Consider the following 55,655-nt stretch of genomic DNA (forward strand, 5'->3'; position numbering starts at 1 on the left):
TCGGGGCTGCGGCTTGGGTCATGGGTGACAGATGTGGTGCGGGGGACGCGCGGTCAAGGCCGCGAGGCGGCCGAACGCCCTCGTGAGTTGCGGGCCGGGGGCGTTTCGCTGTATCCGGGGAAAAAGCAAACCGATTGGAACTGCGCCATGAACCGTCGTCAGATGATCTCTCTGGCCGCCCTGCTGGTGGCCGCACCCGCCTTGGCCCCGACGCTGGCCGGCGCCCAGGAGGCGGCGGTCGATCCCTATGCCCCCATCGAGGTCGAGATCCGGGACGATTTCGAGACCGGCAGCATCGTCGTCGTCAGCCGCGATTTCTTCCTGTATCACGTTGTCGCACCGGGCAAGGCGGTCCGCTACGGCGTCGCCGTCGGCACGGCCGAACTGGTCTGGAAGGGCAAGGCCACGATCGGCCGCAAGGTCGAATGGCCCAGCTGGCGTCCGACCGACGACATGATCGAACGCAACCCCGGCGCCTATGCCAAATACGCCGACGGCATGCCCGGCGGTCCGCAGAACCCCCTGGGGGCGCGGGCGCTGTACCTGTATGACGACCGGGGCAACGACACCGCGATCCGCATCCACGGCACGACCGATCCCGGATCGATCGGGCGGGCGGTCTCCAACGGCTGCCTGCGCATGCGCAACGAGGCCGTGATGAGCCTGTTCGACCAGGTGCCCATCGGCACGCCCGTCTACGTCTTCTGATCTTGGATCTGACGCTTGCCAGCGCGGCGGACCCGGTTCTGGCCGGGTTCGACGACATCATCGATGTCCGCGCCCCGGCGGAATACGCCGAGGATCACCTGCCCGGAGCGATCAACCTGCCGGTCCTGTCGGATGCGGAACGCGCCCGCGTGGGCACGATCTACAAGCAGGTGTCACCCTTTGACGCCCGCAAGCTGGGCGCGGCGCTGGTCGCGGCCAATGCAGCGCGGCACCTGCAGGGGCCGCTGGCCGATCGGGGCGGCGCGTGGCAGCCGCTGGCCTATTGCTGGCGCGGTGGGCAGCGCTCTGGCAGCTTCGGCACGATCCTGAGCCAGATCGGCTGGCGCGTGGCGCGGGTCCAGGGCGGCTACAAGGCATGGCGGTCGCTGGTCGTGGACCGGGTGCAGAACGGTCCGATCGCGGCCCCCGTGATCGTGCTGGACGGCAACACGGGCAGCGCCAAGACCGCGATCCTGCAGCGGCTGGCGCAGCGCGGCCATCAGGTGATCGACCTGGAGGGGCTGGCCAACCATCGCGGCAGCCTGTTCGGCGGCCACCCCGAGGGCCAGCCCAGCCAGAAGATGTTCGAAGGTCGCTTGGCCGTCGCGCTGGAGCGTCTGGATCCCGCCCGCCCCCTGCTGGTCGAGGCCGAGAGCAGCCGCATCGGCCAGATCACCGTCCCCAAGGCAATGTGGCAGGCGATCTGCGCCGCGCCCCGCCTGCAGATGCAGGTGCCGGTCGCCGCGCGCGCGGCGTTTACCGCCGCGACCTATCGCGACATGGTCGACGATCCCGCGCGCGTTGCCGCGATATTGGACCTGATGGCCCCCCTGCACCCCGCCGAGCGTGTCGAGGGCTGGCGGCAGGCGCTGGCCCAGGGCCGGTGGCAGCATCTGTCCGAGGGGTTGCTGCGCGATCATTACGACCCCCGCTATGACAAGCACCGGTCGCGCCATGACGACGGGCGCGGACAGATCGTCGCACTGCACGACCTGTCAGACCTGGACGCCGCCACCGGCTTGGTCGAGGCGGGGCTGGCCCGGATGACCGCGGGCGGTTCGTCGCGGACGGCGGATGCGGGCCCCGCGCGCAGGGCGGTCGCCGATTTGTGATCGGGCAGGGGGGCGGGCTGGCCTAGTCTGACCGCGACCCCATGTCAGGAGAGCGCGATGACCCGGATGAGTGCCAAGGATTTCCCGCAGGAACTGCTGGAGCTGTACGACTTCTATGCCCACGGCCGCATCACCAAGCGGCAGTTCCTGGACCGGGCTGGCAAGTTCGCGGTCGGCGGCGTCACCGCGCTGGCGCTGCTGAACATGCTGCGGCCGAACTATGCGCTGGCCCAGCAGGTCAGCTTTACCGACCCCGACATCCTGCCGGAATACGTGACCTATCCCTCGCCCGAGGGGCATGGCGACGTGCGTGCCTATCAGGTGAGCCCGGCGGGCGAGGGGCCTTGGCCCGCAGTGCTGGTGATCCATGAGAACCGCGGCCTGAACCCTTATATCGAGGACGTCGCGCGCAGGCTGGCCAAGGCGGGCTATCTGGCGCTGGCGCCGGACGGGCTGACCTCCAAGGGCGGCTATCCCGGCAATGACGAGGAGGGGCGCGCCCTGCAGGCCGAGGTCGATCCGACCCTGCTGATGAACGATTTCTTTGCGGGGGCCGAACATCTGATGGCGCATGAGCAGTCGACGGGCAAGGTCGGCGCGGTGGGCTTCTGCTATGGCGGGGGCGTGTGCAACGCGCTGGCGGTGGCCTATCCGGAACTGGGCGCGTCGGTGCCGTTCTATGGCCGGCAGGCCCCCGTGGCGGACGTTCCCAAGATCGAGGTGCCGCTGCTGTTCCAGTTCGCCGAGATCGACGAGAACGTCAACGCCACCTGGCCCGCCTATGAGGCAGCGCTGAAGGAGGCCGGCAAGACCTATGAGGCGCATGTCTATCCGGGCACCAACCACGGCTTTCACAACGATTCCACGCCGCGATACGACCCCGAGGCCGCGGAACTGGCGTGGCAGCGGACGCTGGACTGGTTTGCCCGCTACCTGGCCTGATCCTTCAGGAACCGGCGCAGCACCGTTTCCAGCTTGGCCGCCCCCAGGGGGGCCATCGCCTTGGTGTGGTCGTGGCTGATCGATTCGTCGGACAGCCCGGCCCCCATGTTGGTGATGACCGAGATGGCCGCAGCCCTAAGGCCCAGGAACCGCGCCAGGATGATTTCCGGCACCGTCGACATGCCCACCGCATCCGCGCCAAGCGTGCGGGCGGCGCGGATCTCGGCCGGGGTCTCGAAGCTGGGGCCGGAAAACCAGCAATAGACGCCTTGCGGCAGCTCGACCCCCTCGGCCGCCGCAGCCTCCATCAGGGCTTCGCGGATCGCCACGTCATGGGCGTCGGTCATCGGCACGAAGCGCGCGTCGGTCGCTTCTCCGATCAGCGGGTTGGTGCCGGCGAATGCGATGTGGTCGTTCAGCAGCATCAGCCCGCCGGTCGGGATGTCGGGGCGCAGCGACCCGGCGGCGTTGGTCAGGATCAGCTTTTGGCACCCCAGTGCCGTCAGCACCTCCAGCGGCAGACGCATCGCGTCGGCCCGTCCGGATTCGTAGTAATGCGACCGCCCCCCGAACACCGCGACCCGCACCCCCTCCAGCTGGCCGATGACCAACTGGGGAACATGGCCCGACACGCCCGCATGGGGAAAGCCCGGCAGGTCGTCGTAGGGGATCGCCACGCCATCGACCTTGGACGACAGGTGGCCCAGCCCGGACCCCAGGATCAGGCCGTATTCGGGCGCCTCCTGACCCGCGCGGTCGCGGATCAGGGCGGCAAGCTCAGCGCTCCTTGACATAGGGCTCTCCTCCGGCGCGGGGCGGGATGGCACGGCCGACGAAGCCGGCCAGGATCACCACCGTCAGGATATAGGGCAGCGCGTTCATGAACATGGACGGCACCGTGATGATCCCCAGGTCCAGGTTCGGATAGAGGTTGGCGATCGCCTCCAGCAGGCCGAACAGGAAGGTCGCGAACAGCGCCTGCCACGGCCGCCACTTGGCAAAGATCAGCGCGGCCAGCGCGATGAAGCCGCGCCCGGCGGTCATCTCCTTGACGAAGCCCGCCGACAGGCCGGTCGCCAGATAGGCGCCCGCGATGCCGCACAGCACCCCTGCGATGGCCACCGCGGTATAACGCAGACGTGTGACAGACACGCCCGCGGTATCGACCGAGGCGGGATTTTCCCCCACCGCGCGCAGGCGCAGGCCGAACCGGGTGCGGTACAGCACCCACCAGGTGATCGGCACCAGCGCGAAGGCCATATAGACCAGGATCGTCTGCCCCGAGATCAGCCCGGAATAGATCGGGCCCAGCACCGGGACGTCGCGCAGCGCCTCGGCGCCGGGCAGGGTGATCGGGTTGAACCGCCCCGCACCGGTCAGGGCCGGCGTGCGCCCGCCCAGCCCGAAGGCGTTCTGTCCGACCAGCACCGTCAGCCCCGAGGCCAGGAAGTTGATCGCCACGCCCGAGATCAGCTGGTTGCCCATGAAGGTGATCGAGGCGAGGCCATGGATCAGCGACAGCGCAAGGGACCCGGCGATGCCCGCGGCCAGGCCCAGCCATGCGCTGCCGGTGATATAGGCGACCGATGCGGCGGTGAAGGCTGCCATCAGCATCTTGCCCTCCAGCCCGATGTCGAAGACCCCGGCGCGTTCGGAATAAARCCCCGCCAGGCAGGCCAGCAGCAGCGGCGTCATCAGGCGCAGCGCGCTGCCGATGCCCTGCTGGGCGGCGGCGCCGTCGGCAAAGGCCCAGACCAGGCAGATGGCCAGGACGATGATCGCGATCAGCGAGTCGCGGATGTTCATTTCACCGCCCCCCGGCTGGTCCGTTTCATGGTCAGGAACAACCGTTCCAATGGCATACGGACCATGTTGTCCAGCGCGCCCGTGAACAGGATCACCAGGGCCTGGATCACGATGATCAGCTCACGCGGGATGGTGGTCCACAGCGCCAGCTCTCCGCCGCCCTGATAGAGGAAGCCGAACAGCAGGGCCGCCAGCAGGATGCCCAGGGGGTGGTTGCGGCCCATCAGCGCGACCGCGATGCCGATGAAGCCCGCACCCTCGACCGCGTTCAGGACCAGGCGTTCGGATTCGCCCATCACGTTGTTGATGGCCATCATGCCCGCCAGCGCGCCCGAGATCAGCATGGCGATGACGGTGATGCGCACCGGGTTGATGCCCGCATAGACCGCACCCGGTTCGGACTTGCCGAAGGCGCGGATCTGATAGCCCAGACGCGTCTGCCAGATCAGCACCCAGATCAGGAAGCAGGCCGCCAGCGCCACCAGGAAGGTCACGTTGACCGGGGTGTTGCGGCCCCATTCAAACCCCATGCCCGCCGCGATGTCGGTCAGCGCGGGCAGGTTCGTGGCCTCGGGGAAGCGGGCGGAGGCCGGGTCCATGCTGCCCGTCGGGCGCAGCTGGTTCACCAGCACATAGTTCAGCGTGGCCGCGGCGATGAAGTTGAACATGATCGTGGTGATCACGATGTGGCTGCCGCGTTTCGCCTGCAGGATCGCGGGGATGAAGGCCCAGGCCGCCCCGAAGGCCGCGGCGCCCAGCATCGCCACCGGCAGGGCGATCGCCCAATGCGGCAGCGGCAGGAACAGCAGCACCAGCGCGACCCCCAGGCCGCCCATCGCCGCCTGCCCCTCGCCGCCGATGTTGAACAGGGCGGCGTGATAGGCGACCATCACCGCCAGCCCCGTGAAGATGAAGTTCGTCGCGTAGTACAGCGTGAAGCCCCAGCCATAGCTGGAGCCGAGCGCCCCTTCGACCATCGTGGTCAGCGCCATCCAGGGGCTTTCCCCGATGGCCAGGATCACCAGCGCAGAGATGCCCATCGCCAGCACCAGAGAGATCAGCGGCGTCAGGATGACGTCGGCCCATTTCGGCATCTTGTCCATCAGGCGCGTCCCTCCGGCAGGTCATGGGTGGTCTCGGGCGGGATGCCGGCCGCCGCGGGCGTGTTTCGGGTGTCGGTGATGCCCGCCATCAGCAGGCCCAACTCGCCCGTGGTGGTCTGGCCGGGCAGGCGTTCGCCCATGATGCGGCCGTCGAACATCACGGCCACGCGGTCCGACAGCGCCAGGATCTCGTCCAGCTCTACGCTGACCAGCAGGATCGCCTTGCCCGCGTCGCGCAGGGCCACGATCTGCTTGTGGATGAACTCGATCGCGCCGATGTCCACGCCGCGCGTGGGCTGCCCGATCAGCAGCAGGTCGGGGTTGCGCTCGATCTCGCGCGCGACGACGATCTTCTGCTGGTTCCCGCCCGAGAAGTTGCGCGCCGCCAGATGGCAGTCGCGCGGGCGCACGTCGAACCGCTCCATCTTGGCCTGGGCGTCGCGGCGGATGGCGTCGTTGTCCATCAGCCAGCCCCTGTTGAACTCGGGCGCGTCGTGCCATCCGAAGGCCACGTTCTCCCACGCGGCGAAATCCATGATCAGGCCTTCCACCTGACGGTCCTCGGGGATGTGGCCCACGCCGTCGCGGCGGCGCTGGCCCGCGTCGCAGCCCGTTCCGGCCAGGGGCAGGGCGGCGCCGTTCATGCGCACCTCGCCCGTGACCTTGGCGCCCTTCTCCGGGTATCCGCCCAGGATCTCCAGCAGCTGGGTCTGGCCGTTGCCGCTGACGCCCGCGATGCCCAGGATCTCTCCGGCGCGGATGTCCAGGTCGATGCCGCGCAGGCGTTCCACCCCCTCGGCATCGACCATGGTCAGGCCGCGCACCTCAAGGACCGGGGCCTGCGGCCGCGCCGGCTGCTTGTCCACGTTCAGCAGCACCTTGCGGCCGACCATCAGCTCGGCCAGCTGTTCGGGGCTGGTCTGGGCGGTCCGGACCGAGGCGACCATCTCGCCGCGGCGCATCACCGATACGTTGTCGGTGATCTCCATGATCTCGCGCAGCTTGTGCGTGATCAGGATGATCGTCTTGCCCTCGTCGCGCAGCCCCTTGAGGATGCGGAACAGGTGGTCGGCCTCGGCGGGCGTCAGCACGCCGGTCGGTTCGTCCAGAATCAGGATGTCGGCCTGGCGATACAGCGCCTTGAGGATCTCGACCCGCTGCTGGTGTCCGACGGAAAGGTTTTCCACCACCTCGTCGGGGTCCACGTTCAGCTGGTATTCGGCGGCCAGGCGCTTCAGGACGCCGCGCGCCTTGGACAGCGACGGGCGCAGCAGGGCGCCATCCTCGACGCCCAGGATGATGTTCTCCAGCACGGTGAAGTTCTGCACCAGCTTGAAGTGCTGGAACACCATGCCGATGCCCGCACGGATCGCGGTCTGGCTGTCGCTGATGCTGATCGGCTTTCCGCCCACCAGGATCTGGCCCGCATCGGGTTTGTAGAACCCGTACAGGATCGACATCAGCGTCGATTTCCCGGCGCCGTTCTCTCCGATGATGCCGTGGATCGTGCCCTTGGGCACGGCCAGGCTGATGTCGCGGTTCGCCTGCACGGCCCCGAACGCCTTCGAGATGCCGCGCAGCTCGATGGCAGCGGGGGCGGCCGTGTCCGACCGCCCCCCCAGCATGTCGCCCGCAGTGGTCATTACGACGCCGGGCAGGCGTTGTCGGTCATGAAGTCATGCACCGTGACCTCGCCCGAGGCGATGGCAGCCTTGGCCTCGTCCACGGCGGCCTGCATCTCTGCGGTGACCAGTTCGGCGTTGTTGTCGTCGATGGCGACGTCCACGCCGCCCGCGGCCAGGTCCATGACCTTGACGCCCGGCTCCAGGTCGGTGCCTGCGGTGAAGGCGTCGAAGACCGCATTGTCCACGCGCTTGACCATCGAGGTCAGGATCTGGCCCGGATGCAGCGCGTTCTGGTTGCTGTCCACGCCGATGGCCAGGATGCCCTCGTCGGCGGCGGCCTGCAGCACGCCGATGCCGGTGCCGCCGGCGGCCGCATAGATCACGTCGGCGCCCTGCGATTTCTGCGCGCGCGCCAGCTCACCACCCTTGACGGGGTCGTTCCAGGCGGCGGGCGTCGTGCCGGTATAGTTGCTGACCAGCGAGCCTTCGGGCTGGACCGACTTGAACCCCTGCGCAAAGCCGCATTCGAACTTGCGGATCAGCGGGATGTCCATGCCGCCGATGAAGCCGACGGTGCCGGATTCGGACGCCATCCCGGCCATGACGCCGGCCAGATAGCTGCCCTGCTCCTCGGTGAAGACGACCGATTGCACGTTCGGCGCCTCGACCACCATGTCGATGATGGCGAATTTCGTGTCCGGGTAATCGCCCGCGACCTTGGTCAGCACGTCGCCAAAGGCGAAGCCGGTCATGACGATGGGGTTCGATCCGCTTTCGGCCAGGCGGCGCAGGGCCTGCTCGCGCTGTGCCTCGGACTGCATCTCCAGCTCGCGATAGGTGCCGCCGGTCTCCTCGACCCAACGCTGCGCGCCACCGAACGCCGCCTCGTTGAACGACTTGTCGAACTTGCCGCCCAGGTCATAGATCAGCGCCGGATCGGCCAGCGCCGCACCGGTCGACAGCACGGCCAGGGCCGAGCCCGCCAGCAGCGATTTCATCAGGGACATAAAGGAACCTCATCCTGTTTTTCGCGGGCGATTCAACGGGCCCGCTGATCGCCCGATTAGGGCGCATCGCACGGGGTCCGGTCAACCGCCTTCTTGGGTCGCACGCAGCGTCAGACGCATCACGATCGCGTCCGTCGCAGGCCCGTAATATCGCCGCCGGACGCCCGCTTCCAGCCATCCCGTGGCCTGATACAGCCGCCGTGCCGCAAGGTTGTCATGCGCGACCTCCAGAAAGGCCTCCTCGGCCTCCATCGCCGCCGCTTTGCCCGCGAATGCGGCAACCAGCGCGCGGCCCGTGCCCGCCCGCCGCGCCTGCGGGTCCACGGCCACGGTCAGCAACTCGGCCTCGCCGGCGATGGCGCGCCCCATCAGGAAACCGTGCGGCGCCTCCAGCAGGAACGTCCCACGACCCGCCAGAAGGCTGGCGAACTCGTCGGCCGACCAGGGGCGCGGGCTGTCGAAGCATCGCGCATGCAGCGCGGCCAGATCGTCGGGCGTCACGCCAGGATCACCGGGGGTGCATCGCGGGCGGGCGCTGCATCCGCCGGGCGCAGATAGACTGGCGCGGGGCGGGGCTGCGGCAGATGCGCGCGGGCCGCGGCCAGGCGCGCCACGCCCTCGGCAATTCCTGTCGCAGGCGCAGCCTGCGCCGGGCCGGGCGGTAGCGCGCCGGCCGCAGCCTGCTGCGGCCGGCCCTCCGCGCCCTCGGCAAAGTCCTGCCAGATGACCATGTCGCCCCGCCCCGCGATCACCACCCGGCAGGGCCGCGGCAGGCCCCAGGCCAGCGCCTCGGGCGCCTCGACCCCGATGGCGGGGATGCCCAGGGACAGGGCCAGTCCGCGAGCCGCCGCCACCGCCACCCGGATGCCGGTGAAGTTGCCCGGCCCCGTGCCCACGCCGATCGCGTCCAGGTCGCCCCAGCCCAGGCCCGCGCCGGCCAGCATCTCCTCCAGCATCGGCATCAGGCGCTCCGCCTGGCCCTTGGTCATGTCCTCATGGACCGCCGCCAGAACCGCGTCGCCGCGCAGCAAAGCGGCCGCGCAATGCGCGGCCGATGTGTCGAACCCCAGAACCACTGGATCGGGGGTGATCCGGTCAGGCAACGGGCCTGACCTCGACAACCTCGGGGATGTAATGACGCAGCAGGTTCTCGATCCCCATCTTCAGCGTCAGGGTCGAGGACGGGCAGCCCGCGCAGGCCCCCTGCATGTGCAGATAGACGATGCCGCGATCGAAGCCGTGGAAGGTGATGTCGCCGCCGTCCTGCGCGACCGCGGGGCGGACGCGCGTGTCCAGCAGCTCCTTGATCTGCACCACGATCTCGGCGTCCGGACCTGCTTCATGGGCGACATGGCCGCCCGTGTCCGCCGCCGCGCCCTCGATCGCCGGGGCACCCGACTGGAAATGCTCCATGATCGCGCCCAGGACGGACGGCTTCAGGTGATCCCACGGCACCTGGTCGGCCTTGGTGACGGTCACGAAATCACGGCCCAGAAACACGCCGGTCACGCCGTCCACCGCAAAGATCCGCCGCGCCAGGGGCGATGCGGCCCCGGTCTCGGGGGTCGGGAAATCGGCCGTGCCGCTGCCCAGCACCGTCTCTCCGGGCAGGAATTTCAGCGTTGCGGGGTTCGGCGTCGTCTCGGTCTGGATGAACATGGGGGCGCTCCTTTGATCCCGATATGGCGATCCGGGGCGCTTGGGTCAAGCCGCCGGGGCTCTCAGGTGATGGCCTCCAGCCGCTCCTTGGACAGATCGCCGGGCACCAGCGAAATGGCGCAGGGCAGGGCGGTCGGGTCGCGCATCAGGCGCGTCAGGACCGGGTTGGTGCTGCTCTTGTCCGAGGACAGGCCCAGCACGACCACGCCGATCTCTCCGTCCTCGGTGATCTGGGCCAGCAGCTCCTCGGCGGTGTCGCCCTCGCGGATGACCAGCTCCGGCTCGACTCCGGGGCGCGACCGCATCCATTTGGCAAAGACCTCGAAATGCGCCTCGATCCGCTCGCGGGCCTCGGCGCGCATCACGTCTGCCACGCCGAATCCGTGCTGGATCTCCTCGGCGGGAATGACCGACAGGATCACGACCGCTGCCCCCTGGGACTTGGCCGCGCGCATCGCGGCAAAGCGCATCGCGTTCAGGCATTCCCTGCTGTCGTCCAGAAGGACCAGAAATTTCCGCATCGTGTCACCGGGCCTCCGCCTCTTTCGCCCCGACAGTGGCCGAAGTGCCATGCCCGCGCAAGTCAGTGCGCAGGAAAGCGCCGCACCCGTTTCCAATGCTTGCATGTCGTGCTAGTCGCGATGAGGTTGACTGGCGTGAAATGTGCAATGCGGACGGTGTCGTGACGATCCACCATGATTGGGAAAAGGCCGATGCCGCGCATCTGGGACCGCTCAGCGCGCCCCGGATGGCATGGTTCATCGGCGAGGCGCGGGCTCCCGGCGTCAATCCCATGCCGGTCTCCAAGCGCGCGTTCGACCTGATCCTGGTACTGATCCTGCTGGTGCCGCTGTCGGTCGTGATGCTGACCGTCGCGGGATTGCTGCTGCTGCTGCAGGGCCGGCCAATCCTTTATGCCGCGCACCGCATGCGTGCCCCGAACCAGCCCTTCACGCAGTGGAAATTCCGCACCATGCTGTGCGAGGAGGACGATTTTGGGGCCACCGGCGCGCACAAGGCGTGGCGCATCACGCCGATGGGCCGCTTCCTGCGCCGGTCGCGCATCGACGAGCTGCCGCAGCTGTTCAACATCCTGCGCGGCGACATGAGCTTTGTCGGTCCCCGACCGCCGCTGCGCGAATATGTCGAACGCTTTCCCGCCGTCTATGCCCAGGTGCTGCATTCGCGCCCCGGCGTCACCGGGCTGGCCACGCTGATCTATCACCGCCACGAGGACCGCATCCTGGCCCGCTGCAAGTCGGCCGAGGCGACGGAGATGGCCTATTACCGCCGCTGCCTGCCGGCCAAGCTGAAGATCGACCTGATCTATCAACGCCATCGCAGCCTGCGGCTGGACCTGTGGATCCTGTGGAACACGCTCAAGATCGTGATCTCGCGCCGCGACGAACGCCCGCGCCGTCGCCGTCGCGGTCAGTCCTACCTGCCGATCGGCCCGTCGAAGGGGTCGCAGGGGTAGCCCACCCCGGTCAGGTACAGGCCATGGGGCGGACAGACCGGCCCGCAGGCCGCCCGCTCGCGCGCCGCCAGCGCCTGTGCCACCCGTTCCGGCGCCCATGATCCCGCGCCGACCCGTTCCAGTGTCCCAACGATGGACCGGACCTGGTTGTGCAGGAAGGATCGCGCGCGCAGGTGAAAGCGGTATTCGTATCCCTGCGGGATGTCCGCGACCTCGATCCTGATCTCGTCCAGCGACTTCACCGGGCTTTTCGCCTGACAGATCGACGACCGGAACGTGGTAAAGTCGTGATACCCGACCAGATGCGCCGCGCCCGCGCGCATCGCATCCACGTCCAGCGGGTTCAGCACCTGCCACACCTGTCCCCGCCCATGCGTCAGCGGCGCCCGCCGCGCCACCAGCCGGAACAGATAGCGCCGCTCCATGGCCGAGAACCGGGCGTGGAAATCATCCGGCACCCGCGCCGCCCGCAGGATGGCGACGGGCGCGGGCTTCAGGTGCCAGTTCAGCGCCTCGGACAGGCGGAAGGGGTCCCATTCGCGATCCAGGTCGGCATGCGCCACCTGTCCGGTGGCATGCACGCCCGCATCGGTGCGCCCGGCGGCGGCGATGCGGCGGGTGGCGAAAGCGGGGTCCAGCCGCGCGAGCGCGGCTTCGATCGCGCCCTGGACGCTGGGCTGGTCGGCCTGCGCCTGCCATCCGGCAAAGGGCGCGCCGTCATATTCGACCTGCAGGGCAAAGCGGGGCATCAGTCGCGCGGGACCTTCTGTCCCGGGAACGGGGTGCGCAGCAGATCGTCCAGCGTCTGCGCCTCGGCGCTTTGCAGGGCGGGGCGTTCGGCGGGGTCGACGCGCGTCGCGGCGCCGGTCAGCCCCTCGCGGGCCAACCGGTCGCGCAGGACCGACATCTCGACATCCAGCGCATCGCGGTCGCCGTCCATCAGCCGGTCGGCGCGGGCGATGAAGTCCTTTTCCAGATCGTCCAGGAACACCTCATAGTCGCGCCGCGCCTTCTGGTCCTGCGTCCGCGCATAGAGGTCGGCAAAGCGGATCGTCGCGTCGCGCGCGCCCATCAGGTACACGCCCAGATAGCGCCGCGCGGATGCCAGCCCGGCGGGATTGTCGCGCACCCGGTCGAACAGGTGCCGCACGGATGTGTCGAACATCGCGACGCGCGCCACCAGCCTGCGGTCGCCGCTGCGCGCGATCGCGTCGCGCATCTGGTCCAGATGGCCCTCGGCCTCGTCGATCATGCGCTGTGCGCGATCCTGCTGAAAGCTGTCCACGCCCGCCGCGGTCTTGTCGCGCCACGGGTCAAGGCCGAAGGACAGCTGGTGCAGGGCCAGACCGGCCATGCCAATCAGCCCGGCCTCGGCCCAGACCCCCGGTTCGGCGGCCCCCAGGCCCAGACCGATCCCTGCCAGCACGCCGCCGAACAGCTTGCGCGGAATGGCCGGGCGCTTGGCCACGCGACGCGCGGCATAGGTCGCCTGCGCGACCAGCCCCTCGCGCGTCAGGACCATGCCGCTGGCCACCAGGCCGAAGGCTGCAAGGTCGGTGACCATCCCCGTGGCCCCCTGGAAGAATGCCCCCAGCAGGAAGGGCGTCGCCGCCAGGGTGATCCACTTGGGCCGACCCTCGTGCGGGTGGCGAGGGGTGGGGGGCAGGGATGCGCCCGGGCGCGTCCCCGGCTGCGCGTCGGGCGAAAAGCGCCCGCCGAAACGTTGCGACATGATGCCCCCTCAGCCCGCGCCGGCCAAGGCCGCGTACAGCGTCAGCAGCAGCAGCAGGTAAAAGCTCAGCCGGCTTTTGGCAGTGGGCGACATGGTGATCCTTTCGGGCATCGTTCGCCCTTATATCGGCATCGCGGGCGCGATTTCAAACAGCCGGTCCAGCGCGGCCGTCAGCGGCGCGTCGTCAGCCAGGGCCAGCCGCACGGGCAGCGCCATCACCTTGGGGCGGAAAGGACGGGGCAGGCGGGCCGCGTCCTTTTCGGTGGTGACCAGCTGCGCGCCGACCAGCCGGGCCTCGGTCTCCAGCCGGGTCAACAGCGCCGGGGTGAAGGGCTGATGGTCGTCCAGCGCCTCGGCCCGGACGATCTGGGCGCCCAGGCCCGTCAGGGTGGCAAAGAACTTTTCGGGGTGGCCGATGCCGGCAAAGGCCAGCACCCGGTGGCCGCGCCAGTCGAACCCCATCTGCAACGGTGCCAGCTGACCGCGCAGATGCACCGGCGCGCCGGGGGGCGGGGCAAAGGTTGCCTGCGCCGCATCCGGTCCGATGGACAGCAGCAGGTCGGCCCGCGCCAGCCCCACGGCCACCGGCTCGCGCAGCGGACCTGCGGGGATGCACAGCCCGTTGCCGAACCCCTTGGCCGCGTCCACCACGACGATGCCCAGGTCATGCGCCAAGGCCGGGTCCTGGAAGCCGTCGTCCAGGATGATCGCCTGCGCGCCGTCGGCCGCCGCGGCCCGCGCCCCCGCCACGCGGTCGCCCGCGACCCAGACCGGGCCGAACGCCGCCATCAGCAGGGGCTCGTCCCCGGTCAGGGCCGCGTCGTGGCGCCGTTCGTCCACGCGCAGCGGCCCCGTGGCCGACCCGCCATAGCCCCTGGAGACGACATGCGCCGCCACCCCGCGCGCGGCCAGCGCCATCTGCAGGTGGATCACCGTGGGCGTCTTGCCGGTCCCGCCCGCGTTCAGGTTGCCCACGCAGATGACCGGCACGCCGACCCGCGCGCGCGCGCCCTGCGCCAGGCGGCGGGCCGTGGCGTGGGCATAGGCCGCCCCCAGGGGCGCCAGCAGGCGCGCCGCGGCGGTGGGCGGACTGCGGAACCAGAAGCCGGGGGCGCGGGTCATCGTCATGGGGCGGGGCTTTCGACAGGGTCGAGGGCGGCAATCACCCGGTCGGCGATGCGGATGGCGACATCGGCGCCGCCGGTGCTAACCATCCAGGCATTGCTGGCCAGCGTGGCGATGGTTTCCGGCTGCGTCAGTTCGGTGACGGCCTGGGCCAGGTCGTCCGCGGTGCGGACCTGACGCACCGCATGGGCGCCGGTCAGCTGCTGCCATTCGGTCGCATGGGGCCCGGCCTGTGGCCCGTGCACGATGGCCGATCCCAGGGCCGCGGGTTCGAAGGGGTGGCGCATCGCGTCGGCGTCGCCCGACAGGGTGCCGCCCATGAAGCTGACGGGCGCCAGCCGGTACCACAGGCCCATCTCGGTCGGGCCGTCGGTCAGCAGGACCTGGATCTCGTCGCCGAAATCCTCGTCCTCGCTGCGGCGGGCGACGGTCAGGCCGCAGGCCTCGATGTCGCGGGCCAGGCCGTCGATGCGCCTTGGATCATCGGGCGCGATGATCAGCAGGGCCCGGTGCGACCGGCGCAGGGCGGCCTGATGGGCGGACAGGATGGCCTGTTCCTCGGCCGGTGGCAGGCTGGCCGCGAACCAGGCGTGGCGGCCGTTCATCTGCTGGGCCATCGATGCCCGTTCGGTCTCCGAACAGCGCAACGGCTCGCGGATCTCGGATACGGGGCCGGTCATCGCCAGATCGCCCGCGCCCAGGCCCATGCGCCGGGCCAGATCGAGGCTGGTCGCGTCGCAGACCATCACCGCCCGCATCTGCGACAGCAGTTGGCGACGCATCCGGGCATGCAGGCCCCAGCCCAGATCGCTGCCGGTCAGCCGGAATTCGGCCAGGATGACCGGGATCTGGCGCGCGACGGCGGCCGCGATCAGCGCCGGCGGCAGGTCGGTGCCCAAGAGCAGGACGGCACGCGGCCTTGCCCGGTCCAGAACCTGCGACACCAGCGCCGGGTCGTCGCCGGGATCGTCCGGTCCCTGGGCCGACAGGCGCACCAGGCGCAGGCCGGGCCGCGCGCGCGACAGGCGGCCCAGGATCTGGGGTTCGGCGCGCAGGGCGTCGGCGCTGGTGTGGATCGCCAGCGCGGGGCCGGTGCCGGCGGGGATGGCGGGCAGGGCGGGGCCGTCGCCGCGGCGGCCGCGCAGATGCAGCCACAGCCCCAGCTGGCCCAGCCCGGACCCCGCCGTGGCCATCAGTCGCCCAGTTCCTCGGTCGCGCTGACGGCGCGTTCCTCGTCGCGCAGGCGGTGCAGATGGGCGATGAAATAGCGGGTATGGGCGCTGTCGACGGTGCGCTGCGCCTCGGATTTCCAGGCGGCGAAGGCGCTGTCGTAATCGGGGAAGATGCCGACCATGTGGATCTGCGAGGGGTCGCGGAACTTGGTGCTGGACGGGTCGACCAGCTCTCCTCCGAAGACAAGATGCAGACGTTGGGACATGGGACCTCCAAGGGGATGTGCAGGGATGGGAACGGCCGCGACCCTAGCGCGCGACCGCCCGGGATTGAAGCGCAAACGCGTAAAACTGGACGCGTTTGGCCTTTGCCAGCCGCCCCCGCGCGCCCCTATGCTGGGGTGAGGGCAGAAGCCCGGAACCATCGCGGGGACGGGGTGTGCCCGCAGCGCGGCCGCGATCCGGCGCCTTGGCGGGCCGGTCGCGCGCCGCAACCGACGCCGTCAGCCCCGGTCGCCCGCCAGTTCCAGGATCACCGCCCATTCCGCATCGCTGACCGGCTGCACGGACAGGCGCGAATTGTTCACCAGCACCATGTCGCGCAGCCGGGGTTCGGCCTTGGCCTCGTCCAGGCTGATCGCGCGGGGCAGCTTGCGCACCGCGCGGATGTCAACGCATTCCCATTTCGGGTCGGACGCGGTGGTGTCGGGATGGGCGAGGGCGATCACCTCGACGATGCCCACGGCCTCCTTGCCGATGTTGGAATGATAGAACAGGCCCAGTTCGCCCACCTGCATCGCGCGCATGTTGTTGCGCGCCTGATAGTTGCGCACCCCGTCCCATTGCTCCCCCGCGTCGCCCCGGGCGACCAGGTCGTCCCAGCCGAAGACGTCGGGTTCGGACTTGAACAGCCAATGCGCCATCAGCCGATGACCTTGTTCCAGGCGATCACGTCGACCGAGGCGAACAGCCCCGCAGCCTTGTAGGGATCGGCCGCGGCCCAGGCCTGGGCGGCGTCCAGATCGTCGGTGTCCAGGACGACCAGCGATCCGCACATCTGCCCGTCCTCCATCAGGGGGCCGGCCATCGCCACGATGCCGCTGTCGCGGATATGGGCCAGATGGGCGTCGCGGGTGTCCAGGCGGACTTGCAGCGCACCGGGCTTGTCCCGGCAGATCACGGCGAACAGTGGCGTCATTCCTCCTTCAGGGGTCGGCTCAGCAGGTGGTCCATGGCCTTTTCCACCGAAACGCGCCCCTCGGCAAGGCGGGCGACCATCGCGGCGATGGGCAGGTCCAGCCCGTCGCGCGCCGCCATCAGCGCCAAGGCGCGGGCGGTGGCGGCACCTTCGACGGTGGTCGCGCTGTCCCAGGCCGATCCCGACCCGATCGCACAGCCGAACCGGAAGTTCCGCGACCCCGCAGAGGTGCAGGTCAGCGTCAGGTCGCCCAGGCCGGACAGCCCGGTCAGCGTCTCGGGCCGCGCGCCCAGATGGATGGCCAGCCGCGTCATCTCGGCAAAGCCGCGGGTGATGATGGCGGCGCGCGCGCTGTCACCCAGGCCCGCACCGATTACCGTGCCCGCGGCGATGGCGATCACGTTCTTCAGCGCGCCGCCCAGTTCGGCCCCGGTCACGTCCGTCGTGCGGTAAAGCCGCAGGACCGGCGTCGACAGGCGGTCCTGCAGCACCTGCGCCGCGGCCCCGTCCGCACAGGCCAGCGTCAGCGCCGTGGGCAACCCACGCGCGATGTCGGCGGCAAAGGACGGCCCGGTCAGCACCGCGACCACCGCATCGGGCGCCGCCTGCGCGATCAGCGCGGACGGCCCGGTCAGATGCTGCAGGTCGATCCCCTTGGCGGTGCTGACCAGCGCCTTGCCCGCCAGGCGCGGGCCCTGTTCGTCCAGGAACGACCCCAGGGCCTGCGCGGGCAGCGCCAGCAGGATCGTGTCGCAGGCCAGCGCGGCGTCCAGGTCCTGCGTCACGGTCACCGCATCGGGCATGGCCACGCCGGGCAGACGCGGGTTTTCCCCCTGCCAGTCGATGCGGCGGCCCCACAGGGTCACCGGCCCGTTGGCGGTCAGCGCCACGGCCAGCGCCGTGCCAAAGGCGCCCGCGCCCAGAATGCCGATCATGCCTTGGCCCCCCGCTTGCCGCTGCCCAGCATGGGCGCGGCGCCCTGATCCAGCGGCCAGCGCGGGCGCGCCGACAGCGTCATGTCGTCACGCTGACCCATGCGGAACCGCTCGATCCCGGCCCATGCGATCATCGCGCCGTTGTCGGTGCACAGGCGCAGGGGCGGGGCCAGGAAACGCGCGCCGGCGCGTGTCGCGACCTGTTCCAACGCCGCGCGAATCTCGCCGTTCGCGGCGACACCCCCGGCGACGGCCAGCACCGGCACCGGCGACAGCGCCAGCGCGCGGCGCGACTTTTCCGCCAGCACATCGGCGACGGCCGACTGGAAGGCCGCGCACAGGTCGCGCCGGTCGGCGGCGCGCAGGCCGCCCTGATCCGCGATCAGCGTGTCGCGGGTGCGCAGCACAGCGGTCTTCAGTCCCGAAAAGCTCATGTCACAGCCGGGGCGGTCCAGCAGCGGGCGGGGCAGGGGGATGCGATGGGCGTCGCCGCCTGCCGCCTCGGCCTCGACATGCGGGCCGCCGGGCTGCGGCAGGGCCAGCAGTTTCGCGACCTTGTCAAAGGCCTCTCCGGGCGCGTCGTCGATGGTGCCGCCAAGGCGGGTGAAGGCGTCCGGCCCGTCCACGCGCAGGAACTGGCAATGCCCGCCCGACACCAGCAGCATCAGATAGGAATAGTCGATCCCGTCGGTCAGACGCGGGGTCAGGGCGTGGCCTGCCAGGTGGTTCACTCCCMCCAGCGGCAGGCCGGTGCCCGCGGCGATGCCCTTGGCGCACATCACGCCCGCCATCACGCCGCCGATCAGGCCGGGCCCGGCGGTGACCGCGACGCCCGTCAGCGCGTCCAGGCCCAGCCCGGCATCAGCCAGCGCCTGTTCGACGACCAGGTCCAGGCGTTCGGCATGGGCGCGGGCCGCGATCTCGGGCACGACGCCGCCGAAATCGGCATGCAGGTCGGACTGGCTGCTGACCACGCTGGACAGGATGCGCCGGTCGCCGGTGACCACCGCGGCGGCGGTGTCGTCGCAGCTGCTTTCGATGCCCAGAAAGATCGTCTCGGTCATGGCTCTTGCCCGGATGAGGGGGGACGCGTACCCACAGGGGCGTAACACCCGCCCGACAGGATGCCAATGCCGCCCGCGCCCCGCCCGATCCTGCTGATGACCCGCCCCGGCGACGATTCCGAGCGTACCGCCGCGCGGATCGGCGCGGATGTCATCGTGGCACCGATCCTGCAGATCGTGCCGGTGGACCATGACGGCGCGGCCCTGGCACGGGCGCAGGGTCTGGTCTTCACCTCGGCCCATGCGGTGGCGTCCGCGGGGCCCGGGCGCGGCCGGCCCGCGATCTGCGTCGGTGAACGCACGGGCCAGGTGGCGCGCGACGCGGGATTCGCGGTGATCCAGGGGGCGGGCACCGCCGACAGCCTGGCGCCCCTGATCGCGGCCAGCCCGGTTCCGTTGGTCCATCCGCATGGGCGGCACCTGGCACAGCGGCTGGCCGTGCCGGGGGTCGTGGTCTATGACCAGCGGCCCCAGCCCCTGACGGCCCGCGCCCGCGCGGCGCTGWTGGGCGCGCGCCCGGTGGTGGTGCCGGTCTATTCGCCGCGATCGGCGCGGCTTCTGGCGGGAATGGCGGCGGGGGCGCGGGCGCCTCTGTGGCTGGTCGCGATCAGCGATGCCGCGGCTGAGATGGGCGGGTTGAGCGTTCAGCCCGCGCTGATTAGGCTGCGGCCGGCGCATGTGCCGCGCGACCGCCATCCATACGGGCACAAGACGGGGACAGGGACGTGAAGACACCGAAAGACACCATCAGCGGGGACAAGTCCCCGGCCAACGAATCCACTACCGGACCCGAGATCCGCAAGATCCCTGCCCATGTCGGCGTGATCGACCACGCGCCCGTGGGCGCAGGCACCCCCGCGCAGGCGGGCCTGCCCGGAGAGGTTCGCCCCGCGTCGTCGGCCTTGGTGGGCGACGGCACCGACACCATGCCCGCGGCAGAGAAGAAGCCCGCGCCCGGCACGCGCGCGAAGGCTGCGCCGAAGGACACCCCCTTCGCCCCGAAATCCGATCAGCCCAAATCCGATCAGCCCAAGACCGACAGCGTGCCCCCGCACACGACGCCCGCGAAAGCGGCGGCGCCGGTGCGCAAGACCGGCTTCTGGCCCGTTGTCCTGGGTGGCGTCGTCGCGGCCGGGCTGGGGTCCGCCGCCACGATCTATGCGCTGCCGCATCTGCCCGCGGGTTGGCTGCCTGCCGCGCCGATGGCGCAGCAGGGTGACGATCAGGCGATGATCGACGCAGCCTCGCAGGCCGGACGCGAGGCCGCCGAACAGGCGATCGCCGCGGCCCCGGCCGCCGGTGGCGTGCCCGACGATCTGATGCCCCGCATCGAGGCGCTGGAGGAGCAGGTCGCGGCCCTTGGTCAGCCCGCCCCCGAATCGGATGTCCCGCAGGCCGATGGCGACGCGACGCCGGCTGCTGGCACCGAGGAGCTTGCCGCCCTGCGCGACCGTCTGGACGAACAGCAGGCCCGCCTGGACGAACTGGCGGCGCGCCCGGCCTTCGACCCCGAGGCCGCGGCCGAATTGCAGCAGCAGATCGAGGCAGCCGCCGCCGAGGCGCAATCCAGCTTGGACCAGACCCGCGCCCAGGCCGAGGAGCTGCAGAGTGCCGCCACCGAAAGCACCCGCCGGGCCGAGGCCGTGGCCGCCATCGCCGCGCTTCAGACCGCACTGGACGCGGGCGTGACGCCCGACCAGGCTCGCGAAGCGCTGGAAGGCACGGGGCTGGACACGCCCGAAGCGCTGCAGGCGCAGGTGCCCAGCCTGACCGAACTGCAGGCCGATTTCCCCGAGGCCGCGCGCGCCGCGCTGCGCGCCAGCCTGCGCGACACCAGCGCCAGCGGCGAGGGCAACCTGCTGACCAACTTCCTGCGCGCCCAGACGGGCGCCCGGTCGGTCGAGCCACGCGAGGGCGACGATGCCGACGCGATCCTGTCGCGGGCCGATGCCGACGTGCAGGCGGGCCGGATCGACGCCGCGCTGACGCAGATGCAGGCCCTGCCGGAGCCCGCCACGGCAGCTCCCGCGATGGCCGATTGGCTGTCCCGCGCAACCGCCTATTCCCAGGCACGGGCGGCATTGTCCGACCTGTCCTCGGGCACGAACTGAGGGCCGCCCGATGCTGTTGTCACTGCTGAAAATCCTGTTCTTCTTTGCCGTCGTCCTGGCCTTGGCCCTGGGGGCGGTCCAACTGTCCGAAACCGGACAGGTGCTGCGCATCGAATATGGCGGCATCGAATATGCTTTGTCGCCGCTGAATGCGCTGGTGGCGCTGTTCGTGCTGATGATCGCCGCCTGGCTGATCTTCAAGCTGCTGGGGCTGGCACTGGCCGTCCTGCGGTTCCTGGTGGGCGACGAGACCGCCATCAACCGCCATTTCGCCCGCTCGCGCGAGCGCAAGGGCTATGCCGCCTTTGGCGAGGGCATGCTGGCCGTCGCCTCGGGCGAGGGGAAGCTGGCGCAGGACAAGGCCGCGAAGGCCGCGAAGTACCTGAACCAGCCGCATCTGACGAACCTTCTGGCCGCGCAGGCGGCCGAGACGTCGGGCGACACCGGCAAGGCCATCGGCATCTATCGTACGCTGCTGGACGACGACCGCACCCGCTTTGTGGGCATCCGCGGGCTGATGCGCCAGAAGCTGGCGGAGGGTGACACCCACAAGGCGCTGCTGCTGGCGCAGAAGGCCTATGCGTTGAAGCCGCGCCACAAGGAGGTTCAGGACACCCTGCTGGACCTGCAGACCCGGGAACAGGACTGGAAAGGTGCCCGCCAGACCCTGAAGGACAAGCGCACGCAGGGCGACCTGCCCAAGGACGTGGCACTGCGCCGCGATGCCGTCCTGGCCCTGCAGGAGGCCAGCGATGTGCTGGCGCACGGCAATTCCATCAGCGCGCGCGAGGCGGCGATCTCGGCCGCCAAGGCGTCGCCGGACCTGGTCCCCGCCGCTGTTCTGGCCGCGCGCAGCTATGTCGCGCAGAAGGATTACCGCAACGCCTCGCGGATCCTGGAGAAGACCTGGTCAGTGCGCCCGCATCCCGACGTCGCGGCCGCCTATGCCGAGATCGTCCCGGACGAGACCCCGGCCGCCCGCCTGCGCCGCTTTGACGCGCTGATCAAGAAGAACGCCGATCACGAGGAAACCCGCCTGCTGAAGGCCGAACTGCTGCTGGCCGCAGAGGACTTTCCCGGCGCGCGCCGCGCCTTGGGCGATCTGGCGGAAAAGCATCCGACCGTGCGGACCCTGTCGATCATGGCTGCCGTCGAACGCGGCGAGGGTGCCGACGACAGCGTCGTGCGTGGCTGGCTGACCCGTGCCCTGTCGGCATCGCGTGGACCCCAGTGGTGCTGCGACAAGTGCCACAATGTCATGCAGGCCTGGGCCCCGGTCTGCGACAGCTGTGGCGGCTTTGACACGCTGACCTGGCGCGAGCCCGAGACGCGGCACAGCACGACATCGGCCACCGGGGCCGAGATGCTGCCGTTGCTGGTCGGTGCGCCTAAGCCCGCGGATGACGTGCCGGATCTGACCGAACCTGTGCAGCCGCACCCGCCCGGTCCGGCAGAGCCCGAAGGCAAGCCCGCCCCGCGTCGGGTCGAGCAGGCGGTCGTCGCCCCCGGTATGGTCCCGCGCGAAAGCGACTATAGGGTCATCGACGAGCCGTCCTCGACCGTGACCACGCCGGAGCCCGTGCTGGTCACCGAACCGGAGCCCATGCCCCAGCCCGCGCCGCAGCCCGAACCGGAGCAGACTGTCACCCCGGCCGCGGAACCGGTCATGGTCCGCCCCGATGTCGAACCGACGGATACGGCGGACTGGACGGACACCCGCGCACGGCGCTGACCCGGTGATGCGAATTTTTCGCAGCTGACCCCTTTTCGTCATGGCGCGAAGATGCTATCCGCGCGCCATGACCAGAATGCCGCAGTAGCTCAGCTGGTAGAGCACATCATTCGTAATGATGGGGTCGGGGGTTCGAGTCCCTTCTGCGGCACCATGGTCCGACAGTCAAAGGCCGCCCCATCGGGCGGCCTTTGTCGTGCTAGAGCGGCAGGGCAGGGGTGCGCCCGCTGTCCTCCAGGTCCCAGGCCGCCTGCCATGCGCCCATGCGGCGGTCCAGCACCAGGAAGTTGCGCTGCGCGATGTAGCGGTGGCGCTGTCCGGGCAGCGGCCGGATGCGGATCGGATGTTCCGGCAGCGGGTCCTCTCCCAGCCAGGCCAATGCGCCCAGAAACCGGGCCCAGCCCTTTGGCGGCGCGCGATGCGCGATGCCCGACGCCACCAGCTGATGCAGATGCAGCCCGCCCCCCAGGTCCATCTCGGCCCGCGTGGCCAGGTGGATCTCGCCCGACAGGGCGGTCACGTCATGGCCGTCGCGGCGCGCCATGTCGCGCACCAGGCGCAGGATGCGGCGCCATTCGTCGCGATGGGTGCGGCTTTGCCACTGGTCGCGCAGGTCGTCCTCGTATTTCTGCATCCGCGGAATGGCCACCATCAGCGATTCCAGGATCGACATGCGGGGCCCCAGCAACGGCACGCTGGACATCAGCATGGTGCGGCCCTGCGTCTGGCGACGCGCCTCCGCGTCCATCATCTGCCAGCCGCCCGGCCCCATGATGTCGCGCCGCGTGCGTTCGGACCGCATGTCGGGCGCCAGCAGCCGCAGGCCGGGCGCGTTGATCACCCATCCCAGATGCCCGCCCTGCGGGTCGGCGAAGCGGGCGGGCAGATCGCCCGCCACGGTGCCGTGCTGGAACAGCAGGAAGCTGTCGCGCGCGGCGGCGAACAGCGCCTGTCCCACCGCCGATTCGGTGCGCGACCGGGGAAGCGAGCCCCACCCGTCGCAGATGTCGTGATCGTCCCACTGCATCAGCGACGGCACCCGTGCGGCAAGCCAGGCCAGTTCGGGCGCACCATAAAGCGCGGCATAGCGGTCGAAGAACCGCTGGCGCAGATGCGCGCGCAGCCCGTCCAGCGCCTGTGGCGACGGGCTGTCGGGCACGCGGTCGGGCCAGTCGTCGCTGAGCGGGTGGCCCTCGGTGACCTCGTCGGCATAGACCTGATCGCCACCATGCAGCAGCAGCGCGAAGGGCGCGCGGCGGTGGTCGTCGCGCAGGCGCGCCCACATGGCGTTGCGCTCGGACCCCTCGCGGTCCATGTCGCCGACCTCCTCGCCGTTGCACGAGACATAGGCCAGCCGCAGATCCCCGGTCAGATCGCCCGCGACCTCGAACCGCTGGCCATCCCAGTCATAGGTCGAGGCCCGGTCCGCCGGCAGCGCGAATCGCGCCCGCCAGACGGTGGCGCCGTCATAGCGGGCCAGCGCCACAGGCGCGACCGGACCTGAGGGCGCGGCGACCGGGGCCGGGGACTGATCGCCCGGCATGATGAACAGGGCCGACAGCGACATCCGCCCTAGGGCGACGTCGTCAAGCAGCAGGATCGGGCCGATGGGGCGGGTGATCTGGATGGACATGCCGATCAGCTAAGGCGGAACCTGCGGCTTCGCAATTCGCGATCGTGCCGCAGGCGATCACATCAGGCGGCGTCCTGCCGGGGTGCCGCGCGACACAGCATGCCGAACAGGTCCCGCGGGTCGTCGGGATCGGCGATCATGTCCAAGTCCAGGAACAGCCCCGTGCCCTGCAGGCGCTTGTGGATGTGGCGCAGGGCGCTGAAATCCTCGATCGCGAATCCCACGCTGTCGAAGAGGGTGACCTGGTCGGCGTGGGTGCGGCCGGGCACGTGGCCCGCGATGACCTGCCACAGTTCGGTCACGGGATGGTCGGGGTCCAGCTGCTGGATCTCTCCCTCAATGCGGGTCTGGGGCGGGTATTCGACAAAGATCCCGGCGCGCAGCAGGATGTCCCGGTGCAGCTCGGTCTTGCCGGGGCAATCGCCGCCGACCGCGTTCAGATGCACGCCCGCGCCTACCATGTTGTCCGACAGGATGGTCGCATATTGCTTGTCCGCGGTGCAGGTCGTCACGATCTGCGCGCCCAGGATCGCCTCCTCGGCACTGGCACAGGGGACGACGCGCAGCCCGCGCCCGGCCAGGTTCGCCGCGCATTTCGTGGTGGCGGCAGGGTCGATGTCGTAAAGGCGCACCTCGGCGATGCCGCAGATCGCCTTGAAGGCCAGGGCCTGGAACTCGGCCTGCGCGCCGTTCCCGATCATCGCCATCACCCGCGAATCGTGCGGGGCCAGCCAGCGGGCGGCCATGGCGCTGGTCGCGGCGGTGCGCAGCGCGGTCAGGATGGTCATCTCGGACAGCAGCAGCGGATAGCCGGTTGCGACATCGGCCAGCACGCCAAAGGCAGTGACCGTCTGCAGCCCCTGGCGCATGTTGCCGGGATGGCCGTTCACGTATTTGAACCCGTAATGCTGTCCGTCGGATGTCGGCATCAACTCGATCACGCCGATGTCGGAATGGCTGGCGACGCGGGGGGTCTTGTCGAAATCGGGCCAGCGGCGGAAGTCGGCCTCGATCGCGTCGGCCAGTTCGACCAGCAGCGGCTCGATGCCCACGTGATGGACCAGCTGCATCATGTGATCGACGCTGACAAAGGGAACAAGCGCCTGGCGCGAGGGCGGGGTCATCGGTCTTCTCCTGCAGGGTTTCGTCCATGATGCTGCGCGATATGGGTCGGTTTCAACTGGACAGGCAGCAGGAATGGCGGGATCATTGCCCATATTGGCGGGGAATGGTGCCATTATGGATGATCTGGATCAGGCGCTGATCGCGCAGCTGCGCCGCGATGGGCGCGCCTCGGTGCTGCACCTGGCGGACAGGCTGGGCGTCAGCCGCGCGACCGTCCGCCTGCGCCTGGCCCGGCTGCTGGAGCGGCAGGAGATCCTGGGCTTCACCGCCATCACCCGTGCCGATGCGCAGGATGCGCCGGTCCGCGGCCTGATGCTGATCGGAATCGAGGGACGGGGCGCAGACCGCATCATGGCCCGCCTGACCGCGATGGCGCAGGTGACGGCGGTGCATTCGACGAACGGGCGGTGGGATCTGATCGTGGACCTGGCCGCGGGGTCGCTGTCGGAACTGGACGACGTCCTGCGCCGCATCCGCGACCTGGACGGCGTCATGACATCCGAGACGAACCTGATCCTGTCCACCCGCCGCGCAGGCACCCGCTAGACCAGCGCGCGATACAGGTCCAGCATCCGTATCAGCGCCCTGTCGAACCCGTCCGGATCGGGCGCAACCGCATCCCAACTGCGCGACAGGACGCAGCCGGCCTGATAGCCCTGCGGCAGCGTCGCGTCCGACCCCAAGGCGATGGGCCCGGTGTGAAAGCCGTGCCCCGGCAGGCCGTCCCGCGTGCGTGCCGCCCGGTCGCGCAGATGGCGCAGGCCCGCGTCGTGGCCATGCTCGCGCAGCGCGTCCGCCGCGCCATGCTGCAGCGACAGCACGATCCGTTCGTCCGGGGCGTTCACGAAGCAGGCGACGTAAAGCCCGTGGCGCATGCTGCGCGTCACATGCGGCGCGAACCACGCGACCCAAGGCACCGCCGCCCAACCCGGCGCACCGGTGCTGGCCCGCACCAGCAGGCGTTCGGGACGCCCGGCCACCGCCGCCCGCGCCAGCGCCGCCACGTCCCGGCGAAAGAACCCGGCCAGCGGATGCCCGGCCACCGGTTCGGCCCGCGCGAACGCATACCGCCGCGCCGTCAGGGACAGCGCGGCGGCAAGCCGGTCCGGGTCGGGCGCGGGCGCGGTCAGACCAGCCGCCCTTCCTCCATCGCCGCGCGGACGAAGCCTGCGAACAGGGGCGCGGGTTCGAAGGGCTTGGATTTCAGCTCGGGGTGGGACTGCACGCCGATGAACCACGGGTGGTCGGCATATTCCACGACCTCGGGCAGCTTGCCGTCGGGCGACATGCCCGAAAAGCGCAGGCCCGCGGCCTCCAACTGCGCGCGATAGGTCGCGTCGACCTCATAGCGGTGACGGTGGCGATCCTCGATCTCGGTCGCGCCGCCATAGACGTCCGAAATCCGCGACCCCTGGGACAGGACGGCGGTGTAGGAGCCGAGGCGCATGGTGCCGCCCTTGTCGTCGCCGACCTTGCGGCTGACGGTATAGTTCCCCTGCACCCATTCCTTGAGGTGATAGACGACCGGGGTGAACCGCGTCTGCCCGGCCTCGTGGTCGAACTCCTCGGAACCCGCGTCGGGCATGTCGGCCAGGTTCCTCGCGGCCTCGATCACGGCCATCTGCATCCCCAGGCAGATCCCCAGATAGGGCACCTTCTTCTCGCGGGCATAGCGGGCGGCCGCGACCATCCCCTCGGTGCCGCGCTCGCCGAAGCCGCCGGGCACGATGATGCCGTGATAGCCGTCCAGAAGATGCGCGCCCTCTCCCTCCAGCTTTTCGCTGTCGACCCAGTCGGCCTTGACGCGGACCTTGTTGGCCATGCCGCCATGGGTCAGCGCCTCGGCGATGGATTTGTAGGCGTCCTCCAGCTGGGTGTACTTGCCGACGATGGCGATGTTCACCTGCCCCTCGGCATGCTCCAGCCGGTCCATCACGTCTTCCCACCGCGACAGGTCGGGGCGCGGCGCGGGGCTGATCTGGAAGGCGTCCAGCACGGCCCGGTCAAGACCCGCGCGATGATAGGCCAGGGGCGCCTGATAGATGGTCTTGAGGTCATAGGCCGGGATGACCGCATCGGGACGCACGTTGCAGAACAGCGCGATCTTGGCGCGTTCCTTTTCCGGGATCGGGTGTTCCGAGCGACAGACCAGCACGTCGGGGGCCAGGCCGATGGACTGCAGCTCCTTGACGCTGTGCTGGGTCGGCTTGGTCTTCAGCTCGCCGCTGGCGGCCAGATAGGGCAGCAGGGTCAGGTGCATCAGGATGCATTCGCCGCGCGGCCGCTCGTGGATGAACTGGCGGATCGCCTCGAAGAAGGGCAGGCCCTCGATGTCGCCGACCGTGCCGCCGATCTCGCACAGCATGAAGTCGACCTCGTCGTCGCCGATTGCAAGGAAGTCCTTGATCTCGTTGGTGACGTGCGGGATCACCTGGATGGTCTTGCCCAGGTATTCGCCCCGGCGTTCCTTTTCCAGCACGTTGGAATAGACGCGCCCGCTGCTGATGCTGTCGGTGCGGCGCGCTGCGACGCCGGTGAATCGTTCGTAATGACCCAGGTCCAGGTCGGTCTCGGCCCCGTCATCGGTGACGAAGACCTCGCCATGCTCGAACGGGCTCATCGTGCCGGGGTCGACGTTCAGATACGGGTCCAGCTTGCGCAGCCGGACGGTGAACCCCCGCGCCTGCAGCAGCGCCCCCAACGCCGCCGAAGCCAGCCCCTTGCCAAGCGAGGATACGACGCCGCCGGTGATGAAGATGTAACGCGCCATGAGGCCCCCGTGATGTGCAATTCTGTCTTAGCGGGCCGTCCGAATGACGACGATCACGGGACCCACGAAATAACCGATTCGCCCCGTGGCCGCAACGGACCGCAAGTGGAAGGGGGGCGCCTGGCGCCCCCCGCAGTGGTGTCTGTCGTCAGTTCGCCGGTGTGGGCGCGGTGTCCGGGGTGGCGGGTTCCGCCGCGGCGTCGGGCGCCGCCGCCGGGGCCGTCGCGGCCGGTGCCGGGGCGTCGGGGGCGGGCGGGGTCAGCGCGTCGGCGGGTGCCGTCGCGGGGGCCTCTGCCGGGGTCCGCCGGGGCGTCCGCCGCGGGGGTCTCGGTCGCCGGGGCGTCGGTCGCCGCATCGGGGCTGGGCGGGGTCAGCGGGTTGCCCGCGGTCGAGGGCGGCGGGGTATAGGCCGGCAGACCCGGCAGTCCGGTCGCCGGTGCCTCGGTCGGGGCCTGGCCGCCGAACTGGTCCATGATCGAGCTGTTGTTGGCCTGGCGCGCCGCCAAGATCGTCAGCGCGATCGAGGTCGCGAAGATCGCCACGCCCAGGATCCACGTCACCCGGGTCAGCACGTTGGCCGCCTGCCGGCCCGACATGACGCCGCCGCCGGCACCGCCACCGCCGCCCATGCCCAGCCCGCCCCCTTCGGAACGCTGCAGCAGGACGACCCCGGCCAGCATCACTGCCAGGATCAGATGGACGGTCAGGATGACGTTTTCCACGGCTTTCGGCCTTTCATTTGCGGACGCGCCTATCTAGTCACCTGTCAGGGTGATGGCAAGCAAGAGTGTCCGATGGTTGCGGTGATGATCCAGGGCACCGGCTCGAATGTCGGCAAGTCGATGCTGGTGGCGGGCCTGTGCCGCGCCGCGACCCGCCGCGGCCTGTCCGTCGCGCCCTTCAAGCCGCAAAACATGTCCAACAATGCCGCCGTCACTGCCGATGGCGGAGAGATCGGCCGCGCCCAGGCCCTGCAGGCCCGCGCCTGCGGGCTGGAGCCGCATACCGACATGAACCCGGTCCTGCTGAAGCCCGAGACCGACCGCGGCGCGCAGGTGATCCTGCAGGGCCGCGCCATCGGCCGGGCCGAGGCGCGCGATTACCAGGGGCTGAAGCCTCGCCTGCTGGGCGGGGTTCTTGACAGCTTTGCCCGCCTGTCGGCCGCCCATGACCTGGTGATCGTCGAGGGGGCGGGCAGCCCCGCCGAGGTCAACCTGCGCCCCCGCGACATCGCCAACATGGGCTTTGCCCGCGCGGCGGGGGTGCCCGTCGTGCTGGCGGGCGACATCGACCGGGGCGGGGTCATCGCCCAGATCGTCGGCACTCAGGCCGTGATCGACGCTGGCGACGCCGCGATGATCCGGGGCTTCCTGGTCAACAAGTTCCGCGGCGACCCGCGCCTGTTCGACGACGGCTACCGCATGATCGAGGCGCGCACCGGCTGGCGCGGCTTCGGTGTCGTGCCGTGGTTCGCGGACGCGCACCGCCTTCCGGCGGAGGATGCGGTCGATCTGCGCGCCAGTGGCGGGACGGGGCTGCATGTCGTCTGCCTGACCCTGTCGCGCATCGCCAATTTCGACGACCTGGACCCGCTGGCGGCGGAACCCGGCTTGCGCCTGACCATGCTGGCGCCGGGACAGGCGATCCCGGGCGACGCCGGTCTGGTGATCGTGCCGGGCACGAAATCGACCCTGGGCGATCTGGCCTTCCTGCGGGCGCAGGGCTGGGACATCGACCTGGCCGCGCATCACCGGCGCGGCGGGCATGTGCTGGGCATCTGCGGTGGCTATCAGATGCTGGGCCGGATGATCGACGATCCGTCGGGCGCGGACGGGGTGGCAGGGCAGGTGGTGGGGCTGGGCCTTTTGGACGTGACCACCGTCATGGCCCCCGACAAGCGGCTGACCCGCGTGACCGGCACCGCCCTGGGCCAGCCCGTGTCGGGATACGAGATCCACATGGGCCGCACCGACGGCCCGGACTGCGCGCGCCCCTTTGCCCATGTCCCCGACCCCGACGGGGCCATCAGCGCGGATGGCCGCGTGACGGGCAGCTATCTGCACGGGCTGTTTTCCGACGACGCGTTCCGCGCGGCCTTCCTGGCCCGGCTTGGTGCCGCCTCGCGTCCGGGGTTCGAGGCCGGGGTGGATGCCGCGCTGGACGATCTGGCGGATCACCTGGAGGCGCATCTGGACGTGGCGGCCCTGCTGGCCGTCGCGCGCTGATCCCCGATGCGGGCGCCCCCGCCATGCGCGCAGGGTGCAGCAGATGTGACCGCGTGGCGCTGGACGAAACCGGGTCGGCACGCTACCTGAGGGGCATGGAACAGATCAAAGCCCCCCTGACCCTGTATCTGGCCGCCCCGCGCGGCTTCTGCGCAGGCGTCGACCGCGCCATCAAGATCGTGGAACTCGCGTTGGAAAAATGGGGCGCCCCCGTCTTTGTCCGCCACGAGATCGTGCACAACAAGTATGTCGTCGACACGCTGCGCGACAAGGGCGCGGTCTTCGTCGAGGAGCTGGACGAATGCCCGGCCGACCGGCCCGTGATCTTTTCCGCCCATGGCGTCCCCAAGGCCGTCCCGGCCGAGGCGCAGCGCCGCGAGATGGTCTATGTCGACGCGACCTGCCCGCTGGTCAGCAAGGTCCATATCGAGGCCGAACGGCACCACGCCGCGGGCCTGCAGATGATCATGATCGGCCACAGGGGCCACCCCGAGGTCCTTGGCACCATGGGCCAGCTGCCCGAGGGCGAGGTGATCCTGGTCGAGGACGTGGCCGACGTGGCCCGCGTCCAGGTCCGCGACCCCGCGCGCCTGGCCTTCATCACCCAGACCACCCTGTCGGTCGACGACACCGCCGCCGTTGTCGCGGCCCTGCAGGCGCGGTTCCCCACGATCGTCGGGCCCGCCAAGGAAGACATCTGCTATGCCACCACCAACCGCCAGGCGGCGGTCAAGGCGGTGGCGCCGCATGTCGATGCGCTGCTGGTGATCGGGGCCGAGAATTCCAGCAACTCCAAGCGCCTGGTCGAGGTCGGGCGTGCCGCGGGCTGCGGCTATGCCCAGCTGGTGATGCGGGCGGCCGAGATCGACTGGCGGGCGCTGGACGGTATCCGCAGCATCGGCGTGACCGCCGGCGCCAGCGCCCCCGAGGTGCTGATCAACGAAGTCATCGACGCCTTCCACGCCCGCTATGACGTGACCGTCGAGGTGGTCGAGACCGCCGTGGAACGGGTCGAGTTCAAAGTCCCCCGCGTCCTGCGCGAGACGGCCTGACCGAACCGGCCCCTTGCCGGATCGCCCGCCCCGGTCCTATCCTCCGGCCACAGGTTGGAGGACCCCACATGACCGTCTATCTGATTGCCGAAGTCACCGTCACCGACGACGCCTGGATCGCCCCCTATGCGGCGGCGGTCCATGACATCGCCGCCCGCCACAACGGCCGCTACCTGTCGCGGTCCGGCCATATCGAGACGCTGGAGGGCGAGGCCCGCGACGTCACCCTGATCGCGCTGATCGAGTTCCCGACCCGCGAGGATGCGATGGGCTTCGTCAACGATCCCGACTATGCGCCCCATGCGAATGCCCGCAAGGGCGGGTCCGTCAGCCATTTCCGGCTGATCGACGACAGCGACGCGGCCGGCAGCATCCCCTATCTTCCCGCGCCCGCCTGAGGCCCGCTGGCCTGCCGCGCCGATCGCGGCTATAGCGGCGCGGACAAGGCGGAAAGGGACAGCATGCGGCTCTATTCGATGCCCTCATCGGGCAACAGCTACAAGGTCAGGCTGCTGGCGGCGCTGACCGGCCAGTCGCTGGACCGGGTCGATTGCGAATACGGATCGGCCGCCCTGCAGCAGGCCAAGGACCAGGGCGCGCTGCCCTTCGGCAAGCTGCCGGCGCTGCGTCTGGACGACGGGACCACGCTGGCGGAATCGAACGCCATCCTGTGCTATCTGGGCGAGGGCACGGCCTATTGGCCCGCCAGCCGGACCCTGCGGGCGCAGATGCTGGGATGGATGTTCTGGGAACAGTACAACCACGAACCGGTCATCGCGGTTCGCCAGGCGCTGGTCAGCTATCCCCATCGCGCGGCGGATGCCACGCCCGACCGGCTGGCCGACCTGTTGGATCGCGGCCACGCGCTGCTGTCCGTGATGGAAAATCATCTGGCGACCCAAGACTGGCTGGTGGGCGACGCGGCCAGCCTGGCCGACATCTGCCTCTATGCCTATACGCACAGCGCGGGTGCGCGCGGCGGGTTCGACATGAACCGCTTTCCGGCCGTGCGCGGCTGGCTGGCGCGGGTGGCGGCCCTGCCGGGGCACGTGACCATCGATGGCTGAACTGTTCGCCTGGACCGACGGCGCCTGCAGCGGCAATCCCGGCCCCGGCGGTTGGGGCGTGCTGATGCGCGCGCTGGACGGCGCGAACGTGGTCAAGCAGCGAGAGCTGCAGGGCGGAGAGCCTGCCACGACCAACAACCGGATGGAGCTGATGGCCGCCATCAGCGCGCTGGAGGCGTTGACCCGGCCCAGCACCATCGTGATCGTGACCGACAGCAATTACGTCAAGAACGGCGTGACCCAGTGGATCCACGGCTGGAAGCGCAACGGCTGGAAGACCGCCGACAAGAAGCCAGTCAAGAACGTCGAATTGTGGCAGCGGCTTGATGCGGCGCAGGCCACCCACAGCGTCGAATGGCGTTGGATCAAGGGCCATGCCGGCCATGCCGAGAACGAACGTGCGGACGAACTGGCCCGCGCGGGCATGGCGCCGTTCAAGCCGTGACGGGACAGGTGATCGCGGGGCTGCCCACGCTGGTCTGGGTGCTGGACTATGCCTCGGTGCTGGTCTTTGCGCTGACCGGGGCGCTGGTGGCCAGCCGCGCGCAGCTGGACCCGGTGGGCTTTGTCTTCATGGCCGCGATGACGGCGGTGGGCGGCGGGACGCTGCGCGACCTGATCCTGGGCCGCGACATGGTGTTCTGGGTCGCCCGGCCGTCGCTGGTCGTCGTGGCCGCGGTGGCGGCGATGGTCGTGTTCTGGACCGCGCACCGGTTCGAAAGCCGTTATCGCCTGCTGCTGTGGCTGGACGCCTTTGCCCTGTCCGTGGCGGTGCCCGCGGGCGTCGCCGTGGCCCTGGCGGGCGGGTTCAGTCCGGTCATCGTGGTCATCATGGGCGTCGTCACCGGCACCTTCGGCGGGCTGATGCGCGACGTGGTCGGCAACGAGGTGCCGCTGGTCCTCAAGCAGGGCGAGCTGTACCTGACGGCGGCCTTTGGCGGGGCGCTGGCGGCGGTGATGTTGGTCTGGATGGGCCTGGGCCGGGTCGAGGCCCTGGCCGCCTGCGGCATGGTCACCTTCGTGCTGCGTGCGGGCAGCATGGTGCGCGGCTGGAAGCTGCCGGTCTATCGCCCCCGCCCGCCGCGCACCCGCGGCTAGCGCAGGACGGGCGGCCCCGCGCGGCCCGAGTCGATGTTCTGCACCCCGGCGCGCAGCCCCTGGCCGATGCGATGCGCCATCTGCGACCAAGCGCGGGCCGACCAGGGTGGCAGGGTGCGGCGCAGCGCCTCGTCGAACAGCGCCAGCCAGATCTCGAAATGCTCGGGGCGGACGTTGCCCGCGGACAGGTGCGCGCGCATCGGGCTGCCGTTGTAGCCGGCCTTGTGCAGGATCGCGCCCTTCCAGAAGGCGGCGATGCGATCCTCATGCGCGGCCCAGTCGCCGACATGTTCGGCAAAGATCGGGGCCAGCACCTCGTGCCGCCGCACGGCGCCGTAGAAGACGGCGACGGTGCGGGCGATCTCTGCCTCGGTGATGTCGAAACGCGGGTCCATGCGCCGCATCTGGGGCAGGGGCGGCGCGGTTGCAAGGGGCCGCGTGCCGCCGTAAGGGGGGCCACCCGGTCGCAGCCCACCCGGACAAAACAGGAGCGAGCCATGAGCCACTATACCGACGCGCTGACCCAGCTGGGCAGCGACACCCCCCTGCCGCAGCACCCCGACCAGGCCGTGCTGGAACGTGTGCCCAACCCCCAGCCCGGCCAGACCTATGCCGTTCGCTTCACCCAGCCCGAATTCACCAGCCTGTGCCCGCTGACCGGCCAACCCGATTTCGCGCATCTGGTGATCGACTATGTCCCCGGCGACTGGCTGGTCGAATCGAAATCGCTGAAGCTGTTCCTGGGCAGCTTCCGCAACCACGGCGCCTTCCACGAGGATTGCACCGTGGGCATCGGCCGCCGCATCGCCGATCTGCTAAAGCCCGCTTGGCTGCGCATCGGCGGATACTGGTACCCGCGCGGCGGCATGCCGATCGACGTGTTCTGGCAGACGGGCGCGGCGCCCGCGGGCCTGTGGCTGCCCGATCAGGGCGTGCCGACCTATCGCGGGCGCGGCTAGGCGGCGTTCAGCCGCGCCAGGATCGCAGCGCGATCAGCGCCGTGTCGATCACGTCGCCAAGACGGGCCAGCAGGTGTTCGGGTTCTGGCGCGCCGCTGTCGGTCTCGGCGTCCAGCCGTGCCATCAGGCGCGACAGGCGCCGCCGATGGACGCCGGTCCACAACTGGACCGGGTCCGCGATCAGCCCCGCGAAGGTGGTGACCAGCGACCCCGCGACGGCCAGCGCCMCCCCGGTCGCGACGACCGTCAGCGGCGCGGTCTCCACCGGAAAGCCCCAGTACCACGCCCGCCCCAACGTGTCGCCCAGGGCGAAGTCGCGCACCGCGGCGCCATGCGCGCGCATCTGCGCCATCGGCCCGGCAAGCGAGATCATGCTCGGTGTCGCCCGGTGAAACAGCGCGATCCCCACGGTCAGCACGATCAGCGAGGTCGTGATCTCGGCCACGGCATTGCGGGTGTCGGCATGGCTGCGGATGGCGCGGGCGATGCGGTCGGGGGACGTGTCCGGACCCAGGCCCTGCCGCTGCAGATCGGCGATCAGCGCGCCCAGGTCGCGCTGGATCACCGTCGAGACGTCGGACCGCAGGAACACCCGCCGGCTGCGCAGCCAGCCGCCCACCCGCGTGGCCCCCATCCGCGTCAGGGCCCAGCCCGCGCCCAGCATCAGCAGGGCCACCGGCGCCAGCATCACGTTCACCGGCGCGCGCAGCAGGTCCGCGCCGATCGCGTGGCGGTGCAGTGCCAGCGTGCCACGCGGACCGTAGCGCAGCCGTGCGAACCGGCGCAGCGCCGCATCGCGGCGGGKCAGGCGGCTGCGCAGGGGGGCGGGGGGCATCGGGCTCTCCGAAGGCGGTGGCCGCAGTCTAGCGGGACGGGGGCCCATGCGCTAGGTTCGGCGCTTGCAGCGCCAAGCGGCGCTTTCTATAGAGGGCGGATGAAATTTCCGGCGTTCGGATCTCGAATTAGCAGCCCGGTGGCGTGAGGTTTCACGCCGCCGGGTCAGTCTTGTCCGAACATCTCTCAAAGGAACGCCCCGATGGCCGACGCCACGCAGCCCGATTACCGCGATACCGTCTTTCTGCCCCAGACCGAGTTTCCGATGCGTGCGGGCCTGCCCGCGCGCGAACCCGAATGGCTGGAGCGGTGGGCGCGCATCGGCGTCTATGACCGCCTGCGGTCGACCGCGGCGGGGCGCAAGCCGTTCGTGCTGCATGACGGCCCGCCCTATGCCAACGGGCATCTGCACATCGGCCACGCGCTGAACAAGACCATCAAGGACATCGTCGTGCGGTCGCACCAGATGATGGGTTTCGATGCGCGCTATGTGCCGGGCTGGGACTGTCACGGCCTGCCGATCGAATGGAAAATCGAGGAGAAGTACCGTAAGGAAGGCCGCGACAAGGACGCGGTCGACATGGTCGAGTTCCGCCAGGAATGCCGCCGCTTTGCGGCTGAATGGGTCGACATCCAGCGCGAGGAGTTCAAGCGCCTGGGCGTGACCGGGGCCTGGGACCGGCCCTATCTGACGATGGATTACCACGCCGAGGCCGTCATCGCGGCCGAGTTCATGAAGCTGGTGATGAACGGCTCGCTGTATCAGGGGTCCAAGCCTGTGATGTGGTCGCCGGTGGAGAAGACCGCCCTGGCCGAGGCCGAGGTCGAGTATCACGACCATACCAGCCACACGATCTGGGTGCGGTTCCCGATCACCACTTCAAGCCTGCTAATGAGCGAAAGCGGGTCTTCCTACGAGGACCAGCAAGCTGAAGTAACAGAGAAGGCTAGCTACCTTTTGCCTGCATCTGTGATCATCTGGACCACCACCCCCTGGACCATTCCCCAGAACCGCGCGGTCGCCTTCAACCCGGACATTGCCTATGGTCTCTACGAAGTCGATGCCGTCGCCGAAGGTTCAACCGCCGTTGCCGGGGAGCGTCTGGTACTGGCCGATGCGCTGGCCGAGGGGGTGATGGCGCAGGCAAAGGTCACGGGCTTCACCCGCGCGGCGGACGTGACCGCCGCCGATCTGGACGGGCTGATCCTGTCCCACCCCCTGCGCGGGGTCGAAGGAAGCGCGGGCGAGTGGGATTACGACGTCCCCATGCTGCCAGGTGATCATGTCACCGACGAGGCGGGTACGGGCTTCGTCCACACCGCGCCCAGCCATGGCGACGACGACTATCAGCTGGGCCTGCGCTTCAAGCTGCCGATGACCTACAATGTCGAGCCGGACGGCAGCTATCGCAAGGACCTGCCGATCTTCGGTGGCGAGGCGATCGTGGCGCCCGACGGCAAGGACGGCCCGGCCAATGTCAGCGTCATCAAGCAGCTGGCCTGGGCGGGCGCGCTGCTGGCCAAGGGCAAGATCAAGCACTCCTATCCCCACAGCTGGCGTTCCAAGGCGCCGCTGATCTATCGCAACACGCCCCAGTGGTTCGCGGCCATCGACAAGCCCTTGGACGACGGGCTGGGCCAGCATGGCGACACGATCCGGGCGCGGGCGCTGACCTCAATCGACCAGCTGGTCAAGTGGTGGCCCAAGACCGGGCGCAACCGCATCCATTCCATGGTCGAGAACCGCCCCGACTGGGTGCTGTCGCGCCAGCGGGCCTGGGGCGTGCCGCTGACCTGCTTCGTCAAGAAGGGCGCCAAGCCCACCGACGACGACTTCCTGCTGCGCGATGCGCGCCTGAACGACCGGATCGTCGCGGCCTTCGAGGCGGATGGCGCGGATGTCTGGTACAGCGCGGGCTTCAAGGCGCGGGTGCTGGACGGGATCGCGGACCCCGAGGCCTATGACCAAGTCATGGACGTGCTGGACGTGTGGTTCGACAGCGGCTCGACCCACAGCTTCGTGCTGCGCGACCGCGAGGATGGCGCACCGGACGGGATCGCCGACGTCTATCTGGAAGGCACCGATCAGCATCGCGGCTGGTTCCAGTCGTCGCTGCTGCAGGCGTCGGCCACCAAGGGCCGCGCGCCCTATCGCAACGTGGTCACGCATGGCTTCACGCTGGACGAGAAGGGCATGAAGATGTCCAAGTCGCTTGGCAACACCATCGTGCCCGCCAAGGTGATCGAACAGTACGGCGCCGACATCCTGCGCCTGTGGGTGGCGCAGGCCGATTATACCGCCGACCAGCGGATCGGCCCCGAGATCCTGAAGGGCACCGCCGACAGCTATCGCCGCCTGCGCAACACGCTGCGCTTCCTGCTGGGCGCGCTGGCCGGGTTCGACGATGCCGAACGCATCGAGCCCGCCCAGATGCCCGAGCTGGAGCAGTGGATGCTGCACCGGCTGGCGCAGCTGGACCACCAGGTCCGCCAGGGCTATGCGGCGTTCGATTTCCAGGGCGTGTTCCAGACGCTGTTCCAGTTCTGCACCGTCGATCTGTCGGCCTTCTATTTCGACGTTCGCAAGGACGCGCTCTATTGCGACGCGGCGGACAGCCCGCGGAGGCGGGCGGCGCGGACGGTGCTGGACCTGCTGTTCCACCGGCTGGTGACCTGGCTGGCGCCGATCCTGCCCTTCACCATGGAGGATGTCTGGCTGTCGCGCTTCCCGTCGGAGGATGACAGCGTGCATCTGCACGATTTCGCGCAGACGCCTGCGGATTGGCTGAACGAGCCGCTGGCCGCCAAATGGGAGCATGTCCGCCGCGCCCGCCGCGTGGTCACCGCCGCGCTGGAGGTCAAGCGGACCGACAAGACGATCGGCGCCAGCCTGGAGGCCGCGCCCGTCGTCCATGTCGAGGATGCCCAGATGCTGGCCGCGCTGAAGTCGGTGGCCTTCGCGGATGTGTGCATCACGTCGGACCTGTCGCTGACCGCGGACCCCGCGCCCACCGAGGCGTTCCGCATGGCCGAGACCCCGGGCATCGGCGTCGTCTTCGAGACCGCCGAGGGTGAGAAATGCCAGCGCTGCTGGAAGATCCTGCCCGATGTCGGCACGCATGCCCATCCGGGCGTCTGCGCGCGCTGCGACGCGGCCCTGGGATGACCGATGACGACCTGCGCGGGGCGATCCTTGCGCAGGTCGCCCGGCTGCGGCCGGGCACGACCTGCTGCCCCAGCCGGATCGCACGCGATCTGGCCGAGGACTGGCGCCCGCTGATGGACCCGCTGCGGCGTCTGGCGCTGCGGATGGCGGCGGAGGGGGACATCGCCGTCCTGCAGAAGGGCCGCCCCGTGGGGCCCGATCCGCGCGGCCCGATCCGATTGGCGCGGCGCTAGACCAGCCACCACCCCCGTGCCTTCAACTGGTTGCGAATCATCTTTTCCGGGGCAGGGGTCGGCCTGTCGGCAAAGATCGGGCGCACCTTCTGGCGTCCCTTGTCCTGATAGATCAGTTTGCGCGCAGGCTCCCATTCCCGCAGCACGCGCTTGACCTCCCTGGCGGCCACGGCGTCCTCTAGCGCGGTGATCGCGGCCTCGGGGTCGCGGGCATAGAGGAGCGGCAGCCGCCGGTAATGGCAGGTCACGTCGCCGTCCAGACCGTCCAGCGCAGGGCCGGGCCGCCCGCCGCCCAGGCTGTGGATGACCAGCGGCAGCACCGCCTGGTCCAGCCACGGGTCCATCACTTGGCAGGCCAATGCGTCATGCGGGCTGTCGCGCAAGGCCAGCGCCCAGGCCAGGAACCGCTGGCCGAACTCTGCCGGGTCGGACCCGAAGAACCAGCCTGCGTTGAAGTAAAGATAGCGTTCCCAGTGTTCGTCAGGCTGCGACAGGTCCAGCGTGGGGGCGAAGGACAGTCCGAACCGGTCGTAAAGCGATTGCCAGATGCCGTGATAGCCCGGGCCGTAAAGCGGCGGCTTGGGCCAGGTCCCCTCGCGCCGCATCGAGGCGGATGGCCGGGCGAAGTCGAAGCGGACCCGGTCCAGTTGCCCGGTGATCAGCGTGTCGGTGTCTAGAAACAGGAACGGCTTGCCCGCAGGCAGGACTGACAGGGCCTCGATCTTGTTGCCTTGAGGATAGGAGGCGCCGAAATGGCGCGCGGTGAACGGCACGATCATGGCGCCGAAATCGGTCAGCAGTTGGCGGCACGGGTCCGATATGGCCGTGTCATGCCCGCTCCAGGCGCCGTCGGGGGTGGGTTCGGCGATGAACACCGTGCCCGTGAAGTCCGGGGCATGCGCGCGCAGGCTGGCCATGAGGATCACGGCCTCGAACTCCAGCCGTCCGGCCTGGGCGACGATCAGCAGATTGGGCTGCTTAAGTTTCCTGGGGGGCACCCGACATCCTTTGCGGAACGTGATCGGGTTCAGCCTAGCGGTTGTGCGGGGACAGCAAAAGCCCCACTGCAGGGATGGTCCCTGCCACCACTTGATCATCCGGAATGTCAGGAAAGTGGTGGGCGACCCTGGAATCGAACCAGGCGTGGGTCTCCCCGGCGGAGTTACAGTCCGCTGCCGCACCTTGCAGCACGTCGCCCGCCGATCGCTTTCGGCGTGCGGGGTGATTAGCCGCCCCGTCGGGGGGCGTCAAGCGGATTTCCAGGGCTTGCGCGATGCGCGCCCTGCGCGCAGAGAAGGGTCCACAAGGAAAGGAGGCCGCGCATGTCCGACAAGAGCGGAAACGCCAAGAAGCCCACATGGGTCATCGACAAGGAACGCGCCCGCCGCGCGGCCGCCGCCGAGACGGTCTGGCTGTTCGGCCTGCACGCGGTCCGCGACGCGCTGGCTAACCCGGTGCGCCAGAAGCTGCGCCTGGTGGTCACCCAGAATGCGCTGGCCCGGCTTGGCGATCTGCACGGGATGGAGCCCGAGATCACCGATCCGCGCATCTTCGACAAGGCCGTGGGGCTGGCCGCCGAAAGCGTCCACCAGGGCGCTGCGCTGGAGGTCAAGCCGCTGAAATGGGGCAGCCTGTCCGAGGTCGCGCTGCGCGAGGCGCCCGGAGAGACGCGGCCGCTGCTGGTCGCGCTGGACCGGGTGACCGATCCGCACAACGTCGGCGCGATCCTGCGGTCGGCCGAGGTGTTCGGCGCGCGCGCGGTCATCGCCCCGCACCGCCATTCCGCCCCCGAGACTGGCGCCCTGGCCAAGACGGCGTCGGGCGCGCTGGAGCGCCAGCCCTATCTGCGCGTGCCGAATCTGGCCGAGGCGCTGACCCAGCTGAAGAACATGGGCTTCATCCTGGTGGGTCTGGACGGCACCGGCACCGAATCGTTGCCCGACCTGATGTCGGACCTGTCGGGCAGGGCGGTCTGCCTGGTGATGGGCGCCGAAGGGCCGGGCATGCGGGAGCTGACGATGAAGACCTGCGACCACGTCGCGCGGATTCCCTTTGCCGCCGATTTCGGGTCGCTGAACGTGTCGAACGCCGCCGCCGTCGCCCTGTATGCCGCGGGGCGTGCCTGAATATCACATCCCTGCGACGATTATGTCACGCGCGTTGAGATTTGGTCCGGCTGCTGTCAAGTAGACCGGACCGCAACCGTCGAGTCGTCATGAAAGCCTCTGTCCTGTGCCTGCTGATCAGCCTTGCGGCCGCGCTTCCCGCGGCGGCGCAGGACTGGGCCGTGGGCGGGTTCGACCCGGTGGGCTATGCGCAGGCCGGTCGCCCGACCCCGGGGCGCAGCGACATCGCGACGATGTGGAAGGGCCAGCTGTGGCATTTCGCATCCGAAGAGAATCGCGCCCGGTTCGAGGCCAACCCGCGATCCTTTGCCCCGGCGCTGGACGGGATGTGCCCCGTGTCCATCGTCGACGGACGCCCGCAGATGGGTGATCCGCGCCATTTCGCGGTGGTGGCGGGCAGGCTGTACCTGCTGGAATCAGGTGCCGCGGAACGGCGCCTGTCCAGTGACCCCGCCGGGATCGTGGCAGAGGCTCAGCGCCTGTGGCGCTGACGCCGGCGACACAAGAATCACAAATGCGTGAGCGGGGTGGAACTTTTCTGCCTGATGCCCATTTACACCTCATGGCATGACCCCGGAACGGTCATGTCCAGATCACTGTCCCTCGTTCCGCGACTTGCGCCCGGCCATCGTATGGACCGGGCGCTTTTTCTATGAGAAGCTGCAACCTGCGGCTGCGGCCCGGAGGAGGGACGATCATGGACATCCACACGGACGAGGATCACGACATCGCGCGCATCGCCCGCGACACCAAAGTCGTGGCAATGGTGGGCCTGTCCCCCAACGAGGCGCGGCCAAGCTGGGGCGTCGCCCGCTATCTGCAGTCCCAGGGCATCCGCGTCATCCCGGTCAATCCCGGTCACGACGGCCAGACCATCCTGGGAGAGCGCGTCTATGCGACGCTGGCCGACATCCCGGCCGCCGAAGGGGTGCAGCTTGTCGACATCTTCCGCCGCTCGGACGCGGTGGGGCAGGTGGTCGACGAGGCGCTGGCCCATCTGCCCGACCTGCAGGTGATCTGGACCCAGCTTGGCGTGCGCGACGACGCGGCCGCCGAGCGTGCCCGCGCGCGCGGCATCACCGTGGTTCAGGACCGCTGCCCCAAGATCGAGTTTCCGCGCCACCTGTAGCGGTCCGATATCTGCTTGACGGGCGGACGGGGTGGCACTAATCAGGCCCGACCTCAGGGGTATAGCTCAGTTGGTAGAGCATCGGTCTCCAAAACCGAGGGTCGTGGGTTCGAGTCCCCCTGCCCCTGCCAGGTCCTTCCTTCAGACCTGCGTCCTGACCGCGATCAGGGTTGAAAAGCCGGGCGTGCCCGGCTAGACCCGCGGTCGCATTTGCCCAAGGAGCCGCCCGTGGCCAATCCCGTCCAGTTCATCAACCAGGTCCGCGCCGAAGCCGCCAAGATTTCCTGGCCGACGCGCCGCGAGGTGATCACCACGACCATCATGGTCCTGATCTTCGCCTCGATCACCAGCCTGTTCTTCTTCCTGGTCGACCTGACGATCCGCACCGGTCTGACCCAGGGGCTGCGCCTGATCAGCGGCTGATCGGGGCTTGCAATTGCGGGCGGGGGGCGGTATTTCCCCCCGACTGTCCGGGACACGGCGTGCATCGAATGCGCATGCGCGCCGATTTGCATATTTCCGGACGACATGGAATTCAAAGGGTTGGCGCGCTGTCCGCGTGATTCCCGAAAGATGAGCAGGGGTCGATCGAGACATGGCAAAACGTTGGTATTCGGTCAGCGTCCTGTCGAACTTCGAAAAGAAGGTCGCCGAGGCGATTCGCCAGTCCGTCGCCGAGAAGGGCCTGGACGACCAGATCGACGAGGTCCTGGTCCCGACCGAGGAAGTGATCGAGATCCGTCGCGGCAAGAAGGTGACGTCCGAGCGCCGCTTCATGCCCGGCTATGTGCTGGTGCACATGGAGATGTCGGACCGGACCTATCACCTGGTCAACTCGATCAACCGCGTCACCGGCTTTCTGGGCGCGCAGGGCAAACCGATGCCGATGCGCGACGACGAAGTGAACATGATGCTGCACCGCTCGGACGACGGCGCACCCGCCGCGCCGCGCAACCTGATCCGCTTTGACGTTGGCGAGAAGGTCAGTGTGACCGACGGCCCGTTCGAGGGGTTCTCGGGGATGGTCGAGGAGATCGACGAGATTTCCTCGCGCATCAAGGTGACCGTGTCGATCTTTGGCCGGCCGACGCCGGTCGAACTGGAATTCACGCAGGTTTCGAAATCTTCGTGATCAGCTGCGGGAGGCCGTGAGGCCGCACCGCTAAATCGGCCCTCGTGCGGGGCTTGATGACAAAGGAGAAGGCCAGATGGCCAAGAAAGTTGTTGGCAGCCTGAAGCTGCAGATCAAGGCGGGCCAAGCGAACCCGTCGCCCCCCGTCGGCCCGGCCCTGGGTCAGCGCGGCATCAATATCATGGCGTTCTGCAAAGAGTTCAACGCCAAGACCCAGGAGATGGAGCAGGGTTCGCCCGTGCCCGTCGTCATCACCTATTATGCCGACAAGTCGTTCACCTTCGAGACGAAGACGCCGCCCGCGTCCTTCCTGCTCAAGAAGGCAGCCGGCCTGAAGCCGGTCGGCAAGCGCAACCGCGCCAAGGGTTCGGACAAGCCGGGCCGTGCCACTGCAGGCACCGTGACGGTCAAGCAGATCCGCGAGATCGCCGAGACCAAGATGAAGGACCTGTCGGCGAACGACGTGGATGCCGCGATGAAGATCATCGTCGGTTCCGCCCGGTCGATCGGCATCGAGGTGAGGGGCTGATCATGGCAAACGTTTCCAAGAAGAAGACCGCCGCCCGCGCCGCCTTCGAAGGCAAGGCCAACCTGACCGTCGAGGACGCCGTCAAGCTGGTCAAGGCACAGGCCTCGGCCAAGTTCGACGAGACCGTCGAGATCGCGCTGAACCTGGGCGTCGACCCGCGTCACGCCGACCAGATGGTCCGCGGCGTGGTGACCCTGCCCGCAGGCACCGGCAAGGACGTCCGCGTCGCCGTGTTCGCCCGTGGCCCCAAGGCTGACGAAGCCAAGGCCGCCGGTGCGGACATCGTTGGCGCCGAGGACCTGATGGAGACCATCCAGTCCGGCAAGATCGAGTTCGACCGTTGCATCGCGACGCCGGACATGATGCCGCTGGTCGGCCGTCTGGGCAAGATCCTGGGCCCGCGCAACCTGATGCCGAACCCCAAGGTCGGCACCGTGACGATGGACGTGAAATCGGCCGTCGAAGCAGCCAAGGGCGGCGAGGTCCAGTTCAAGGCCGAGAAGGCGGGCGTCGTCCATGCCGGCATCGGCAAGGTCTCGTTCGACGAGGACAAGCTGGCCCAGAACCTGCGCGCCTTCGTGGACGCGGTGAGCCGCGCCAAGCCGACGGGTGCCAAGGGTACCTACATGAAAAAGGTCTCGATCAGCTCGACCATGGGTCCGGGCGTGTCGATCGACGTGGTCTCTGCGACCGCGAACTGACCACAGGAATTTCCCCGCCGGACAAGGGCGGGGAATGGCGGGGCCGCACGCGGCCCTGTCCTGTCCGAGACGGAGGGTGCGGGGGAAACCTTGCTTAATTGCCTTCCTGAGATGGGGAAGCGTTTTTCCGAAGGCCCAGTCCTTCGGGTGATCTTGCCCTAACGGACCCGACCCGGTCCCGTTCGAGACCGGGAAAAGTGAGAGCCGGGGGGAAACCCCCAACTTGGAGTGAAACCGTGGATAGAGCACAGAAAGAACAGCTGGTCGAGGAACTCGGCCAGATCTTCGAAAGCTCTGGCGTCGTGGTGGTTGCCCACTACGAGGGGATGACGGTTGCACATATGCAGGACCTCCGCGCGCGCATGCGCGAAGCGGGTGGTTCGGTTCGCGTTGCCAAGAACAAGCTCGCCAAGATCGCCCTGGAAGGAAAGCCTTGCGCAAGCATCGCCGACTACCTGACGGGCATGACCGTGATCACCTATTCGGAGGATCCGACCGCTGCTGCGCGGATCGCCGACAAGTACGCCAAGGATAACGATCGTTTCGTGATCCTGGGCGGTGCGATGGGTGGTTCGGCCCTGGATCCGGCCGGTGTGAAAGCCGTCGCCTCGATGCCGTCGCGTGATGAGCTGATCGCTCAGATCGTGTCGTGCCTCGGTGCGCCCGCTTCGAACATCGCCGGTGCCATTGGCGCGCCTGCTTCGAACATCGCGAGCATCCTCACGACCCTCGAGGAACGTGAGGCTGCGTAAGCAACCTATTCCCGACTGGTGGTTGAAGACCCGACGTTGGAACATTAACTGGAAAGAACGGAAAAATGGCTGATCTGAAGAAACTCGCCGAAGAAATCGTGGGCCTGACCCTGCTGGAAGCCCAGGAACTGAAGACCATCCTGAAGGATGAGTACGGCATCGAGCCGGCTGCCGGTGGCGCCGTCATGATGGCTGGCCCCGCTGCTTCGGCAGAAGCCGCCGAAGAGAAGACCGAATTCGACGTCGTCCTGGTCGAAGCCGGCGCCAACAAGATCAACGTGATCAAGGAAGTTCGCGGCATCACCGGTCTGGGCCTGAAAGAAGCCAAGGACCTGGTCGAAGCTGGCGGCAAGGTCAAAGAAGGCGCTTCCAAGGCTGACGCCGAAGAAGTGAAGAAGAAGCTGGAAGCAGCCGGCGCCAAGGTCGAGCTGAAGTAATCGATCCTTTGATCGGTTGAAGACAGGCAGGGTCCGGGGTTTCCCGGTCCCTGCCGAACCTGTCTTGAAGGGCGGTCCGGCTGGCGGACATTCCTTCAGGGCATGTTCGAGGTTCGGGAGCCGCGCGGTGGGACGCGTGGCACGAATGGAACCTCACCCCTGCATTCGTAGGTGCGTTCCGGGGGCCCCGACCCGGACGCGCGCGAAGACGAAAGGTGACAAGACCCCATGGCGCAAGCTTATGTCGGCCAAAAGCGGATCCGCCGCTATTATGGCAACATCCGTGAAGTTCTGGAGATGCCGAACCTGATCGAGGTTCAGAAATCCTCCTATGACCTGTTCCTGAACTCGGGCGAGGGCAGCGGTCATAACGATGGTGACGGCATCCAGGGCGTGTTCCAGTCGGTGTTCCCGATCAAGGACTTCAACGAGACGGCCACGCTGGAGTTCGTCAAGTACGAGCTGGAGAAGCCGAAATACGACGTGGACGAGTGCCAGCAGCGCGACATGACCTATGCCGCGCCGCTGAAGGTCACCCTGCGTCTGATCGTGTTCGATGTCGACGAGAACACCGGGGCGAAATCCGTCAAGGACATCAAGGAACAGGACGTCTTCATGGGCGACATGCCCCTGATGACGACGAACGGCACGTTCATCGTGAACGGCACCGAGCGCGTGGTCGTCAGCCAGATGCACCGCAGCCCGGGCGTGTTCTTCGACCATGACCGCGGCAAGACCCATTCCTCGGGCAAACTGCTGTTCGCCTGCCGCATCATTCCCTATCGCGGCTCGTGGCTGGACTTCGAATTCGACGCCAAGGATCTGGTGTTCGCCCGCATCGACCGCCGCCGCAAGCTGCCGGTGACGACTCTGCTCTATGCCCTTGGCATGGATCAGGAAGCGATCATGGACGCGTTCTACGAGACCGTGACCTACTCCCTGCGCCGCGAGGGGCGCGAGCAGGGCTGGGTGACGCGGTTTTTCCCCGAGCGCGTGCGCGGCACCCGGCCTGCCTATGACCTGGTGAACGCCGATACCGGCGAAGTCATCACGAAGGCCGGCGAGAAGGTCACCCCGCGCCTGGTGAAGAAGCTGCTGGAATCCGAAGAGCAGCTGAACCTGTTCGTCCCGTTCGAGCGCATCGTCGGCCGCTTCGTCGCCAAGGACATCGTCAACGACCAGACTGGCTTCATCTATGCCGAGGCCGGCGACGAGATCACCGCGGAATACGACAAGCAGGGCGAGATGACCGGCGGCCTGCTGAAGGTGCTGCTGGACAACGACATCACCGATGTGCCGGTTCTGGACATCGACCACGTCAACGTGGGTCCCTACATCCGCAATACGATGGCGGCCGACAAGAACATGGGCCGCGAAGGCGCGCTGATGGACATCTATCGCGTCATGCGCCCGGGCGAGCCGCCCACCGTCGAGGCCGCGTCGAACCTGTTCAACTCGCTGTTCTTCGACAGCGAGCGTTACGACCTGTCCGCCGTGGGCCGGGTCAAGATGAACATGCGCCTTGATCTGGACGCCCCCGACACGCAGCGCACGCTGCGCCACGAGGACATCGTGTCCTGCATCAGCGGCCTGGTCGAACTGCGCGACGGCAAGGGCGAGATCGACGACATCGACCACCTGGGCAACCGCCGGGTGCGTTCGGTCGGCGAGCTGATGGAGAACCAGTACCGCGTCGGCCTGCTGCGCATGGAGCGTGCCATCCGCGAGCGCATGTCCGGCGTCGAGATCGACACCGTCATGCCGCAGGACCTGATCAACGCGAAACCCGCAGCGGCGGCGGTGCGTGAATTCTTCGGCTCCAGCCAGCTGTCGCAGTTCATGGACCAGACGAACCCGCTGTCCGAAGTGACGCACAAGCGTCGCCTGTCGGCCCTTGGGCCGGGCGGTCTGACGCGCGAGCGTGCAGGCTTTGAGGTTCGCGACGTTCACCCGACGCACTATGGCCGGATGTGCCCGATCGAGACGCCGGAAGGCCAGAACATCGGCCTGATCAACAGCCTTGCCACCTTTGCACGGGTGAACAAGTACGGTTTCATCGAGACGCCCTACCGCAAGGTGGTCGACGGTCACGTGACCGACGACGTCGTCTACATGTCCGCGACCGAGGAGATGCGTCACACCGTGGCGCAGGCCAACGCGACCCTGGACGAGAACGGCAACTTCACCGACGAGCTGATCTCGACCCGCCAGTCGGGCGACTTCATGCTGAACCCGGTCGATGCTGTCGACCTGATCGACGTGTCGCCCAAGCAGCTGGTTTCGGTCGCCGCAGCGCTGATCCCGTTCCTTGAGAACGACGACGCCAACCGCGCGCTGATGGGCTCGAACATGCAGCGTCAGGCCGTGCCTCTGCTGCGTGCCGAGGCGCCGTTCGTGGGCACCGGCATGGAAGCCACCGTGGCGCGCGATTCGGGCGCCGCGATCATGGCGCGCCGCGGCGGCATCATCGACCAGGTCGATGCGCAGCGGATCGTGGTCCGGGCGACCGAGGACATGGGCGCAGGCGACGCGGGCGTGGACATCTATCGCCTGCGCAAGTTCAAGCGTTCGAACCAGTCCTCGACCATCAACCAGCGCCCGCTGGTGAAGGTCGGAGAGAAGGTCGTGGCCAACCAGGTCATCGCGGACGGTCCCTCGACCGACCAGGGCGAACTGGCGATCGGCCGGAACGTGGTCGTGGCCTTCATGCCGTGGAACGGCTACAACTACGAGGACTCGATCCTGATCTCCGAGCGGATCCACCGCGACGACGTGTTCACCTCGATCCATATCGATGAATACGAGGTTGCGGCCCGCGACACCAAGCTGGGGCCGGAGGAGATCACCCGCGACATCCCGAACGTGGGCGAAGAAGCCCTGCGCAATCTGGATGAAGCCGGCATCGTCTATATCGGCGCCGAATGCGGACCGGGCGACATCCTGGTGGGCAAGATCACCCCCAAGGGCGAAAGCCCGATGACGCCGGAAGAAAAGCTGCTGCGCGCCATCTTCGGTGAGAAGGCGTCCGACGTCCGCGACACCTCGCTGCGTCTGCCGCCGGGTGCCTATGGCACGATCGTCGAGGTCCGGGTGTTCAACCGCCACGGCGTCGACAAGGACGAGCGTGCCCTGCAGATCGAGCGCGAGGAAGTCGAGCGTCTGGCGCGCGACCGCGACGACGAACAGGGCATCCTGGACCGCAACATCTATGCGCGTCTGAAGACCCTGATCCTGGGCAAGACCGCCCTGAAGGGGCCGAAAGGCATCAAGTCGGGAACCGAGATCACCGAGGAGCTGCTGGGCACCATGTCTCGCGGCCAGTGGTGGCAATTGGCCGTCAGCGAAGAGGACATCGCCAAGGATGTCGAGGCGCTGAACGGCCAGTACGACACCCAGAAGAAGCTGCTGGAAGCCCGCTTCGAGGACAAGGTCGAGAAGGTCCGTCAGGGCGACGACCTGCCGCCGGGCGTGATGAAGATGGTCAAGGTGTTCGTCGCCGTGAAGCGCAAGCTTCAGGCGGGGGACAAGATGGCCGGTCGTCACGGCAACAAGGGCGTCGTGTCCAAAGTCGTCCCGATGGAGGACATGCCGTTCCTGGCGGACGGCACCCCCGTCGACCTGGTTCTGAACCCCCTGGGCGTGCCGTCGCGCATGAACGTGGGTCAGATCCTGGAGACCCACATGGGTTGGGCCAGCCGCGCCCTGGGCCTCAAGATCGATGAGGCGCTGGAAGAGTATCGCCGCAACGGCGACATGACTCCGGTCCGCGAGGCGATGCGCATCGGTTACGGCGACGAGCTGTATTCCGAGATGTTCGACGGCCTGGACGACGAGACCCTGCGCGAGCATGCGGGCACCGTCCGCACGGGCGTGCCGATCGCGACGCCGGTCTTCGACGGCGCCAAGGAGGCCGATGTCAACGACGCGCTGACCCGTGCCGGGTTCGACACGTCGGGCCAGTCGGTGGTGTTCGATGGCCGTTCGGGCGAACAGTTCGCCCGCAAGGTCACCGTGGGCATGAAGTACGTCCTGAAGCTGCACCACCTGGTCGACGACAAGATGCACGCGCGTTCCACGGGTCCGTACTCGCTGGTCACGCAGCAGCCCCTGGGCGGCAAGGCCCAGTTCGGCGGCCAGCGTCTTGGCGAGATGGAGGTCTGGGCCCTGGAAGCCTATGGCGCGGCCTACACGCTGCAGGAAATGCTGACGGTCAAGTCGGACGACGTCGCCGGCCGCACGAAGGTCTACGAGTCCATCGTCAAGGGCGAGGACAACTTCGAGGCGGGCGTGCCGGAATCGTTCAACGTGCTGGTCAAGGAGGTCCGGGGTCTGGGCCTCAACATGGAACTCCTGGATGTGGACGAGGAGGAGTGAGGGCGAAAGCCCTCACCACCCCTTCCTCCATGCCCTTCATTAGGAATTGAGAATGAACCAGGAACTCGCCACCAACCCCCTGAACCCGCTGGCCCCGCCGCGGCAGTTCAATGAAATCAAGATCTCGCTGGCCTCGCCCGAAGAAATTCTGGCCTGGTCCTTCGGCGAGGTGAAGAAGCCCGAGACCATCAACTACCGCACGTTCAAGCCCGAGCGTGACGGCCTGTTCTGCGCGCGCATCTTTGGTCCGATCAAGGACTACGAATGCCTGTGCGGCAAGTACAAGCGCATGAAGTATCGCGGCCTGGTCTGCGAGAAATGCGGCGTCGAAGTGACCCTGCAGAAGGTCCGCCGCGAGCGGATGGGCCATATCGAGCTGGCCGCGCCGGTCGCGCATATCTGGTTCCTGAAGTCGCTGCCGTCGCGCATCGGCCTGATGCTGGACATGACGCTGCGCGATCTGGAGCGGATCCTCTACTTCGAGAACTATGTCGTCATCGAGCCGGGTCTGACCGACCTGACCTATGGCCAGCTGCTGTCCGAGGAAGAGTTCCTGGACGCGCAGGACAACTTCGGTGCCGACGCCTTCCAGGCGGATATCGGTGCCGAGGCCATCCGCGCGATGCTGTCGAACATCGACCTGGCGGCGACCGCCGACCAGCTGCGCGAGGACCTGAAGGCCGCCACCGGCGAGCTGAAGCCCAAGAAGATCATCAAGCGCCTGAAGATCGTCGAGAGCTTCCTGGAATCGGGCAACCGTCCGGAATGGATGGTCCTGACCGTGATCCCGGTCATTCCGCCGGAACTGCGCCCGCTGGTCCCGCTGGACGGCGGCCGGTTCGCCACGTCGGACCTGAACGACCTGTATCGCCGCGTTATCAACCGCAACAACCGCCTTAAGCGGCTGATCGAGCTGCGTGCGCCCGACATCATCGTGCGCAACGAAAAGCGCATGCTGCAGGAATCGGTCGATGCGCTGTTCGACAACGGCCGTCGCGGCCGCGTCATCACGGGCAACAACCGTCGCCCGCTGAAGTCGCTGTCCGACATGCTGAAGGGCAAGCAGGGCCGCTTCCGCCAGAACCTTCTGGGCAAGCGCGTCGACTTCTCGGGTCGTTCGGTCATCGTGACCGGCCCCGAGCTGAAGCTGCATCAGTGTGGCCTGCCCAAGAAGATGGCCCTGGAGCTGTTCAAGCCGTTCATCTATTCGCGGCTTGAGGCGAAGGGTCTGTCCAGCACCGTCAAGCAGGCCAAGAAGCTGGTCGAGAAGGAGCGCCCCGAAGTCTGGGACATCCTGGACGAGGTCATCCGCGAGCACCCGGTCCTGCTGAACCGTGCGCCCACGCTGCACCGTCTTGGCATCCAGGCGTTCGAGCCGATCCTGATCGAGGGCAAGGCGATCCAGCTGCACCCGCTGGTCTGTTCGGCCTTCAACGCCGACTTCGACGGCGACCAGATGGCCGTGCACGTGCCCCTGTCGCTGGAGGCGCAGCTGGAAGCGCGCGTCCTGATGATGTCGACGAACAACGTGCTGTCGCCCGCCAACGGCGCGCCGATCATCGTGCCGTCGCAGGATATGATCCTGGGCCTGTACTACGTCTCGATGCAGCGTGACGGCATGAAGGGCGAGGGCATGGCCTTTGCCAACATCGACGAGGTCGAGCATGCCCTGGCCGCCGGCGAGGTGCATCTGCACGCCAAGATCCAGGCGCGCCTGAAGCAGATCGACCAGAACGGCAACGAGGTCTGGAAGCGTTTCGAGACCACCCCGGGCCGCCTGCGGCTTGGCGGTCTGCTGCCGCTGAACGCCAAGGCGCCTTTCGAACTGGTCAACCGCCTGCTGCGCAAGAAGGACGTGCAGGTCGTCATCGACACCGTCTACCGCTACTGCGGCCAGAAGGAATCGGTGATCTTCTGCGACCAGATCATGGGTCTGGGCTTCCGCGAGGCCTTCCGTGCCGGCATCAGCTTCGGCAAGGACGACATGGTCGTGCCCGACACCAAGTGGACCATCGTCGGCGAGGTCCAGGAGCAGGTGAAGGAGTTCGAACAGCAGTATCTGGACGGCCTGATCACCCAGGGCGAGAAGTACAACAAGGTCGTGGACGCCTGGTCGAAGTGCAACGACCGCGTGACCGAGGCCATGATGTCCACCATCTCGGCCAACAAGCGCGACGAGAACGGCGCCGAGATGGAGCCGAACTCGGTCTACATGATGGCGCATTCCGGTGCGCGGGGTTCGGTCAACCAGATGAAGCAGCTGGGCGGCATGCGGGGCCTGATGGCCAAGCCGTCGGGCGAGATCATCGAGACGCCGATCATCTCGAACTTCAAGGAAGGTCTGACCGTTCTTGAATACTTCAACTCGACCCACGGCGCCCGGAAGGGTCTGTCGGACACCGCGTTGAAGACCGCGAACTCGGGCTATCTGACGCGTCGTCTGGTCGACGTCGCCCAGGACTGCATCATCCGCGAGCATGACTGCGGAACCGAGCGCGCGATCACCGCATCTGCCGCCGTGAACGACGGCGAGGTCATCAGCCCGCTGGCCGAGCGCGTGCTGGGCCGGACCGCGGCCGAGGACGTGCTGGTGCCGGGCGAGGACGAGATCATCGTCCGCGCCAACGAGGTGATCGACGAACGCAAGGCCGACGCCATCGAGGCGGCGGGCGTGCAGTCCGTGCGCATCCGTTCGGCGCTGACCTGCGAATCCGAGGACGGGATCTGCGCGCTGTGCTATGGCCGCGATCTGGCCCGCGGCACGCTGGTCAACATCGGCGAGGCTGTCGGCATCATCGCCGCGCAGTCGATCGGCGAACCGGGCACCCAGCTGACGATGCGGACCTTCCACATCGGCGGCATCGCGCAGGGCGGCCAGCAGTCGTTCCAGGCCGCCTCGCACGAGGGCACGATCGCCTTCCGCAACGAGAGCATCCTGGAAAACGCCAATGGCGAGCAGGTCGTGATGTCGCGCAACATGCAGATCCTGGTCATGGACGACCAGGGGCAGGAGCGCGCCAGCCACAAGCTGTTCTACGGCTCCAAGCTGTTCGTGAAGGAAGGCGAGCGGGTCATCCGCGGCGCGAAGCTGTTCGAATGGGACCCCTATACCCTGCCGATCATTGCGGAGAAGGGCGGCATCGCCAAGTTCGTCGATCTGCTGTCGGGGATCTCGGTCCGCGACGAGACCGACGATGCGACGGGCATGACCCAGAAGATCGTGACCGACTGGCGGTCGGCGCCCAAGGGCAACGACCTCAAGCCCGAGATCATCATCATGGACGCCAACGGCGAACCGGTGCGCAACGACCAGGGCAACCCGGTCAGCTATCCGATGTCGGTGGATGCCGTGCTGTCGATCGAGGACGGCCAGGAGATCAAGCCCGGCGACGTGGTGGCCCGCATCCCGCGCGAAGGCGCGCGGACCAAGGACATCACCGGTGGTCTGCCGCGCGTGGCGGAACTGTTCGAGGCGCGTCGTCCCAAGGATCACGCGATCATCGCCGAGATCGACGGCTATGTCCGCTTCGGCAAGGACTACAAGAACAAGCGCCGCATCACGCTGGAGCCGTCCGAGGAGGGTCTGACCCCCGTCGAGTACATGGTGCCGAAAGGCAAGCACATCCCGGTGCAGGAAGGCGACTTCGTGCAGAAGGGTGACTACATCATGGACGGCAATCCTGCGCCGCATGACATCCTGCGCATCATGGGGATCGAGGCCTTGGCCGACTATCTCATCGACGAGGTGCAGGACGTCTATCGACTGCAGGGCGTGAAGATCAACGACAAGCACATCGAGGTGATCGTTCGCCAGATGCTGCAGAAGATCGAGATCCTGGACGGCGGCGACACCACGCTGCTGAAGGGCGAGAACGTCGAGCGTGACGAGTTCGTCGAGGAGAACGCCAAGATCGAGGCACGCGGCGGACGTCCCGCCACGGGCGAGCCTGTCCTGCTGGGCATCACCAAGGCCAGCCTGCAGACCCGCAGCTTCATCTCGGCCGCCTCCTTCCAGGAGACGACCCGCGTGCTGACCGAGGCTGCCGTCCAAGGCAAGCGCGACAAGCTGGTCGGTCTCAAGGAGAACGTCATCGTGGGCCGCCTGATCCCGGCGGGCACCGGTGGTGCGACCACGCGCGTTCGCCGCATCGCGACCGAACGCGACGCCGAGGTGATCGAGGCACGCCGCGCCGAGGCCGAGGCCGCTGCAGCCCTGGCCGCGCCCGAGCCTTCCTTTGCCACCCCCGCGGCCGATCCGGTGGATCTGCCGCAGGACGGCAGCGACGATTGATCGCGACGCCTGACTGATGATGCAAAGGCCCGGCACCCAGTGCCGGGCCTTTGTCTTTTGGGTTGACCGCCCTTGCGGGCTGCACATACTGCATCTGCCGTTCAAGGAACCGTGATGCGCATGCAAGCCCTGGGTCTGTGCCGTTTCCCCCTGCCGGTGCAGGGCGGGTTGCAGATCGTGGCAGGAGACGCCCAGGCCCGCATGGGCCACCATTCCGAACCCCTTACGATGCGGACGTGCCAGCGTCGTCAAACCGCCTGCATGGTCAAACCTTTCGTGCGTGATACCGATCGCGGCGATGGCGATCAGGCCGATCGGGGCCTGTCGCGTCAGCATCCTGTCGCCGTTGGCAATGCCAATGCGCAAGTGTCGATCGACCGGTCCAGGGCGCAGCCGACCTCCGTGCCCGCACCACGTCCCGCACGGGCAGGGCGGCTGCGGCACCCCGCGCAGGATGCCGACAGCGGGGATCCTCCGGCGGCCTGACCAGTCGCCGCAAGCCCCCTGCCATCCTGTTCCGGAAAGCCGCCATGTCCACGCCCCTGATGTCCCCGCTGCGCCGCACGCGGCCCGCCTCGATCCGGCCAGAACCGCTGCAACCGGGCGACAACCTGCGCGGGGCAGGGCTGATGACGCTGTCGATGATGGGGTTCACCTGCAACGACGCGATCATCAAGTTCGTGGTCCAGGACATTCCGCTGTACCAGGCGATCACGCTGCGGGGGGTGTTCGTGCTGCTGGCCCTGATGATCCTCGCGCAGCGTGCGGGGGGCCTGCGCCTGCGCATTCCGGCCCCCGCCCGCGCGCCGATGGTCCTGCGGCTGGTCGGAGAGATCGGCTCGACCCTGCTGTTCCTGAACGCGCTGCAGCGCATGGCCATCGGCGACCTGACGGCGGTGATGCAGTCGCTGCCGCTGGTGGTGATGCTGGGGGCGGCGCTGTTCTTCAAGGAGACCCTGGGCTGGCGGCGCATCCTGGCGGTGGGGGTAGGCATGCTGGGTGTGCTGATCATCCTGCGCCCCGGCAGCGGCACGTTCGGCATCTGGTCGCTGGTCGCACTTGGGGCGATGCTGCTGGTCGCGGTGCGCGACCTGTCGACGCGCCAATTCGGGCGCGACGTCAGTTCGAACACCATCGCGTTCTATGGCGCGGTGCTGGTCACGCTGACCGGGTTCGTCCTCAGCCTGGGGCAGGGCTGGGTGATGCCGCAGCTGTGGCACCTTGCCCTGCTGGCCCTGGGCAGCGCCTTCCTGACCGTCGGTTACCTGTGCGCCGTGGCCGCCATGCGCGTCGGAGAGATCGCGGCCGTGTCGCCCTTCCGCTATACCTCGCTGCTGATGGCCATCTTTCTGGGACTGGTGATCTTCGGCGACTGGCCGGACCTCTGGACCTGGGTCGGATCGGCCCTTGTCGTGGGGGCGGGCATCTATACCATCTGGCGCGAGGCTCAACTGGGACGGCGGCGCTGATGCGGGTGCAGATGCTGGGACTGTGCCGCTTTTCCTATCTGGGAC

57 protein-coding genes and 3 tRNA genes (1 of these 60 running past the window's edge) are annotated in these 55,655 nt (G+C 68.4%); 33 read left to right on the forward strand and 27 right to left on the reverse strand.

All coding sequences use genetic code 11. The annotated features are described in order from the left end of the window. The 3 genes from GBO37_RS10820 to yghX form a co-directional block, all read left to right on the forward strand. Nucleotides 1–708, forward strand: a 708-nt coding sequence (locus tag GBO37_RS10820) for a L,D-transpeptidase (protein ID WP_371927553.1), incomplete at its 5' end; no start/stop codon positions are given. A 2-nt stretch (nt 709–710) separates the two neighbouring features. After that, nucleotides 711–1,820 carry a tRNA 2-selenouridine(34) synthase MnmH gene (mnmH, locus tag GBO37_RS10825; RefSeq protein ID WP_252928967.1) on the forward strand — a complete coding sequence of 370 codons (1,110 nt, stop codon included), beginning with the start codon at nt 711–713 and terminating at the stop codon, nt 1,818–1,820. A gap of 57 nt (nt 1,821–1,877) precedes the next feature. Further along, nucleotides 1,878–2,762: a YghX family hydrolase gene (yghX, locus tag GBO37_RS10830; protein ID WP_148910949.1), complete on the forward strand. Its 885-nt coding sequence runs from the start codon at nt 1,878–1,880 to the stop codon at nt 2,760–2,762. On the opposite strand, the gene GBO37_RS10835 is transcribed toward yghX, so the two are convergent. From GBO37_RS10835 to GBO37_RS10875, 9 genes are all read right to left on the reverse strand, one after another. Beyond that, nucleotides 2,750–3,556, reverse strand: coding sequence for a purine-nucleoside phosphorylase (locus GBO37_RS10835; RefSeq protein ID WP_252928969.1), 807 nt, complete (start codon nt 3,554–3,556; stop codon nt 2,750–2,752). The two genes, yghX and GBO37_RS10835, sit on opposite strands and share 13 nt — an antisense overlap. Further along, nucleotides 3,540–4,568: an ABC transporter permease gene (locus GBO37_RS10840; RefSeq protein WP_256480621.1), complete on the reverse strand. Its 1,029-nt coding sequence runs from the start codon at nt 4,566–4,568 to the stop codon at nt 3,540–3,542. Before GBO37_RS10840 ends, GBO37_RS10835 begins: the two co-directional genes overlap by 17 nt. Then, entirely contained in the window at nt 4,565–5,671 is a 1,107-nt protein-coding gene (locus GBO37_RS10845) for an ABC transporter permease (protein ID WP_127899161.1), read from the reverse strand. Before GBO37_RS10845 ends, GBO37_RS10840 begins: the two co-directional genes overlap by 4 nt. Next, complete coding sequence (locus tag GBO37_RS10850) at nt 5,671–7,314, reverse strand: ABC transporter ATP-binding protein (protein WP_252928972.1); 1,644 nt, start codon at nt 7,312–7,314, stop codon at nt 5,671–5,673. The genes GBO37_RS10845 and GBO37_RS10850 overlap by 1 nt, the downstream gene beginning before the upstream one ends. Continuing rightward, on the reverse strand, nt 7,314–8,303 hold the full coding sequence (locus GBO37_RS10855) for a BMP family protein (RefSeq protein ID WP_252928974.1): 990 nt from the start codon (nt 8,301–8,303) through the stop codon (nt 7,314–7,316). Before GBO37_RS10855 ends, GBO37_RS10850 begins: the two co-directional genes overlap by 1 nt. 81 nt (nt 8,304–8,384) lie before the next feature. Next, nucleotides 8,385–8,804, reverse strand: a complete 420-nt coding sequence (locus GBO37_RS10860) for a GNAT family N-acetyltransferase (protein WP_127899160.1) — start codon at nt 8,802–8,804, stop codon at nt 8,385–8,387. Then, nucleotides 8,801–9,406 carry a tRNA (adenosine(37)-N6)-threonylcarbamoyltransferase complex dimerization subunit type 1 TsaB gene (gene tsaB / locus GBO37_RS10865; protein WP_240542448.1) on the reverse strand — a complete coding sequence of 202 codons (606 nt, stop codon included), beginning with the start codon at nt 9,404–9,406 and terminating at the stop codon, nt 8,801–8,803. The genes GBO37_RS10860 and tsaB overlap by 4 nt, the downstream gene beginning before the upstream one ends. After that, nucleotides 9,399–9,962 (reverse strand): NifU family protein, encoded by a 564-nt coding sequence (locus tag GBO37_RS10870; protein WP_046001314.1) that lies wholly within the window; start codon nt 9,960–9,962, stop codon nt 9,399–9,401. The genes tsaB and GBO37_RS10870 overlap by 8 nt, the downstream gene beginning before the upstream one ends. A 62-nt stretch (nt 9,963–10,024) precedes the next feature. Continuing rightward, complete coding sequence (locus tag GBO37_RS10875; RefSeq protein ID WP_042250295.1) at nt 10,025–10,483, reverse strand: universal stress protein; 459 nt, start codon at nt 10,481–10,483, stop codon at nt 10,025–10,027. Nucleotides 10,484–10,644: 161 nt separating this feature from the next. Between GBO37_RS10875 and GBO37_RS10880 the strand changes: the two genes are divergently transcribed. Then, on the forward strand, nt 10,645–11,439 hold the full coding sequence (locus tag GBO37_RS10880; RefSeq protein WP_084693897.1) for a sugar transferase: 795 nt from the start codon (nt 10,645–10,647) through the stop codon (nt 11,437–11,439). Here GBO37_RS10880 and truA read toward each other — a convergent pair. From truA to tsaD, 9 genes are all read right to left on the reverse strand, one after another. Then, nucleotides 11,400–12,188: a tRNA pseudouridine(38-40) synthase TruA gene (gene truA / locus GBO37_RS10885; RefSeq protein ID WP_252928976.1), complete on the reverse strand. Its 789-nt coding sequence runs from the start codon at nt 12,186–12,188 to the stop codon at nt 11,400–11,402. The two genes, GBO37_RS10880 and truA, sit on opposite strands and share 40 nt — an antisense overlap. Then, nucleotides 12,188–13,171, reverse strand: a complete 984-nt coding sequence (locus GBO37_RS10890) for a 5-bromo-4-chloroindolyl phosphate hydrolysis family protein (RefSeq protein WP_252928978.1) — start codon at nt 13,169–13,171, stop codon at nt 12,188–12,190. Before GBO37_RS10890 ends, truA begins: the two co-directional genes overlap by 1 nt. 120 nt (nt 13,172–13,291) lie before the next feature. Next, nucleotides 13,292–14,299 (reverse strand): tetraacyldisaccharide 4'-kinase, encoded by a 1,008-nt coding sequence (gene lpxK / locus GBO37_RS10895; protein WP_252928980.1) that lies wholly within the window; start codon nt 14,297–14,299, stop codon nt 13,292–13,294. Next, nucleotides 14,296–15,489: a 3-deoxy-D-manno-octulosonic acid transferase gene (locus GBO37_RS10900; protein WP_252928982.1), complete on the reverse strand. Its 1,194-nt coding sequence runs from the start codon at nt 15,487–15,489 to the stop codon at nt 14,296–14,298. The genes lpxK and GBO37_RS10900 overlap by 4 nt, the downstream gene beginning before the upstream one ends. Next, on the reverse strand, nt 15,489–15,734 hold the full coding sequence (locus GBO37_RS10905) for a DUF4170 domain-containing protein (RefSeq protein WP_045983303.1): 246 nt from the start codon (nt 15,732–15,734) through the stop codon (nt 15,489–15,491). Before GBO37_RS10905 ends, GBO37_RS10900 begins: the two co-directional genes overlap by 1 nt. Before the next feature lie 237 nt (nt 15,735–15,971). After that, a complete protein-coding gene (locus GBO37_RS10910) occupies nt 15,972–16,391 on the reverse strand; it encodes an EVE domain-containing protein (protein WP_127899155.1) in 420 nt (139 codons plus the stop codon). Continuing rightward, entirely contained in the window at nt 16,391–16,666 is a 276-nt protein-coding gene (locus GBO37_RS10915) for a YciI family protein (protein WP_252928984.1), read from the reverse strand. The genes GBO37_RS10910 and GBO37_RS10915 overlap by 1 nt, the downstream gene beginning before the upstream one ends. Continuing rightward, entirely contained in the window at nt 16,663–17,601 is a 939-nt protein-coding gene (locus tag GBO37_RS10920) for an NAD(P)H-dependent glycerol-3-phosphate dehydrogenase (protein ID WP_217845419.1), read from the reverse strand. The genes GBO37_RS10915 and GBO37_RS10920 overlap by 4 nt, the downstream gene beginning before the upstream one ends. Beyond that, nucleotides 17,598–18,665 carry a tRNA (adenosine(37)-N6)-threonylcarbamoyltransferase complex transferase subunit TsaD gene (gene tsaD / locus GBO37_RS10925; protein WP_252928985.1) on the reverse strand — a complete coding sequence of 356 codons (1,068 nt, stop codon included), beginning with the start codon at nt 18,663–18,665 and terminating at the stop codon, nt 17,598–17,600. The genes GBO37_RS10920 and tsaD overlap by 4 nt, the downstream gene beginning before the upstream one ends. Before the next feature lie 66 nt (nt 18,666–18,731). On the opposite strand from tsaD, the gene GBO37_RS10930 reads away from it, so the two are divergent. From GBO37_RS10930 to GBO37_RS10945, 4 genes are all read left to right on the forward strand, one after another. After that, nucleotides 18,732–19,394: a uroporphyrinogen-III synthase gene (locus tag GBO37_RS10930; RefSeq protein WP_252928987.1), complete on the forward strand. Its 663-nt coding sequence runs from the start codon at nt 18,732–18,734 to the stop codon at nt 19,392–19,394. Further along, nucleotides 19,391–20,776 carry a COG4223 family protein gene (locus GBO37_RS10935; RefSeq protein WP_252928988.1) on the forward strand — a complete coding sequence of 462 codons (1,386 nt, stop codon included), beginning with the start codon at nt 19,391–19,393 and terminating at the stop codon, nt 20,774–20,776. The genes GBO37_RS10930 and GBO37_RS10935 overlap by 4 nt, the downstream gene beginning before the upstream one ends. A gap of 10 nt (nt 20,777–20,786) precedes the next feature. Continuing rightward, complete coding sequence (locus GBO37_RS10940; RefSeq protein ID WP_252928990.1) at nt 20,787–22,508, forward strand: heme biosynthesis protein HemY; 1,722 nt, start codon at nt 20,787–20,789, stop codon at nt 22,506–22,508. Nucleotides 22,509–22,586: 78 nt separating this feature from the next. Continuing rightward, nucleotides 22,587–22,662: transfer RNA gene (locus tag GBO37_RS10945), tRNA-Thr, on the forward strand. Between the two features lie 45 nt (nt 22,663–22,707). Here the strand turns inward: GBO37_RS10945 and GBO37_RS10950 are convergent. Both GBO37_RS10950 and GBO37_RS10955 read right to left on the reverse strand, forming a co-directional pair. Beyond that, a complete protein-coding gene (locus GBO37_RS10950) occupies nt 22,708–24,141 on the reverse strand; it encodes an alkaline phosphatase D family protein (protein ID WP_252928991.1) in 1,434 nt (477 codons plus the stop codon). A 62-nt stretch (nt 24,142–24,203) separates the two neighbouring features. Continuing rightward, nucleotides 24,204–25,265: an ornithine cyclodeaminase gene (locus tag GBO37_RS10955; protein ID WP_252928994.1), complete on the reverse strand. Its 1,062-nt coding sequence runs from the start codon at nt 25,263–25,265 to the stop codon at nt 24,204–24,206. Between the two features lie 115 nt (nt 25,266–25,380). On the opposite strand from GBO37_RS10955, the gene GBO37_RS10960 reads away from it, so the two are divergent. Then, the gene (locus GBO37_RS10960) at nt 25,381–25,812 is read left to right on the forward strand and encodes an Lrp/AsnC family transcriptional regulator (RefSeq protein WP_045983293.1); all 432 of its coding nucleotides are present in this window, start codon (nt 25,381–25,383) and stop codon (nt 25,810–25,812) included. Here the strand turns inward: GBO37_RS10960 and GBO37_RS10965 are convergent. The 3 genes from GBO37_RS10965 to secG are packed head-to-tail and all read right to left on the reverse strand — an operon-like array spanning nt 25,809 to nt 28,758. After that, entirely contained in the window at nt 25,809–26,504 is a 696-nt protein-coding gene (locus tag GBO37_RS10965; RefSeq protein ID WP_371927555.1) for an MrcB family domain-containing protein, read from the reverse strand. The two genes, GBO37_RS10960 and GBO37_RS10965, sit on opposite strands and share 4 nt — an antisense overlap. Further along, nucleotides 26,393–28,036, reverse strand: coding sequence for a CTP synthase (locus GBO37_RS10970; protein WP_045983291.1), 1,644 nt, complete (start codon nt 28,034–28,036; stop codon nt 26,393–26,395). The genes GBO37_RS10965 and GBO37_RS10970 overlap by 112 nt, the downstream gene beginning before the upstream one ends. Before the next feature lie 53 nt (nt 28,037–28,089). Further along, nucleotides 28,090–28,758, reverse strand: coding sequence for a preprotein translocase subunit SecG (secG, locus tag GBO37_RS10975; protein WP_252928997.1), 669 nt, complete (start codon nt 28,756–28,758; stop codon nt 28,090–28,092). Between the two features lie 72 nt (nt 28,759–28,830). Between secG and GBO37_RS10980 the strand changes: the two genes are divergently transcribed. The 6 genes from GBO37_RS10980 (at nt 28,831) to GBO37_RS11005 (ending at nt 33,478) form a co-directional block, all read left to right on the forward strand. Then, on the forward strand, nt 28,831–30,261 hold the full coding sequence (locus GBO37_RS10980) for a cobyric acid synthase (protein WP_045981391.1): 1,431 nt from the start codon (nt 28,831–28,833) through the stop codon (nt 30,259–30,261). 95 nt (nt 30,262–30,356) lie between these two features. Continuing rightward, nucleotides 30,357–31,313, forward strand: a complete 957-nt coding sequence (ispH, locus tag GBO37_RS10985) for a 4-hydroxy-3-methylbut-2-enyl diphosphate reductase (protein WP_252928999.1) — start codon at nt 30,357–30,359, stop codon at nt 31,311–31,313. 68 nt (nt 31,314–31,381) lie between these two features. Then, nucleotides 31,382–31,711 carry a DUF1330 domain-containing protein gene (locus GBO37_RS10990; protein ID WP_045981390.1) on the forward strand — a complete coding sequence of 110 codons (330 nt, stop codon included), beginning with the start codon at nt 31,382–31,384 and terminating at the stop codon, nt 31,709–31,711. Nucleotides 31,712–31,774: 63 nt separating this feature from the next. Next, the gene (locus GBO37_RS10995; protein WP_148910969.1) at nt 31,775–32,380 is read left to right on the forward strand and encodes a glutathione S-transferase family protein; all 606 of its coding nucleotides are present in this window, start codon (nt 31,775–31,777) and stop codon (nt 32,378–32,380) included. Further along, on the forward strand, nt 32,373–32,825 hold the full coding sequence (gene rnhA, locus GBO37_RS11000; protein ID WP_045981388.1) for a ribonuclease HI: 453 nt from the start codon (nt 32,373–32,375) through the stop codon (nt 32,823–32,825). Before GBO37_RS10995 ends, rnhA begins: the two co-directional genes overlap by 8 nt. Beyond that, nucleotides 32,822–33,478, forward strand: coding sequence for a TRIC cation channel family protein (locus tag GBO37_RS11005; RefSeq protein ID WP_252929001.1), 657 nt, complete (start codon nt 32,822–32,824; stop codon nt 33,476–33,478). The genes rnhA and GBO37_RS11005 overlap by 4 nt, the downstream gene beginning before the upstream one ends. On the opposite strand, the gene GBO37_RS11010 is transcribed toward GBO37_RS11005, so the two are convergent. Further along, nucleotides 33,475–33,873 carry a group III truncated hemoglobin gene (locus tag GBO37_RS11010; protein WP_252929002.1) on the reverse strand — a complete coding sequence of 133 codons (399 nt, stop codon included), beginning with the start codon at nt 33,871–33,873 and terminating at the stop codon, nt 33,475–33,477. The genes GBO37_RS11005 and GBO37_RS11010 overlap by 4 nt on opposite strands. Before the next feature lie 102 nt (nt 33,874–33,975). Between GBO37_RS11010 and queF the strand changes: the two genes are divergently transcribed. Beyond that, the gene (gene queF / locus GBO37_RS11015) at nt 33,976–34,437 is read left to right on the forward strand and encodes a preQ(1) synthase (RefSeq protein ID WP_148910972.1); all 462 of its coding nucleotides are present in this window, start codon (nt 33,976–33,978) and stop codon (nt 34,435–34,437) included. A 7-nt stretch (nt 34,438–34,444) separates the two neighbouring features. Here queF and GBO37_RS11020 read toward each other — a convergent pair whose 3' ends face one another. Beyond that, on the reverse strand, nt 34,445–35,272 hold the full coding sequence (locus GBO37_RS11020; RefSeq protein ID WP_252929003.1) for a DUF6635 family protein: 828 nt from the start codon (nt 35,270–35,272) through the stop codon (nt 34,445–34,447). A gap of 201 nt (nt 35,273–35,473) precedes the next feature. On the opposite strand from GBO37_RS11020, the gene ileS reads away from it, so the two are divergent. Then, nucleotides 35,474–38,437 carry an isoleucine--tRNA ligase gene (ileS, locus tag GBO37_RS11025; protein WP_252929004.1) on the forward strand — a complete coding sequence of 988 codons (2,964 nt, stop codon included), beginning with the start codon at nt 35,474–35,476 and terminating at the stop codon, nt 38,435–38,437. Next, nucleotides 38,434–38,670 (forward strand): DUF3253 domain-containing protein, encoded by a 237-nt coding sequence (locus GBO37_RS11030; RefSeq protein ID WP_045981383.1) that lies wholly within the window; start codon nt 38,434–38,436, stop codon nt 38,668–38,670. The genes ileS and GBO37_RS11030 overlap by 4 nt, the downstream gene beginning before the upstream one ends. Here the strand turns inward: GBO37_RS11030 and GBO37_RS11035 are convergent. Together GBO37_RS11035 and GBO37_RS11040 are read right to left on the reverse strand one after the other, a co-directional pair. After that, nucleotides 38,667–39,668 carry a hypothetical protein gene (locus tag GBO37_RS11035; RefSeq protein ID WP_148910975.1) on the reverse strand — a complete coding sequence of 334 codons (1,002 nt, stop codon included), beginning with the start codon at nt 39,666–39,668 and terminating at the stop codon, nt 38,667–38,669. The genes GBO37_RS11030 and GBO37_RS11035 overlap by 4 nt on opposite strands. Nucleotides 39,669–39,784: 116 nt before the next feature. Further along, nucleotides 39,785–39,868 (reverse strand) — tRNA-Tyr (locus tag GBO37_RS11040). Nucleotides 39,869–39,992: 124 nt separating this feature from the next. Between GBO37_RS11040 and rlmB the strand changes: the two genes are divergently transcribed. The 15 genes from rlmB to GBO37_RS11115 form a co-directional block, all read left to right on the forward strand. Further along, the gene (gene rlmB / locus GBO37_RS11045; protein ID WP_045981381.1) at nt 39,993–40,796 is read left to right on the forward strand and encodes a 23S rRNA (guanosine(2251)-2'-O)-methyltransferase RlmB; all 804 of its coding nucleotides are present in this window, start codon (nt 39,993–39,995) and stop codon (nt 40,794–40,796) included. Between the two features lie 89 nt (nt 40,797–40,885). Then, complete coding sequence (locus GBO37_RS11050) at nt 40,886–41,287, forward strand: YHS domain-containing (seleno)protein (protein WP_045981380.1); 402 nt, start codon at nt 40,886–40,888, stop codon at nt 41,285–41,287. 206 nt (nt 41,288–41,493) lie between these two features. Beyond that, a complete protein-coding gene (locus GBO37_RS11055) occupies nt 41,494–41,925 on the forward strand; it encodes a CoA-binding protein (RefSeq protein WP_046001338.1) in 432 nt (143 codons plus the stop codon). Between the two features lie 55 nt (nt 41,926–41,980). Continuing rightward, nucleotides 41,981–42,056: transfer RNA gene (locus GBO37_RS11060), tRNA-Trp, on the forward strand. 97 nt (nt 42,057–42,153) lie between these two features. Beyond that, the gene (secE, locus tag GBO37_RS11065; protein WP_042249102.1) at nt 42,154–42,348 is read left to right on the forward strand and encodes a preprotein translocase subunit SecE; all 195 of its coding nucleotides are present in this window, start codon (nt 42,154–42,156) and stop codon (nt 42,346–42,348) included. 172 nt (nt 42,349–42,520) lie between these two features. Next, on the forward strand, nt 42,521–43,057 hold the full coding sequence (nusG, locus tag GBO37_RS11070; protein ID WP_045981378.1) for a transcription termination/antitermination protein NusG: 537 nt from the start codon (nt 42,521–42,523) through the stop codon (nt 43,055–43,057). 76 nt (nt 43,058–43,133) lie between these two features. Beyond that, nucleotides 43,134–43,586, forward strand: coding sequence for a 50S ribosomal protein L11 (gene rplK, locus GBO37_RS11075; protein WP_045981377.1), 453 nt, complete (start codon nt 43,134–43,136; stop codon nt 43,584–43,586). Between the two features lie 2 nt (nt 43,587–43,588). Further along, a complete protein-coding gene (rplA, locus tag GBO37_RS11080; protein ID WP_046001339.1) occupies nt 43,589–44,287 on the forward strand; it encodes a 50S ribosomal protein L1 in 699 nt (232 codons plus the stop codon). Between the two features lie 236 nt (nt 44,288–44,523). Further along, entirely contained in the window at nt 44,524–45,039 is a 516-nt protein-coding gene (rplJ, locus tag GBO37_RS11085) for a 50S ribosomal protein L10 (RefSeq protein WP_045981375.1), read from the forward strand. 65 nt (nt 45,040–45,104) lie between these two features. Further along, nucleotides 45,105–45,476 carry a 50S ribosomal protein L7/L12 gene (gene rplL, locus GBO37_RS11090; RefSeq protein ID WP_042249114.1) on the forward strand — a complete coding sequence of 124 codons (372 nt, stop codon included), beginning with the start codon at nt 45,105–45,107 and terminating at the stop codon, nt 45,474–45,476. A 228-nt stretch (nt 45,477–45,704) separates the two neighbouring features. Then, complete coding sequence (gene rpoB / locus GBO37_RS11095) at nt 45,705–49,850, forward strand: DNA-directed RNA polymerase subunit beta (protein ID WP_252929005.1); 4,146 nt, start codon at nt 45,705–45,707, stop codon at nt 49,848–49,850. A gap of 52 nt (nt 49,851–49,902) precedes the next feature. Further along, complete coding sequence (gene rpoC / locus GBO37_RS11100; RefSeq protein WP_045981373.1) at nt 49,903–54,141, forward strand: DNA-directed RNA polymerase subunit beta'; 4,239 nt, start codon at nt 49,903–49,905, stop codon at nt 54,139–54,141. Nucleotides 54,142–54,255: 114 nt separating this feature from the next. Beyond that, the gene (locus GBO37_RS11105) at nt 54,256–54,627 is read left to right on the forward strand and encodes a hypothetical protein (protein WP_252929006.1); all 372 of its coding nucleotides are present in this window, start codon (nt 54,256–54,258) and stop codon (nt 54,625–54,627) included. A gap of 44 nt (nt 54,628–54,671) precedes the next feature. After that, a complete protein-coding gene (locus tag GBO37_RS11110) occupies nt 54,672–55,610 on the forward strand; it encodes a DMT family transporter (RefSeq protein WP_139599500.1) in 939 nt (312 codons plus the stop codon). Next, nucleotides 55,610–55,655: the 5' portion of a glycosyltransferase gene (locus GBO37_RS11115; RefSeq protein WP_139599499.1), read on the forward strand. It continues 770 nt past the right edge of the window; the window shows 46 of its 816 coding nt (coding positions 1–46); it begins with the start codon at nt 55,610–55,612; its stop codon lies off the right edge, out of view. The genes GBO37_RS11110 and GBO37_RS11115 overlap by 1 nt, the downstream gene beginning before the upstream one ends.

It is taken from the genome of Paracoccus sp. 08, assembly GCF_024105395.1.
Classification (GTDB): Bacteria; Pseudomonadota; Alphaproteobacteria; order Rhodobacterales; family Rhodobacteraceae; genus Paracoccus; species Paracoccus marcusii.

Bases quoted from the DNA above. Each gene is read 5' to 3' on its own strand.
- rpoC (WP_045981373.1), top strand. From the start codon at position 49,903: ATGAACCAGGAACTCGCCACCAACCCCCTGAACCCGCTGGCCCCGCCG.
- GBO37_RS11050 (WP_045981380.1), top strand. From the start codon at position 40,886: ATGAAAGCCTCTGTCCTGTGCCTGCTGATCAGCCTTGCGGCCGCGCTT.
- GBO37_RS10920 (WP_217845419.1), bottom strand. From the start codon at position 17,601: ATGATCGGCATTCTGGGCGCGGGCGCCTTTGGCACGGCGCTGGCCGTG.
- rnhA (WP_045981388.1), top strand. From the start codon at position 32,373: ATGGCTGAACTGTTCGCCTGGACCGACGGCGCCTGCAGCGGCAATCCC.
- GBO37_RS10850 (WP_252928972.1), bottom strand. From the start codon at position 7,314: ATGACCACTGCGGGCGACATGCTGGGGGGGCGGTCGGACACGGCCGCC.
- lpxK (WP_252928980.1), bottom strand. From the start codon at position 14,299: ATGACGATGACCCGCGCCCCCGGCTTCTGGTTCCGCAGTCCGCCCACC.
- GBO37_RS11030 (WP_045981383.1), top strand. From the start codon at position 38,434: ATGACCGATGACGACCTGCGCGGGGCGATCCTTGCGCAGGTCGCCCGG.
- nusG (WP_045981378.1), top strand. From the start codon at position 42,521: ATGGCAAAACGTTGGTATTCGGTCAGCGTCCTGTCGAACTTCGAAAAG.
- GBO37_RS10905 (WP_045983303.1), bottom strand. From the start codon at position 15,734: ATGTCCCAACGTCTGCATCTTGTCTTCGGAGGAGAGCTGGTCGACCCG.
- GBO37_RS11055 (WP_046001338.1), top strand. From the start codon at position 41,494: ATGGACATCCACACGGACGAGGATCACGACATCGCGCGCATCGCCCGC.
- queF (WP_148910972.1), top strand. From the start codon at position 33,976: ATGAGCCACTATACCGACGCGCTGACCCAGCTGGGCAGCGACACCCCC.
- GBO37_RS10955 (WP_252928994.1), bottom strand. From the start codon at position 25,265: ATGACCCCGCCCTCGCGCCAGGCGCTTGTTCCCTTTGTCAGCGTCGAT.
- GBO37_RS11110 (WP_139599500.1), top strand. From the start codon at position 54,672: ATGTCCACGCCCCTGATGTCCCCGCTGCGCCGCACGCGGCCCGCCTCG.
- GBO37_RS10875 (WP_042250295.1), bottom strand. From the start codon at position 10,483: ATGCGGAAATTTCTGGTCCTTCTGGACGACAGCAGGGAATGCCTGAAC.
- GBO37_RS10845 (WP_127899161.1), bottom strand. From the start codon at position 5,671: ATGGACAAGATGCCGAAATGGGCCGACGTCATCCTGACGCCGCTGATC.
- GBO37_RS10915 (WP_252928984.1), bottom strand. From the start codon at position 16,666: ATGACGCCACTGTTCGCCGTGATCTGCCGGGACAAGCCCGGTGCGCTG.
- rplK (WP_045981377.1), top strand. From the start codon at position 43,134: ATGGCCAAGAAAGTTGTTGGCAGCCTGAAGCTGCAGATCAAGGCGGGC.
- GBO37_RS10855 (WP_252928974.1), bottom strand. From the start codon at position 8,303: ATGTCCCTGATGAAATCGCTGCTGGCGGGCTCGGCCCTGGCCGTGCTG.
- GBO37_RS10980 (WP_045981391.1), top strand. From the start codon at position 28,831: ATGGTTGCGGTGATGATCCAGGGCACCGGCTCGAATGTCGGCAAGTCG.
- ileS (WP_252929004.1), top strand. From the start codon at position 35,474: ATGGCCGACGCCACGCAGCCCGATTACCGCGATACCGTCTTTCTGCCC.
- GBO37_RS10960 (WP_045983293.1), top strand. From the start codon at position 25,381: ATGGATGATCTGGATCAGGCGCTGATCGCGCAGCTGCGCCGCGATGGG.
- yghX (WP_148910949.1), top strand. From the start codon at position 1,878: ATGACCCGGATGAGTGCCAAGGATTTCCCGCAGGAACTGCTGGAGCTG.
- rlmB (WP_045981381.1), top strand. From the start codon at position 39,993: ATGTCCGACAAGAGCGGAAACGCCAAGAAGCCCACATGGGTCATCGAC.
- GBO37_RS10995 (WP_148910969.1), top strand. From the start codon at position 31,775: ATGCGGCTCTATTCGATGCCCTCATCGGGCAACAGCTACAAGGTCAGG.
- GBO37_RS10940 (WP_252928990.1), top strand. From the start codon at position 20,787: ATGCTGTTGTCACTGCTGAAAATCCTGTTCTTCTTTGCCGTCGTCCTG.
- rplL (WP_042249114.1), top strand. From the start codon at position 45,105: ATGGCTGATCTGAAGAAACTCGCCGAAGAAATCGTGGGCCTGACCCTG.
- GBO37_RS10990 (WP_045981390.1), top strand. From the start codon at position 31,382: ATGACCGTCTATCTGATTGCCGAAGTCACCGTCACCGACGACGCCTGG.
- GBO37_RS10890 (WP_252928978.1), bottom strand. From the start codon at position 13,171: ATGTCGCAACGTTTCGGCGGGCGCTTTTCGCCCGACGCGCAGCCGGGG.
- GBO37_RS10835 (WP_252928969.1), bottom strand. From the start codon at position 3,556: ATGTCAAGGAGCGCTGAGCTTGCCGCCCTGATCCGCGACCGCGCGGGT.
- rplA (WP_046001339.1), top strand. From the start codon at position 43,589: ATGGCAAACGTTTCCAAGAAGAAGACCGCCGCCCGCGCCGCCTTCGAA.
- ispH (WP_252928999.1), top strand. From the start codon at position 30,357: ATGGAACAGATCAAAGCCCCCCTGACCCTGTATCTGGCCGCCCCGCGC.
- rpoB (WP_252929005.1), top strand. From the start codon at position 45,705: ATGGCGCAAGCTTATGTCGGCCAAAAGCGGATCCGCCGCTATTATGGC.
- truA (WP_252928976.1), bottom strand. From the start codon at position 12,188: ATGCCCCGCTTTGCCCTGCAGGTCGAATATGACGGCGCGCCCTTTGCC.
- GBO37_RS10910 (WP_127899155.1), bottom strand. From the start codon at position 16,391: ATGGCGCATTGGCTGTTCAAGTCCGAACCCGACGTCTTCGGCTGGGAC.
- GBO37_RS10950 (WP_252928991.1), bottom strand. From the start codon at position 24,141: ATGTCCATCCAGATCACCCGCCCCATCGGCCCGATCCTGCTGCTTGAC.
- GBO37_RS10900 (WP_252928982.1), bottom strand. From the start codon at position 15,489: ATGGCCACGGCGGGGTCCGGGCTGGGCCAGCTGGGGCTGTGGCTGCAT.
- GBO37_RS10970 (WP_045983291.1), bottom strand. From the start codon at position 28,036: ATGGCGCGTTACATCTTCATCACCGGCGGCGTCGTATCCTCGCTTGGC.
- GBO37_RS11105 (WP_252929006.1), top strand. From the start codon at position 54,256: ATGCGCATGCAAGCCCTGGGTCTGTGCCGTTTCCCCCTGCCGGTGCAG.
- GBO37_RS10870 (WP_046001314.1), bottom strand. From the start codon at position 9,962: ATGTTCATCCAGACCGAGACGACGCCGAACCCCGCAACGCTGAAATTC.
- GBO37_RS11010 (WP_252929002.1), bottom strand. From the start codon at position 33,873: ATGGACCCGCGTTTCGACATCACCGAGGCAGAGATCGCCCGCACCGTC.